The sequence below is a fragment of the Streptomyces sp. NPDC048606 genome, from assembly GCF_040650855.1.
GTDB lineage: Bacteria > Actinomycetota > Actinomycetes > Streptomycetales > Streptomycetaceae > Streptomyces.
Genome location: NZ_JBEZIB010000008.1, coordinates 56,571 through 112,972 on the forward strand (window position 1 = coordinate 56,571; position 56,402 = coordinate 112,972).

Annotated in this window: 49 protein-coding genes, 1 tRNA gene and 1 pseudogene (2 of these 51 cut by a window edge); 27 read left to right on the forward strand and 24 right to left on the reverse strand. The window is 73.4% G+C overall.

What is annotated here, in order from left to right; all coding sequences use genetic code 11:
* Together AB0D01_RS10945 and AB0D01_RS10950 are read right to left on the reverse strand one after the other, a co-directional pair.
* Positions 1–509: the beginning of an AMP-binding protein gene (locus tag AB0D01_RS10945; RefSeq protein WP_363054798.1), read on the reverse strand. Its footprint begins 1,318 nt before the window's first position; only the first 509 of its 1,827 coding nucleotides appear in the window; the start codon lies at positions 507–509; the stop codon falls past the left edge of the window.
* 214 nt (positions 510–723) lie between these two features.
* Complete coding sequence (locus AB0D01_RS10950) at positions 724–1,575, reverse strand: LysR substrate-binding domain-containing protein (protein ID WP_363054799.1); 852 nt, start codon at positions 1,573–1,575, stop codon at positions 724–726.
* Positions 1,576–1,755: 180 nt separating this feature from the next.
* Between AB0D01_RS10950 and AB0D01_RS10955 the strand changes: the two genes are divergently transcribed.
* Both AB0D01_RS10955 and AB0D01_RS10960 read left to right on the forward strand, forming a co-directional pair.
* Positions 1,756–2,793: a bile acid:sodium symporter family protein gene (locus tag AB0D01_RS10955; protein ID WP_363054800.1), complete on the forward strand. Its 1,038-nt coding sequence runs from the start codon at positions 1,756–1,758 to the stop codon at positions 2,791–2,793.
* Positions 2,794–2,802: 9 nt separating this feature from the next.
* Entirely contained in the window at positions 2,803–3,231 is a 429-nt protein-coding gene (locus tag AB0D01_RS10960) for a (2Fe-2S) ferredoxin domain-containing protein (RefSeq protein WP_363054801.1), read from the forward strand.
* Between the two features lie 12 nt (positions 3,232–3,243).
* On the opposite strand, the gene fdhD is transcribed toward AB0D01_RS10960, so the two are convergent.
* A complete protein-coding gene (gene fdhD, locus AB0D01_RS10965) occupies positions 3,244–4,092 on the reverse strand; it encodes a formate dehydrogenase accessory sulfurtransferase FdhD (protein WP_363054960.1) in 849 nt (282 codons plus the stop codon).
* 206 nt (positions 4,093–4,298) lie between these two features.
* Here fdhD and AB0D01_RS10970 point away from each other — a divergent pair, with 206 nt between their 5' ends.
* From AB0D01_RS10970 to AB0D01_RS10980, 3 genes are all read left to right on the forward strand, one after another.
* Positions 4,299–5,240 carry a beta-ketoacyl-ACP synthase III gene (locus tag AB0D01_RS10970; RefSeq protein WP_363054802.1) on the forward strand — a complete coding sequence of 314 codons (942 nt, stop codon included), beginning with the start codon at positions 4,299–4,301 and terminating at the stop codon, positions 5,238–5,240.
* Between the two features lie 206 nt (positions 5,241–5,446).
* A tRNA-Leu gene (locus tag AB0D01_RS10975) sits at positions 5,447–5,531 on the forward strand.
* 73 nt (positions 5,532–5,604) lie between these two features.
* Positions 5,605–6,174, forward strand: a complete 570-nt coding sequence (locus AB0D01_RS10980) for a hypothetical protein (protein WP_363054803.1) — start codon at positions 5,605–5,607, stop codon at positions 6,172–6,174.
* Here the strand turns inward: AB0D01_RS10980 and AB0D01_RS10985 are convergent.
* The 3 genes and pseudogenes from AB0D01_RS10985 to AB0D01_RS10995 form a co-directional block, all read right to left on the reverse strand.
* Positions 6,171–6,833, reverse strand: coding sequence for a GPP34 family phosphoprotein (locus tag AB0D01_RS10985; protein ID WP_363054804.1), 663 nt, complete (start codon positions 6,831–6,833; stop codon positions 6,171–6,173). The two genes, AB0D01_RS10980 and AB0D01_RS10985, sit on opposite strands and share 4 nt — an antisense overlap.
* A gap of 408 nt (positions 6,834–7,241) precedes the next feature.
* Positions 7,242–7,961 (reverse strand): annotated as a pseudogene (locus AB0D01_RS10990) (IclR family transcriptional regulator C-terminal domain-containing protein); the annotation flags it as partial.
* A gap of 812 nt (positions 7,962–8,773) precedes the next feature.
* Entirely contained in the window at positions 8,774–9,373 is a 600-nt protein-coding gene (locus AB0D01_RS10995; RefSeq protein WP_363054805.1) for a sigma-70 family RNA polymerase sigma factor, read from the reverse strand.
* A 312-nt stretch (positions 9,374–9,685) separates the two neighbouring features.
* Between AB0D01_RS10995 and AB0D01_RS11000 the strand changes: the two genes are divergently transcribed.
* The 3 genes from AB0D01_RS11000 to AB0D01_RS11010 all read left to right on the forward strand — a co-directional run bounded on the left by AB0D01_RS11000 (position 9,686) and on the right by AB0D01_RS11010 (position 15,113).
* Positions 9,686–11,686, forward strand: coding sequence for a hypothetical protein (locus tag AB0D01_RS11000; RefSeq protein ID WP_363054806.1), 2,001 nt, complete (start codon positions 9,686–9,688; stop codon positions 11,684–11,686).
* A gap of 315 nt (positions 11,687–12,001) precedes the next feature.
* On the forward strand, positions 12,002–13,723 hold the full coding sequence (gene metG / locus AB0D01_RS11005) for a methionine--tRNA ligase (RefSeq protein ID WP_363054807.1): 1,722 nt from the start codon (positions 12,002–12,004) through the stop codon (positions 13,721–13,723).
* A 178-nt stretch (positions 13,724–13,901) separates the two neighbouring features.
* Complete coding sequence (locus tag AB0D01_RS11010; RefSeq protein ID WP_363054808.1) at positions 13,902–15,113, forward strand: glycosyltransferase 87 family protein; 1,212 nt, start codon at positions 13,902–13,904, stop codon at positions 15,111–15,113.
* A 14-nt stretch (positions 15,114–15,127) separates the two neighbouring features.
* Here AB0D01_RS11010 and AB0D01_RS11015 read toward each other — a convergent pair whose 3' ends face one another.
* The 3 genes from AB0D01_RS11015 to AB0D01_RS11025 form a co-directional block, all read right to left on the reverse strand.
* Positions 15,128–15,784 (reverse strand): response regulator transcription factor, encoded by a 657-nt coding sequence (locus AB0D01_RS11015; protein WP_363054809.1) that lies wholly within the window; start codon positions 15,782–15,784, stop codon positions 15,128–15,130.
* Positions 15,772–17,160 carry a sensor domain-containing protein gene (locus AB0D01_RS11020; protein WP_363054810.1) on the reverse strand — a complete coding sequence of 463 codons (1,389 nt, stop codon included), beginning with the start codon at positions 17,158–17,160 and terminating at the stop codon, positions 15,772–15,774. Before AB0D01_RS11020 ends, AB0D01_RS11015 begins: the two co-directional genes overlap by 13 nt.
* Positions 17,161–17,221: 61 nt before the next feature.
* Positions 17,222–18,694 carry a YfcC family protein gene (locus tag AB0D01_RS11025; RefSeq protein WP_363054961.1) on the reverse strand — a complete coding sequence of 491 codons (1,473 nt, stop codon included), beginning with the start codon at positions 18,692–18,694 and terminating at the stop codon, positions 17,222–17,224.
* A 442-nt stretch (positions 18,695–19,136) separates the two neighbouring features.
* Between AB0D01_RS11025 and AB0D01_RS11030 the strand changes: the two genes are divergently transcribed.
* Positions 19,137–19,754: a hypothetical protein gene (locus AB0D01_RS11030; RefSeq protein WP_363054811.1), complete on the forward strand. Its 618-nt coding sequence runs from the start codon at positions 19,137–19,139 to the stop codon at positions 19,752–19,754.
* 33 nt (positions 19,755–19,787) lie between these two features.
* Positions 19,788–20,564, forward strand: a complete 777-nt coding sequence (locus tag AB0D01_RS11035; protein WP_363054812.1) for a hypothetical protein — start codon at positions 19,788–19,790, stop codon at positions 20,562–20,564.
* 75 nt (positions 20,565–20,639) lie between these two features.
* Here AB0D01_RS11035 and AB0D01_RS11040 read toward each other — a convergent pair whose 3' ends face one another.
* From AB0D01_RS11040 to AB0D01_RS11050, 3 genes are all read right to left on the reverse strand, one after another.
* Positions 20,640–21,824 (reverse strand): MAB_1171c family putative transporter, encoded by a 1,185-nt coding sequence (locus AB0D01_RS11040; protein ID WP_363054813.1) that lies wholly within the window; start codon positions 21,822–21,824, stop codon positions 20,640–20,642.
* On the reverse strand, positions 21,821–22,378 hold the full coding sequence (locus tag AB0D01_RS11045; protein ID WP_363054814.1) for a toxin-antitoxin system, toxin component: 558 nt from the start codon (positions 22,376–22,378) through the stop codon (positions 21,821–21,823). The genes AB0D01_RS11040 and AB0D01_RS11045 overlap by 4 nt, the downstream gene beginning before the upstream one ends.
* Positions 22,379–22,442: 64 nt before the next feature.
* Positions 22,443–23,111: a helix-turn-helix transcriptional regulator gene (locus AB0D01_RS11050; RefSeq protein ID WP_363054815.1), complete on the reverse strand. Its 669-nt coding sequence runs from the start codon at positions 23,109–23,111 to the stop codon at positions 22,443–22,445.
* Positions 23,112–23,328: 217 nt separating this feature from the next.
* On the opposite strand from AB0D01_RS11050, the gene AB0D01_RS11055 reads away from it, so the two are divergent.
* The 3 genes from AB0D01_RS11055 to AB0D01_RS11065 all read left to right on the forward strand — a co-directional run bounded on the left by AB0D01_RS11055 (position 23,329) and on the right by AB0D01_RS11065 (position 28,079).
* Positions 23,329–24,315 carry a helix-turn-helix domain-containing protein gene (locus tag AB0D01_RS11055; protein WP_363054816.1) on the forward strand — a complete coding sequence of 329 codons (987 nt, stop codon included), beginning with the start codon at positions 23,329–23,331 and terminating at the stop codon, positions 24,313–24,315.
* Positions 24,316–24,578: 263 nt separating this feature from the next.
* Positions 24,579–25,934: a 6-phospho-beta-glucosidase gene (locus AB0D01_RS11060; protein WP_363054817.1), complete on the forward strand. Its 1,356-nt coding sequence runs from the start codon at positions 24,579–24,581 to the stop codon at positions 25,932–25,934.
* A gap of 36 nt (positions 25,935–25,970) precedes the next feature.
* Positions 25,971–28,079, forward strand: a complete 2,109-nt coding sequence (locus tag AB0D01_RS11065; RefSeq protein ID WP_363054818.1) for an MDR family MFS transporter — start codon at positions 25,971–25,973, stop codon at positions 28,077–28,079.
* Between the two features lie 12 nt (positions 28,080–28,091).
* Here AB0D01_RS11065 and AB0D01_RS11070 read toward each other — a convergent pair whose 3' ends face one another.
* Positions 28,092–28,598 carry an NUDIX domain-containing protein gene (locus tag AB0D01_RS11070; RefSeq protein WP_363054819.1) on the reverse strand — a complete coding sequence of 169 codons (507 nt, stop codon included), beginning with the start codon at positions 28,596–28,598 and terminating at the stop codon, positions 28,092–28,094.
* A gap of 89 nt (positions 28,599–28,687) precedes the next feature.
* Here AB0D01_RS11070 and AB0D01_RS11075 point away from each other — a divergent pair, with 89 nt between their 5' ends.
* A complete protein-coding gene (locus tag AB0D01_RS11075; protein WP_363054820.1) occupies positions 28,688–30,241 on the forward strand; it encodes an NAD(P)-binding protein in 1,554 nt (517 codons plus the stop codon).
* A 311-nt stretch (positions 30,242–30,552) separates the two neighbouring features.
* Here AB0D01_RS11075 and AB0D01_RS11080 read toward each other — a convergent pair whose 3' ends face one another.
* The 4 genes from AB0D01_RS11080 to AB0D01_RS11095 all read right to left on the reverse strand — a co-directional run bounded on the left by AB0D01_RS11080 (position 30,553) and on the right by AB0D01_RS11095 (position 33,265).
* Positions 30,553–31,383: a helix-turn-helix transcriptional regulator gene (locus AB0D01_RS11080; RefSeq protein WP_363054821.1), complete on the reverse strand. Its 831-nt coding sequence runs from the start codon at positions 31,381–31,383 to the stop codon at positions 30,553–30,555.
* The gene (locus AB0D01_RS11085; RefSeq protein WP_363054822.1) at positions 31,380–31,901 is read right to left on the reverse strand and encodes a DUF6879 family protein; all 522 of its coding nucleotides are present in this window, start codon (positions 31,899–31,901) and stop codon (positions 31,380–31,382) included. The genes AB0D01_RS11080 and AB0D01_RS11085 overlap by 4 nt, the downstream gene beginning before the upstream one ends.
* The gene (locus tag AB0D01_RS11090) at positions 31,888–32,079 is read right to left on the reverse strand and encodes a hypothetical protein (RefSeq protein ID WP_363054823.1); all 192 of its coding nucleotides are present in this window, start codon (positions 32,077–32,079) and stop codon (positions 31,888–31,890) included. The genes AB0D01_RS11085 and AB0D01_RS11090 overlap by 14 nt, the downstream gene beginning before the upstream one ends.
* Positions 32,080–32,194: 115 nt before the next feature.
* Positions 32,195–33,265: an ATP-dependent DNA ligase gene (locus AB0D01_RS11095; protein ID WP_363054824.1), complete on the reverse strand. Its 1,071-nt coding sequence runs from the start codon at positions 33,263–33,265 to the stop codon at positions 32,195–32,197.
* A 75-nt stretch (positions 33,266–33,340) separates the two neighbouring features.
* Here AB0D01_RS11095 and ligD point away from each other — a divergent pair, with 75 nt between their 5' ends.
* A complete protein-coding gene (ligD, locus tag AB0D01_RS11100) occupies positions 33,341–34,360 on the forward strand; it encodes a non-homologous end-joining DNA ligase (RefSeq protein WP_363054825.1) in 1,020 nt (339 codons plus the stop codon).
* 90 nt (positions 34,361–34,450) lie between these two features.
* Positions 34,451–34,699 (forward strand): WhiB family transcriptional regulator, encoded by a 249-nt coding sequence (locus tag AB0D01_RS11105; protein WP_363054826.1) that lies wholly within the window; start codon positions 34,451–34,453, stop codon positions 34,697–34,699.
* Between the two features lie 118 nt (positions 34,700–34,817).
* Here AB0D01_RS11105 and AB0D01_RS11110 read toward each other — a convergent pair whose 3' ends face one another.
* The 3 genes from AB0D01_RS11110 to AB0D01_RS11120 form a co-directional block, all read right to left on the reverse strand.
* Positions 34,818–35,789 carry an acyl-ACP desaturase gene (locus AB0D01_RS11110; protein ID WP_363054827.1) on the reverse strand — a complete coding sequence of 324 codons (972 nt, stop codon included), beginning with the start codon at positions 35,787–35,789 and terminating at the stop codon, positions 34,818–34,820.
* A gap of 247 nt (positions 35,790–36,036) precedes the next feature.
* Complete coding sequence (locus AB0D01_RS11115) at positions 36,037–37,671, reverse strand: ABC-F family ATP-binding cassette domain-containing protein (protein ID WP_363054828.1); 1,635 nt, start codon at positions 37,669–37,671, stop codon at positions 36,037–36,039.
* A gap of 206 nt (positions 37,672–37,877) precedes the next feature.
* Entirely contained in the window at positions 37,878–38,294 is a 417-nt protein-coding gene (locus tag AB0D01_RS11120; protein WP_363054829.1) for an SsgA family sporulation/cell division regulator, read from the reverse strand.
* A 405-nt stretch (positions 38,295–38,699) separates the two neighbouring features.
* Between AB0D01_RS11120 and AB0D01_RS11125 the strand changes: the two genes are divergently transcribed.
* Entirely contained in the window at positions 38,700–39,824 is a 1,125-nt protein-coding gene (locus AB0D01_RS11125; RefSeq protein ID WP_363054830.1) for an oxidoreductase, read from the forward strand.
* Here AB0D01_RS11125 and AB0D01_RS11130 read toward each other — a convergent pair whose 3' ends face one another.
* Together AB0D01_RS11130 and AB0D01_RS11135 are read right to left on the reverse strand one after the other, a co-directional pair.
* Entirely contained in the window at positions 39,825–40,382 is a 558-nt protein-coding gene (locus AB0D01_RS11130) for a GNAT family N-acetyltransferase (RefSeq protein ID WP_363054831.1), read from the reverse strand. It abuts the gene before it with no gap.
* A 40-nt stretch (positions 40,383–40,422) separates the two neighbouring features.
* Positions 40,423–40,722, reverse strand: a complete 300-nt coding sequence (locus AB0D01_RS11135) for a YciI family protein (RefSeq protein WP_363054832.1) — start codon at positions 40,720–40,722, stop codon at positions 40,423–40,425.
* Positions 40,723–40,747: 25 nt separating this feature from the next.
* Here AB0D01_RS11135 and AB0D01_RS11140 point away from each other — a divergent pair, with 25 nt between their 5' ends.
* Complete coding sequence (locus AB0D01_RS11140) at positions 40,748–41,425, forward strand: endonuclease V (RefSeq protein ID WP_363054833.1); 678 nt, start codon at positions 40,748–40,750, stop codon at positions 41,423–41,425.
* A gap of 46 nt (positions 41,426–41,471) precedes the next feature.
* Here AB0D01_RS11140 and AB0D01_RS11145 read toward each other — a convergent pair whose 3' ends face one another.
* Positions 41,472–42,671: a saccharopine dehydrogenase NADP-binding domain-containing protein gene (locus AB0D01_RS11145; protein WP_363054834.1), complete on the reverse strand. Its 1,200-nt coding sequence runs from the start codon at positions 42,669–42,671 to the stop codon at positions 41,472–41,474.
* Between the two features lie 96 nt (positions 42,672–42,767).
* Here AB0D01_RS11145 and AB0D01_RS11150 point away from each other — a divergent pair, with 96 nt between their 5' ends.
* The 6 genes from AB0D01_RS11150 to AB0D01_RS11175 all read left to right on the forward strand — a co-directional run bounded on the left by AB0D01_RS11150 (position 42,768) and on the right by AB0D01_RS11175 (position 50,125).
* Positions 42,768–43,160 (forward strand): MmcQ/YjbR family DNA-binding protein, encoded by a 393-nt coding sequence (locus tag AB0D01_RS11150; RefSeq protein WP_363054835.1) that lies wholly within the window; start codon positions 42,768–42,770, stop codon positions 43,158–43,160.
* Between the two features lie 119 nt (positions 43,161–43,279).
* A complete protein-coding gene (locus AB0D01_RS11155; RefSeq protein ID WP_363054836.1) occupies positions 43,280–44,431 on the forward strand; it encodes a CaiB/BaiF CoA-transferase family protein in 1,152 nt (383 codons plus the stop codon).
* Positions 44,431–45,456 carry an LLM class F420-dependent oxidoreductase gene (locus AB0D01_RS11160; protein WP_363054837.1) on the forward strand — a complete coding sequence of 342 codons (1,026 nt, stop codon included), beginning with the start codon at positions 44,431–44,433 and terminating at the stop codon, positions 45,454–45,456. Before AB0D01_RS11155 ends, AB0D01_RS11160 begins: the two co-directional genes overlap by 1 nt.
* Before the next feature lie 19 nt (positions 45,457–45,475).
* The gene (locus AB0D01_RS11165; RefSeq protein ID WP_363054838.1) at positions 45,476–46,618 is read left to right on the forward strand and encodes an acyl-CoA dehydrogenase family protein; all 1,143 of its coding nucleotides are present in this window, start codon (positions 45,476–45,478) and stop codon (positions 46,616–46,618) included.
* A 57-nt stretch (positions 46,619–46,675) separates the two neighbouring features.
* A complete protein-coding gene (locus tag AB0D01_RS11170; protein WP_363054839.1) occupies positions 46,676–47,890 on the forward strand; it encodes an acetyl-CoA C-acetyltransferase in 1,215 nt (404 codons plus the stop codon).
* 48 nt (positions 47,891–47,938) lie between these two features.
* Positions 47,939–50,125 (forward strand): 3-hydroxyacyl-CoA dehydrogenase NAD-binding domain-containing protein, encoded by a 2,187-nt coding sequence (locus AB0D01_RS11175; protein WP_363054840.1) that lies wholly within the window; start codon positions 47,939–47,941, stop codon positions 50,123–50,125.
* A 151-nt stretch (positions 50,126–50,276) separates the two neighbouring features.
* Here AB0D01_RS11175 and AB0D01_RS11180 read toward each other — a convergent pair whose 3' ends face one another.
* Complete coding sequence (locus tag AB0D01_RS11180) at positions 50,277–51,032, reverse strand: MerR family transcriptional regulator (RefSeq protein ID WP_363054841.1); 756 nt, start codon at positions 51,030–51,032, stop codon at positions 50,277–50,279.
* A gap of 85 nt (positions 51,033–51,117) precedes the next feature.
* Between AB0D01_RS11180 and AB0D01_RS11185 the strand changes: the two genes are divergently transcribed.
* From AB0D01_RS11185 to aspT (AB0D01_RS11195), 3 genes are all read left to right on the forward strand, one after another.
* Positions 51,118–52,950 (forward strand): AMP-dependent synthetase/ligase, encoded by a 1,833-nt coding sequence (locus AB0D01_RS11185; protein ID WP_363054842.1) that lies wholly within the window; start codon positions 51,118–51,120, stop codon positions 52,948–52,950.
* A gap of 160 nt (positions 52,951–53,110) precedes the next feature.
* Entirely contained in the window at positions 53,111–54,790 is a 1,680-nt protein-coding gene (gene aspT, locus AB0D01_RS11190) for an aspartate-alanine antiporter (RefSeq protein ID WP_363054843.1), read from the forward strand.
* Between the two features lie 17 nt (positions 54,791–54,807).
* Positions 54,808–56,402: the 5' portion of an aspartate-alanine antiporter gene (gene aspT / locus AB0D01_RS11195; protein ID WP_363054844.1), read on the forward strand. 109 nt of this gene lie beyond the right edge of the window; only the first 1,595 of its 1,704 coding nucleotides appear in the window; the start codon lies at positions 54,808–54,810; the stop codon falls past the right edge of the window.

Genomic DNA, 56,402 nt, shown 5'->3' on the forward strand with positions numbered 1-56,402 from the left:
TGCACGAGCCCCTCGTCCACCGTCCGACCGGACTCCACCAGCCCCTCGACCGCACCCGCGTCGAGCTGCCACAGCAGTCGCAGACCCGGGAGCCGCTCGATGACCGAACCGACGGTCATCGCCTGGTCCTCGTCCTCCACCACGCACCCGGCGCAGGAGGAGTCCTGGAGGATCCAGTGGACCTGGTCGGCGGAGGACGACGGGTACACGGGGACCGGCTGCGCGCCGATCGCCCACAGCGCGAAGTCGAACAGCGTCCACTCGTAGCGGGTGCGCGACATGACGGCGACCCGCTCCCCGAACCGGATCCCCTGCGCCAGCAGTCCCTTGGCGAGGGCCATCACCTGATCGGCCAGCTCCGCCGAGGTCACGTCGCGCCAGACCCCGCCCGTCTTGCGCCCGAGCACCACCCGGCCCGGATCCTGCCCGGCGTACTCGAACACGCAGTCGGCCAAACCGCCGACCGGCGCGGCTGTGACCAGGGGTGGGACGGTGAATTCGTGCGGCATCCCGCTCCTCTCCGTGCCGGGCGCCGCGACGCTACCCCACCGGCCCCGGCCCCCGGCACCCCCCGGGAAACCTCCACAAGATCTTCCCGGCGGCCGGGCCCGCCACGCGCCCCGACCGCAAGCGCCCCGACCGCAAGCGCCCCGACCGCAAGCGCCCCGACCGCAAGCGCCCCGACCGCAAGCGCCCCGGCCGCAAGCGTCCCGGCCGACCGTCCTACGCCGGCCGGCTGAGGCGGTCGCCACCCGCGAGGACCGCCGCCGCGAGGGCCTCGGCGGCCGGGGTGGGCCGGTTCCCCTGGAGCAGCGCGAACTCCACCGGACCCAGCTCCGGCAACCCGCCCACCCGGACCAGCCCCGGCGGGATCAGCCCCCGCGTGTGGGCCATCACCCCGAGCCCGGCGCGGGCCGCGGCGATCAGACCGCTGAGGCTGCCGCTCGTACAGGCGATCCGCCAGGCCCGGCCCTCCCGCTCCAACACCTCCAACGCCCGCGCGCGGGTGATCCCCGGCGGCGGGAAGACGATCAGCGGCACCGGGCGCTCCGGGTCCACCCGCAGCCCCTCCGCCCCGATCCACACCATCCGGTCCCGCCACACCAGCCGGCCCCGCTCGTCCCCGGGCCCGCGCCGCTTGGCCAGCACCAGGTCCAGCCGGCCCGCGTCCAACCGCTCGTGCAGGGTGCCCGACAGCTCGACCGACAGCTCCAGGTCCACCTCGGGGTGCTCGTGCCGGAACCCCTCCAGGATCTCCGGCAACCGGGTCAGCACGAAGTCCTCCGACGCCCCGAACCGCAACCGCCCCCGCAGCCGCGTCCCCGTGAAGAAGGCCGCGGCCCGCTCGTGGGCCTCCAGGATCGTCCGGGCGAAGCCCAGGAGCGCCTCACCGTCCTCCGTGAGCGCCACGCTGTGCGTGTCCCGGGCGAACAGCGGCCGACCGGTCGCCTCCTCCAGCCGCCGCACGTGCTGGCTCACCGTCGACTGGCGCACCCCCAGCCGGTCGGCGGCCTGCGTGAAGCTGAGCGTCTGGGCCACGGTGAGGAAGGTCCGCAGCTGAACCGGGTCGTACATACCGCGAGCCTAAGCCCTGCCATCGCCGAACGTGATGACAGTCAGTGCGGTATGCGCATTTCCCGATGACCGCCCCACCGGCCACCATGGCGGGGGGAGCGCCACGGGAACCGTCCGCAGCCGTCCGCCCCGCCGCCCACGGCCCCGCCGACCTCCCCCGACAGCAAGCGAGCACCGCCCATGCGCCGCCCCCGCCTCCCCGCCTGGTTGCCCCTCGACCCGTACCTGGCGGCCCTGCTCGCCACCGTGGGCATCGCGGCCCTCCTCCCCGCCCGGGGCCCGGCCGCCACCGTCGCCGAAGGGGCCTCCACCGGCGCGGTCGCCCTCCTCTTCTTCCTCTACGGCGCCCGGCTCTCCACCCGCGAGGCACTCGAAGGCCTGCGCCACTGGCGCCTGCACCTCGCCGTGCTCGTCTCCACCTTCGTCCTCTTCCCGCTGCTCGGCCTCGCCGCCCGCGTCCTCGTCCCCACCCTCCTGACGCGGCCCCTCTACGACGGCCTGCTCTTCCTGTGCCTGGTCCCCTCGACCATCCAGTCCTCCGTCGCCTTCACCTCGATCGCCCGCGGCAACGTCCCCGCCGCCATCTGCGCCGGATCCTTCTCCAGCCTCGTCGGCCTCCTGCTCACCCCCCTCCTCGCCGTCGTCCTCCTCGACGGCGGCGCCGGCTTCTCCCTCGACGCCCTCCTCAAGATCGTCCTCCAGCTCCTGCTGCCCTTCCTCCTCGGACAGCTCCTGCGCGGCCGGATCAACGGCTTCCTCGTCCGACGCAAGAAGGTCCTCGGCTACGTCGATCGGGGCTCGATCCTCCTCGTCGTCTACGCCGCCTTCAGCGCGGGCATGGTCGCCGGCATCTGGCACCGGGTCAGCCCGGCGCGCCTGGGCGCCCTGATGCTGGTGGAGGCCGTACTCCTCGCCCTGATGCTCCTCGTCACCTGGTACGGGGCGGGCCGCCTCGGCTTCGCCCGCGCGGACCGCGTCGCCATCCAGTTCGCCGGGTCGAAGAAGAGCCTCGCCGCCGGACTCCCCATGGCCGGCGTGCTGTTCGGCCCCCAGGCCGCGCTCGCCGTGCTGCCGCTGATGCTCTTCCACCAGACGCAGCTGATGGTCTGCGCCGTCCTCGCCCGACGCCGCGCCGCCGACCCGCCGACCGAACTCCCCGCCCAGGCTGTGGCGGAGGTCTCCCCGCAGGGACAACACCCCGCGGCGCGGGGCCGGTAACGTGCGGCGGTGACCTGGATACGCCCGCACGCCGCCCACGCCCCGCGCCCCTGCACCCTGGTGGTGTGCCGGGGCTGCTGCTGCGGCGACCCCCGCAAGAACCCCGGCACCGACCACGCCGGCCAACTCGCCCGCCTGCGCGAGGCCGCCGAGGCGTCCGGGGGGCGGCTGGCCGTCCGTACGAGCGACTGCCTCGGGCCCTGCGCCCAGGCCAACGTCATCGTCGTCCAGCCCACGAGCGAGGCCCGCTCCCGAGGAGCCCGCGCGGTCTGGTTCGGCTGGGCCCTCGACGACACCGCGACCGACGAGATCATCGAATGGGCCCGCTCCGGCGGCCCCGGCACCGGCCCCCTCCCGGCCACCCTCGCACTCCACCGCATCGACCCCCCGGAACCCAAGGCGCCGACGGGCCGCACCCGCGGCAGGCGGAAGCGCTGAGGCCCGCTCCCGCTACGCGACCGTCCCCGTCCCCGGCAGGAGGATCCGTTCCTCGCCCGCGTAGATGTTCATGTCGGCCCCGCGCAGGAAGCCCACCAGCGTGAGCCCCGACTCCAGGGCCAGGTCCACCGCCAGCGAGGACGGGGCGGAGACGGCCGCCAGCACGGGTATGCCCGCCATCACCGCCTTCTGCGCCAGCTCGAAGGAGGCCCGGCCGGAGACCAGCAGCACCGACCCGGCCAGCGGCAGCCGGCCCGACTGGGCGGCCCGACCGACGATCTTGTCCACGGCGTTGTGCCGCCCCACGTCCTCCCGCACGTCGAGCAGCTCGCCCGTCGCGGAGAAGAGCCCCGCCGCGTGCAGGCCGCCCGTGCGGTCGAAGACCTTCTGCGCCGCCCGCAACCGGTCCGGCAACGCGGTCAGCAGTTCGGCGGGGATCCGCAGCGGGTCGTCGGCCAACCCCGGGAAACGGGTCGCCGTCCGGACCGCGTCCAGGCTGGCCTTGCCGCACAGCCCGCAGGAGGACGTCGTGTACACGTTCCGCTCCAGCGTGATGTCCGGCAGGGGCACCCCGGCCGCCAACCGGACGTTGACGACGTTGTAGGTGTTGGAGCCGTCCTCGGTGGCGCCCTCGCAGTAGGTCACGGCCTCGACGTCCGACGTCCGACCGATCACCCCCTCGCTGACGAGGAAGCCCACCGCGAGCGCGAAGTCGTCGCCCGGGGTGCGCATCGTGATGGCCAGCGGCCGGCCGTTCAGCCGGATCTCCAGCGGCTCCTCCGCGACCAGCGTGTCGGGGCGGACCCCCGTAGCGGCGCCCCGGACCCGCACGACGCGGCGTCGTTCGGTGACCCGTCCCATGGTGATCAGCCCACCCGTTCCGTCCTCGTCGTGCACCTGACCATGACATTCTCCCGGATCGCCGTGCGATCACGCCCCCGGCAGCGAGTTGCTCGGAATTCTCCAAATTCCGCTACCGGAATCCTGTCGGGTCACACGCACACGTACCCGTCAGTAGCAGGCAAAGCTGGGTGATCCTGACTGCCGTACAGAGGGGGACCCCGCCCATGACCGGTTCACGCGTGGTGGCGCTAGGGCACTACCAGCCCGCGAAAGTGATCACCAACGAGGACCTCGCGGCCATGGTCGACACCAACGACGAGTGGATCCGTTCGCGCGTCGGGATCAAGACCCGTCACATCGCGGGCCCCGAGGAACCGGTCGACGAGCTGGCCTACCAGGCCGCCGGAAAGGCCCTCGCCAACGCGGGCCTCACCCCCGACGACATCGACCTCGTCCTGGTGGCCACCTCCACCGCCATCGACCGCTCGCCCAACATGGCCGCGCGGGTCGCCGCGAAGCTGGGCATGGGCGGCGGCCCCGCCGTCATGGACCTCAACGTCGTCTGCTCGGGCTTCACCCACGCCCTGGCCACCGCCGACCACGCGATCCGGGCCGGCTCCGCCACCCGCGCCCTGGTCATCGGCGCCGACAAGATGACCGAGATCACCGACTGGAGCGACCGCACCACCTGCGTGCTGACCGGCGACGGAGCCGGCGCGGCCGTCGTCGAGGCCTGCGAGCGGCCCGGCATCGGCCCGGTCCTGTGGGGTTCGGTGCCGGAGATGGGCCACGCGGTGCGCATCGAGGGCACGCCGCCCGTCTTCGCCCAGGAGGGCCAGGCCGTCTACCGCTGGACCACCAGCCGGCTCCCCGCGCTCGCCCGCAAGGTCTGCGAGAAGGCCGGGATCACCCCCGAGGACCTCGCCGGAGTCGTCCTCCACCAGGCGAACCTGCGGATCGTCGAACCCCTCGCGGCCAAGATCGGCGCCGTGAACGCCGTGGTCGCCCGCGACGTCGTCGACTCCGGCAACACCTCCGCGGCGAGCATCCCGATGGCCCTGTCGAAGCTGGTCCAGCGCGGCGAGATCCCCTCCGGCGCCCCGGTCCTCCTCTTCGGCTTCGGTGGCAACCTCTCCTACGCCGGCCAGGTCATCCACTGCCCGTAGGCCCCTGCCCCCGCGCCCGGTCCCCGAGGCCCGCCCCGCCACCGCCCCCCGGGGCGACGCCGGGGCGGGCCGCGCGGCATCCGGGACATGCCCGCAGGTCAGCGCGGCGTGGCGGGACGACGACCGGTCGGATAAGTGGTCGGAGGCCCGCCGATCCCCTGCTATTGTTGTCCATGTCGCCGCGGGAAACCGGGGCCGACCACCTGGTCCGGGTGGCGGAATGGCAGACGCGCTAGCTTGAGGTGCTAGTGCCCTTTATCGGGCGTGGGGGTTCAAGTCCCCCCTCGGACACAACAAGCAAGAGCCCCACTTCGGTGGGGCTCTTTTGCGTTCCGGCGTCGTGCCGGTGAACGGGGGAGGATCCGTGCGACAGGTCGAGGACGAGATCGCCCGGCAGGACTGGAAGGGCATGCGGTGCGGTTGTGGCCGCTCCGCCGCACACATCGCCCGGGAGCTGCTGCGGATCACGGCAGGGGGAGCGCGGGACGAGGCGACCTCCCGGGACTTCGAGCAGCACGTCTGGTCCCCGGTGGTGCTGTACGAGCCCGCCCCCGCGGTGACCTCCGTCCTGCTCGCCGCGCTCGCGGCCGAGCCGGCGCCCGACACCCGCTTCCGCCTCCTCGACCTCCTCCAGTCCCTGGTGACCGGCGAGGGCACCGATCCGGACTCGGCGCGCCGCGGGCTGGACCTGCCGGAGCTGTGCCGGGAACGCGCAGCGCGGGGCATCGAACTCCTCCACCGGGAGGTGCTCTCCAACCGGTCGCCGGGGGCGGCGGGCGCCGCCTTCGAGATCCTGACGGTGCTGGACCCCGACCGGGCACGCCTGCGGGACCTCCGGGAGACCGCCGCAGATTGGCTGCCCGTGTGCTGCCGTACGGGACTGTGCCACGACTGGTGGGAGGACGAGGAGGAGAGCCGGAAGGCGGCGGGCTAGCTCGTCGCCGTGAGGACGGTGACCGCGGTGACCGCCGCTATGGCCGCCTGCATGTCGCGGATCGCCTTGCGGATGCTCTCCGCGGCCCACTGGCCCTCGGCCACCTCCGCCATCCGGGCCTTCACCTCGGCGCGGGGGCCGTCCGCGAACGCCAGGTCGTGCAGCTTCGCCGAATGCAGCAGCGCGATCAGCCCTGCCGTGCGCTGGTCCGGCTCCGCTCCGTCCAGGACGCACGCGCGGAGCCGCTCGCGCAGGGCCCGCTCGTGGGAGCCGTCCGCCTCGGGATAGCGGCGGACCGGGAACATGCCCAGCGCCTTGTGTTCCCTGCGCTCGACCACGCCCCGCGCGCACAGACTGTCCAGCGCCGCCGCGACGGCCTTGGTGTGGTCCTTCGTCAGCCAGCCGGTCACCGTGTGCCGGCCGCGCCGCTCCAGCCAGGTGCGGATCAGCTCCAGCCGGCCGTCCAGGAGGGCGTCGCCCGTGGGGCTGGTGTCGGCCGCCTCCAGCTCCTTGCCGACGATCGTGAACCGCCCGGCGAGGACCAGTTCGAGGAGGATGCCGCCCGCGACGGCCCACCCGGCGGCCTGCCGCTTCTTCGCCGTCCCGGACTCGTCGTCCAGCGACAGCAGCATGACCTCTTCCGCCAGCGTGATGTTCATGAACGTCCCCCCGTAGTTCCTACGAGGAAGACGATCGGCGTACCCCGGTGGTTCCCCGGTCCCTCACAGCCGCAGGACCACCAGGCCGTCCCGCGCCGGCAGCGTGCCCGGCGCGACCTCGGTGAAGGTGTGGGGGAGGGCCAGGCGCGGGTGGTCGGGGTCCGGCGGGGCGTCGGCGGCCTCGAAGAGGTAGGCCGCCGCCGCCGAGGGATCGCTGACCAGGTGCGGCCCCTCCTGCGTGGTGACGCGCGTCAGCGGCGTCCGGAAGAGGCGGCCCAACCGGCGCAGGGTCTCCGGGGTGCCGCCGGTCGGGACCCCGGTCGTGGTCGCGGCCCGGACCCCGGCCGGCCCGACGGCCCGGGCGGCCGTCGGGGGGGCGGCCGGCGCGTCCGGCGGGATCGCGCCCGACAACAGCAGCGCCAGCAGCACCGGGACCGCCTTGCGGCGCAGGGCCTCCGTCGCCGAGTGCAGCCGGTGGGCGTGCGCGGCGGGCAGGGACAGCGCCAGGCTCCCCGCCGCGCCGCCGGTGGCGATCGGCACCGCCGAACAGACCACGCCGGGCGCGTACTCGTGCAGGTCGAAGACGGGCGCGCCCGGGGCGACCGCGTCCAGGGCGTTGAACAGGACCCGGCTGTCGGTGATCGTGCGCGGCGTGAGCCGGGCCGGTCGGTGACGGGCGACGTGGTCGGCCCGGCCGTCCCGGTCGAGCTGTGTCAACAGGCACTTGCCGACCGCGCTGGCGTGCGCGGCGGCCCGGAAGTCCACCCACTCCCGCACCGGCGGGGTCCCCGGCCCGTCGGCCATCTGCGTGATGCGGACCTCGCCGTCCGCGTACCGGCTCAGGTAGACGGCGGCGCCCGCGCTGTCGCGCGCCAGCGCCAGGGTGCGCTGGAGCTGCCCCGCCAGGCCCAGGCCGCCCGGGGCCGCGAGCCGGTCCAGGGCCGGGCCGGGCGCGTACACGCCGACCCCGGTCCGCCGCGCGTACTCCTCCTCGCACAGCATCGTCAGGATCGGCCGCAGCGCCGCCTCGCCCAGCCCCGACCTGCGGGCCAGCCGGTCGGTGCGCACCCCCAGCGGGTGCCGCTCCAGTACCTGGACGACGTCCAGCGCGCGCCGCGCCTGCGCCAGGGCGCCGCCCGTGTCGACCGGGCGCGCGGGGCCCCGGGGCGGGGGCACCGGCGCGGGGCGGCGGCGCGGCGGGAAGACGGCGCCGGGCCGGGGGCCGGGCGTCGGGGGCGGGGGCGGCGGCAGGAACGCGTCCAGCACCAGGGGCAGCCCCGGCCTCGGCATCGGCACCGGGCCCAGGTCGGGGTCGTCGTGCTGGTCGACGTAGCGCAGGACGGCCGCCTGCGCGCACAGCCGGACCTCGCGCAGCTCGCGGCGCCCGCTCGGGCGAAATCCCCGGCGGCCCAGCTCGCGCGCCCACACCCGGGCGTCGTGGTGTTCGCCGCGTCGGGAGTGGTCGAGGAAGAGGCAGTACGCGGCCTGCGCGGTGTGGGGGCTGCCCGATCCGGCGGCGAACTGCCACCAGAAGCGGGACCCCTCCCGCATGCCCGCCAGGTGCAGCAGGCAGCCGAAGACGACCGCCCCGGGCAGGTCGCACTGCCCGCTGTCGAGGAAGCGGTCGAGGTCGCCGCGGGCGCGGGCGTCGCAGACCACGGCGAGGCAGGCCGCCTTGAGGTCGCGCCGGGCCCGCTCGGAGTCGAGCGGGGTGTCGCGGGCGGGATCGCTCCATCCGAAGGGCCGGCGCCGGCCGCCTCGTCCGACGGGGGCGGCCGGGCCGGGGGCGCGCGGGACGCGCAGCAACCGGGCCTCGGCCGCGCCGAGGTCGTAGTGGGGGTAGCGGTCGCGCACGACCGCCCGCTCCAGGAACTCGGCGAGCGGCCGCCGACCCCGGGCGCCGTCGCCCCGGCCGTCGCGGTCGTGGTCCTCGCGGCCCCTCATGATTCGGCGGACGCGTCGAGCAGCCGGGCCAGGCGCCGGTGCGCCTGGCCGAGCTGGGAACGGACGGTGGCCTCGTCGACGCCCATCACGGCGGCGGCCTCTCCGGGGGTGCACTGGAGCCCGTAGCGCAGCATCACCGTGTCCCGCTGCCGTTCCGCGAGACGGGCGACGGCGGAGTAGAAGCGGATGGCGTCGGTGAGGACCTCGTAGCGGTCGGACGCGGAAGGCCCGGCGGAACCCGACGGGTCGGCGGGGTCGGTGGGATCAGGGGTGTCGGGGCCGCCGGAGTGGACCTCCTTGAGGGCGGCCTCGAAGGCGCTGATGTCCATCGGCTCGGGTGGTCGGCGGCGCGGGTCGCGCTGTCGTTGCCCGTCGACGATGCGCTGCTTGAGCACGGTCCAGGCGTAGGCGTCGAGCCGGTCCATGTGCAGCATGCGGAGCCATTCGTTCATGATCGAGTCGAACGCGGCGTCCACGGCGTCCTCCGCGGCCGCGTCCGAGCCCAGCTGAAGGTACGCGAAGCGCATGTACGCGGGACGCCGGTTGGCGTGGAAGGCCCAGTACGACAGGCGCGCGGTCGGATCCCACTGACTCATGGGCGTCGGCTGCCGCCGTCGGCTGGGCAGGCCCACGGCCCCACCGGACTCCTCCGGTCCGCCATCGTTCACCGTTCCCCACCTCATCCCCTGTGCGCGGCCCATCAGACCAGCGCCGGCGCGTTCCGGGGGCGCGGAGCGGCAAGATGGAGGATTACGGCCGTCGATGATCGAGTGGTGATCGGGAACGATCGGGACGCGTTTCAGCGGGCACGGACGCATATGCCCTGTCGGTGGGGGCGCACGGTGCAAGTGCGCCGGGGAGACCGGCGGGGCGTGTGACCATCCCACGAATCACTCGTTTGACGGGCCGTGGCTTCCTCACAACGCCCCGGCTCCACGCCGCAGACGCCCCCCGGTCCCTCCCCGCGGCCACCGCGCGCGCGGAGCGCGGTCGAGCACGCCGAGGCCGTCCTCGTCGAGCACTACCCCCGGCTCGTGCGACTGGCCTACGTGACCCTCCCCGACTCCCTCACCCGGCACGACCGGATCCTCCTCGCGCACCGCGCCGTCCAGCGCGCCCTGCCCCGCGCCGCCGCCGTCCGGGCCGCGCCGGCCGGCCCCGGCGGCCCGGGCGGGCCGCTGGAGGAGGTGCGGGTCCGCGTCCTGCGCGCCGCCCTCGCCCCCGGCGGCCGCACCCGACTGCCGCCGCTGCGCCTCATCCGGCCGTGCACCCCTCCCTACGTGTGGGGGCTGCGCATGTGGCCCCCGGCGGGCGGGATCGACGAGGCGGCCCGCCTGGTGGGCGGGGCGCCCGGCCCGGTCCGGGCGGCCTTCGCCCTGCACCGCCTGGAGGGGCTCCCCGAGGAGGCGGCGGTACGGCTCCTCGCCGCGGCCGGAGCCGGCGACCCCGAGGACGCCGTGCGCGAGGCCCGCGCCCTGCCCGTCGGCGAAACGCTCCTGCGGGAGCTGCGCAACCCCGCCCACGACGCCAGCGTGGTCAGCGCCCGCCCCACCGACCTGCTGCGCCGCCGCCGCAGGGTCCGCGCCGGCTGGGCCGCCCTGACCGCGTTCGCCCTGGCCTGCGCCGTCCTCACCGCCGACGGGTCGGCGCCGCGCACCGAGACGACCCCCGCCGCCGGGCCGGTCGCCGCCCGGGCGCTGGATCCCGCCCGGCTGGTCCGCGTACCCGCCGAGGCCTGGGCCGACACCGCCCGCGTGGACTTCACCGCCTGGCCCGCCCGGGGCGCGCGCACCGCGGACCGGGCCCTGCTCGCCCGCGCCCTGGGCGCCTGGGCCGCCCGGCCCGGATCGGTGAGCGTCACCACCGCCCCCGGCACCGCCGCCGACCCGCCCGCGCACTCCCCGCGGCTGTTGTACGCCGGGGACGTGCCCGGACCGGACGCGGGCGGCGCGCGCGCCGTGGTGGTGCTGCTCGACGGCGACCGGATCGCACGCTACGCCGAGGCCGCGGGCGGCCCGCGCGCACGCACCCTGGACCTCGCCCGCACGGACGAGGCCGGGGTCACCACGGCCGCCGCCCTGACCCTGACCCGGGACGAGCCGGGCGGCTCCGCGCGCTACCTGCTCGCCCCGTGGATCGCCGGCGCCGGCGTCCGCGACCTGCTGCGCGCCGGGGACGCGGCCCACCCCCTGACGGTGGGCGCCGACGGGGTCACGCCCCCGGTGGAGGTGCCGCGGGGCGACGGCCCGTGCACCGCGTGGCCCGCGCTGGAACTGACCTCCTCCGCCCGCATCGTCGAGAAGCACGCCTTCGTCCTCGCCGACCTGGGCGGGCTCACCCCCGTCCACCTCACCCACACCCCCCTGCCCGACGGACCCGGGGCCGTGCCGGCCCGCCAACCCCGCGAGGCGACCGGCCCGGCCGCGCGCGCCGACTGGGCGCCCGTCGTCTGCGGGCTGCGGGAACTGCGCGGCGGTGCGACCCGGGCCGTCAACCTCTGGGCCTTCGCCGAGACCGAACTCCCCGACGGCGCCGGCCGCGCCCGCTGGACCTGCACCCGCGCCTCCGGCTGGGCCGGGCCCGGCGACGTGCTCGTCCAACTGCGCCCGCCCGCCGGACCCCCGCTGGACGTCGCCCGTGCCCGGTCCACCGCCGCCTGCGGACGCTTCGGGCAGCACCTGCTGGCCGGCACCCGCTGGCGTTCCCCGGCGGGCCGCGCGTACCTGCTGGCCGCCGGGAGCCGCGAGGTCACCGGCATCACCGCGACCGGCGCCGTCCGGGCCGAGGCGGACGGACGCGCCCTGGCCGCCCCCGCCGGACCCGAGGGCGCCCCGGTGACGCTGACGGGCCGGCTCGCGAGCGGCGCCCGGATCACGGCCCTCGACGGCGCGGGCGGCGGCCGGGACTGATGCCGCGGCGACCCCCGCCGGCGGTCGGGGAGACCGGTCCGCGAGACCGGTCCGCCGCTGGTCCGCCGCCGGTCCGGCACCGGTCCGGCGGCGCCTTCGGGCGGCTGTAGCATGGGCCCATTGCGAGGGCCGTGACGGAGAGGTCACAGCCCTCGCTCGTTTTTGCGCCATGTCCACCCACAGAAATGCGGGCGCGTGCCGTTTCGACGGTTCGATACGATGAACCGCGTCACAGTCCGTCACAGACGGCCCGGTACCGCACGCTTTCGCACTCAGTGACCGTCGTCACGCACAAATGAAATGGAGCATCCGAGGATGGCTCGACACCTGATCACCAGCGCGCTTCCGTACATCAACGGGATCAAGCACCTGGGCAACATGGTCGGGTCGATGCTTCCGGCGGATGTGTACTCCCGGTACCTCCGCCAGCGCGGCCACGACGTCCTGTACATCTGCGCCACCGACGAGCACGGCACCCCCGCCGAGCTCGCCGCCAAGGAGGCCGGCATCTCGGTCGCCGACTTCTGCGCGCAGGCCCACGATGCCCAGAAGGCCGTCTACGACGGCTTCGAGCTGTCCTTCGACTACTTCGGTCGCAGCTCCTCCGCGCAGAACGCCGAGATCACCCAGCACTTCGCGCGCCGCCTCCAGGAGAACGGCTTCATCGAGGAGCGCGCGATCCGGCAGGTCTACTCGCCCGCCGACGGTCGCTTCCTCCCGGACCGCTACGTCGAGGGCACCTGCCCGCACTGCGGTTACGACAAGGCCCGCGGCGACCAGTGCGAGAACTGCACCCGCGTCCTGGACCCCACGGACCTGATCGAGCCCCGCTCGGCCATCTCCGGCTCCACCGAGCTGGAGGTCCGCGAGACCAAGCACCTCTTCCTCCTCCAGTCCAAGCTCCAGGTCGAGGTCGAGGCCTGGGTCGCCGAGCACGAGGAGGAGTGGCCGCAGCTGGCGTCCTCCATCGCCCGCAAGTGGCTGACCGAGGGCCTGCACGACCGCGCCATCACCCGTGACCTCGACTGGGGCGTCCCCGTCCCGGCCGACACGTGGCCCGAGCTGGCCGCCGAGGGCAAGGTCTTCTACGTCTGGTTCGACGCCCCGATCGAGTACATCGCCTCCACCAAGGAGTGGTCGGACGCCGACCCGGCGAACCGCGACTACAAGTCCTGGTGGTACGAGGCCGAGGACGTCCGCTACACCCAGTTCATGGCCAAGGACAACGTCCCGTTCCACACGGTGATGTTCCCGGCCACCGAGCTCGGCACCCGTGAGCCGTGGAAGATGGTCGACTACGTCAAGGCCTTCAACTGGCTGACGTACTACGGCGGCAAGTTCTCCACCTCGCAGAAGCGCGGCGTCTTCACCGACCAGGCCCTGGAGATCCTCCCGGCCGACTTCTGGCGCTACTTCCTCATCGCGAACGCGCCCGAGTCCGACGACTCCTCGTTCACGTGGGAGCACTTCACCGCCACGGTCAACAAGGACCTCGGCGGCACCCTCGGCAACTTCGTCAACCGCGTACTGACCTTCTCCCGCAAGAAGTTCGGCGACGAGGTTCCCGCCGGCAGCCCCGCCGGCGAGGTCGAGGCCAAGCTGGGCGAGCAGATCGCCGAGCTGCTGGCCGAGTACGAGGGCCACATGGAGTCCCTCCAGTACCGCAAGGCCGCCGCCGCGCTGCGCGCCCTGTGGTCCGCCGGAAACGCCTACCTCGACGAGAAGGCCCCCTGGCTGGAGGTCAAGACCGACCTGGAGGGCGCGGCGCTGACCCTGCGCACCGCGATGAACCTCATCCACCTCTACTCGGTGGTCTCCGAGCCCTTCATCCCGGCCTCGGCGCGCGTCATGCGCTCCTCGTTCGCGCTCGCCGACGACACGGCGACGTGGGTGTCCCCGGAGCAGGCGAAGGCGCTGGACGCCGTTCCGGCCGGTACCCCGTTCACCGTCCCGCCGGTGCTCTTCGCGCGGATCACCGAGGAGGACCTGGAGTCCTACCGCGAGCGCTTCGGCGGCGACCCGGAGGCCCAGGCCTGAGTCGTACGGTCCGAAGGGGCGCGACCCGCGGGGTCGCGCCCCTTCGGCGTTCCCCGCCCCTTCCGGCGTTCCCCGCCCCTTCGGCGCTCCGGGCGGCGGCGGGGGTAGGGAAAACCCGACCACGAAGGCTCCACCTGGGCGTGCAGACCCGGTGGGCCCGCGCGGCTGGAATGGGGGCATGACCCCTCCTCCCGTCGTCCGCCGCGCCGGCGGCTGGCTGCTCGCCGCCGTCTGGGCCCTGTCGTTCCCGCTGTTCTCCTCCCTGGGCCCGCATCGGCTGTGGGGCTGGTGCGCGGCCACCGGCTACCTCGCCGCCGCGGGCGCCGCCGCCCTCGGACGCCGCCGCGCCGCGCTCGGCGCGGCCCTGGTGGGAGCCGTCGCCGTACCCCTGCTCTACCTGGTCCTGACCGGGCAGGGCCAGTCCGAGGTGGCGGTGATCGAACGCTCCGGACGGCTCCTGCTCGACTCCGGACGCCTCTACGTGGACGGGCCGACCCGGGTCGAGGACTACACCCCCTACCTCCCCGCCACCGCCCTCCTCGGCCTCCCGCGCGCCCTGCTCGACGGCGCCTTCGGCCCGGGCGGGGAGTGGGCGGTGCGGCTGTCGGGCGACGCCCGGCTCTGGTGCGCGGCCGCCCTGTTCGGCTGCCTCGCGGCCGGTCGCCGGCTGCTGGGCTCCGCCCCCTCCCCGCTGCTCCCGCTCCTCGTGGCCTCGCCGGTGGTGGCGATGCCGCTCGTGGTGAGCGGGGTGGACCTGCCGCTGGCGGGCCTGTGCTGCCTGGCGCTCGCGGCGGCCGTGTCCGGGCGGCCGGTGGTCGCCGGGGCGGCCCTCGCGGTGGCCTGCGGGCTCAAGTGGACGGCGCTGCCTGCCGTCGCGGTCGTCCTCGCCGTCCTCGCCGCCGGACGGGGCCCGCGGGCCGCCCTGCGCTGCGCCGGGACGGCGGCCCTCGGCACGGCCGTCCTGGTGGCGCCGGCGGTGCTGCTCCAGCCGGCGGAGCTGTGGCGGCAGGTGTTCGCCTTCCCCACCGGGCGGGCCGAGGTCGCGACCCCGGCGGGCAGCCCGCTGCCGGGGCACCTGCTGGCCGGACTCGGGCCGTGGGGCTGGCACCTGACGGTGGGGCTGCTCGTGGCGGGCGGCCTGGCGGTGGCCCTCTCCCTGGTGGTGCGGCCGCCGCGCACCCTCGTGGCGGCGGCCGACCGCCTGGCGTTCGGCCTCACCCTGGCCTTCCTGCTGGCCCCGGCCGGGCGCTTCGGCTACCTGGCGCTGCCGCTCCTGCTGGTGGTCTGGGCGCGGTCGGCGACGGTCCCCGGGACCTCCCGCGTGGTCGCCGGCTCCGCGGGGCGCGGCGCCCGCGGCGCGGCCGTGCCGCACCGCGCGAACCCGGCGTAGGACGGGGCGTCGGGTCAGGGCCCGGTGCCCCGCAGGTGGGCCAGGACCGCCAGGACGCGCCGGTTGCCCTCGGTCGGGTCCAGGTCCAGCTTCGTGAAGATGCTGCTCGCGTGCTTGACGACGGAGGCCTCGGTGATGAAAAGCCGCGCGGCGAGCGCCTGGTTGTTGAGGCCCTCGGCCATCAGGGCGAGCACCTCGCGCTCGCGCGGCGTCAGCCGGGCCAGGGGCCGGTCCGCCGCCCGGGGGGCGAGCAGGACCCGCACCACCTCCGGGTCGATGACCGTTCCGCCCTCGTGGACCCGGCGCAGGGCGTCGAGGAACTCCGTCACGTCGCCGACCCGGTCCTTGAGCAGGTAGCCCAGGCCGGCCGCCGAGGCACCGGTGAACAACTGGGTCGCGTACGCGGTGGCCACGTACTGCGAGAGCACCAGGACCGGCAGGGAGGGGTCCCCGGCGCGCAGTTCGAGCGCGGCCCGCAGGCCCTCGTCGCGCAGCCCCGGCGGCATCCGTACGTCGGTGACCACCACGTCGGGCCGCTCGGCCGCGACCGCCCGCACCAGGCCCGGGGCGTCGCCGACGGCGGCGAGGACCCGGTGGCCGCCGAGGGTCAGCAGTTCCGACAGTCCGGCCCGCAGCAGGACGGAGTCCTCGGCGATGATCACCCGGAGCACGGGACCTCCACCCGGAGTTCGGTGGGCCCGCCCACCGGACTGGACACCATCAGCCTGCCCTCCAACATCGCCACCCTGTCCGCGAGACCCGCCAGGCCCGCTCCCGCGCCGGGGTCCGCCCCGCCGCGGCCGTCGTCGGTGACGGTCAGGACGAGCCGGCCACCCTCGACCCTACCGGCGACGGCGACGTGCTCCGCGCCGCTGTGCTTGGCGGCGTTGGCGAGGGCCTCCGTGACGGTGAAGTAGGCGGTGACCTCGACCCGTTCCGCCAGGCGGGGCACGTCGAGGTCCACCTCGACCGGCACGGGATGGCGCAGCGCGACCTCCGTCACGGCGGCGGAGAGCCCGTGGTCGGTCAGGACCTGGGGGTGGATGCCCCGTACGAGGTCGCGGAGTTGCTCCAGTGCCCGCCTGGCCTCGGCGCGACCCCGGTTGACCAGTGCCACGGCCTCGGCCGTGTCCTGCGTCGCGGGGGCCGCCCGCAGCCGCATCTCCGCGAGCCCCAACGTCATCCCGAGGGCGACCAGTTGCTGCTGCGCGCCGTCGTGGAGGTCCCGTTCGATGCGCCGGCGTTCCGCCTCGAAGGCGTCGAGGAGGCGGACCCGCGAGCGCGTCAGTTCCAGGACCCGCTCGTCCTCCTCGCGCGGCCCGAGCAGCAGCCGGGCGGCCTTCACCTGCGCTCCGGCGACGAGCGCGCCCGCGTACGCCGTCACGGCCAGGGCGAGCAGACCGACGGCCGTGCCGCCCAGGGCCTCCAGCGGTCCGGCCACGGCCCGGCCGGGTATCAGCATCACCGGTTCCGGGGCGAGCGCCCACACGACGACCGGGGACACGACGAGCGTCACGGAGAAGGCCAGCAGGACGAGCACGCCGAAGCCGGCGGGCGCGAACACCACCCCGAGCAGGGCGGCGTGGCCGAACTCCCGCCAGGTGGCCCGCTCCCGCAGCCTGGTCCGCAGCCAGGCGGCGGCGCCGGCCCCGGCGAGCGAGGTGTGCGGGTCGGGCACCGGCAGGGGGTCCATCCAGCGCAGTCGGCGTCGTTCCAGCTCCCCGAGCGGCACCGCGCCCGCCAGGGCGGCCACCAGGAGCAGCAGCCCGATCCCGACCACGGCCAGCAGCAGCCCGAGCCCGACGAGCAGCGCCAGCGCGACCAGGACCGCGCAGCCGAGCGCGAACCCGCTCCCGAGGTACGCCCAGCACCGCCAGGGCCACCACGAGAGCAGGAACCGGCGCGGACTCCGCAGCAGCGCCCACACGGCCACGGGGGATGGCGCGCGCGGGTCGGCGCCGGCGCCCACGGCCGTACCCGTATCCGTACCCGTACCCGTACCCGTACCCGTACCCGTCCCCGGTTTCCCGTCCGGCTTCCCGTCCATGTCCACGCCCCCTTCGGCCGAACCGTCAGCCTACGGGGGCGGGCGCCCGACGGGCGCCGCGTCACATCGCGGCGCCCAGGACGAGGAAGCCGCAGATCAGCACGGCCAGGATGGCCAACAGCGGCCAGATGAAACGCAGGTACTTGTCGTACCCGACCTTCGCGAGGGCGACGCCGCCGATGACCACGGCCGAGGTCGGGACCCACAGGTTCATCCAGCCGCTGGCGGACTGCCAGGCCGTCACCACCACCGCGCGGGAGACCCCCGCGAAGTCGGCCAACGGGGCCAGGATGGGCATGGCGAGGGTGGCGTGGCCGGAGGTGGAGGGGATCAGGAAGGCCAGGGGCAGGTTGACCAGGAAGACGATCACCGCGAACAGCCCGGCCGAAGTGCCGCTCACCACGCCCTCGATGGAGTGCAGCACGGTGTCCGTGATCTTCGAGTTGTTCATGATGACGGTGACCCCGCGGGCCAACATGATGACCAGCGCCGGGGAGATGAAGTCGGCGGCCCCCTGGACGATCGTCGCGCTGGTCTTCGCCTCGCCCATCCGGGCCACGGCGCCGACCAGGACCGCGGCGCACAGAAAGAGGGCCGACAGCTGGGGGAAGGACCAGTCCAGCTCCCAGCCGTAGGGGGTCGCGTCGGCCCGGCCGGTGAGGGCGCTCGACCAGGGCACCACCGAGAAGATCATGAAGGCGAAGACCAGCACCAGCAGGAGGAGCACGGTCTTGTGCAGGCGGGTCAGCACCGGCGGTTCGTCCGAGTCGGCGGCGGCCTTCTCCATCCGGTCGCCGGGCAGGAACCCGCACAGGGACTTCGACGGATCCCGCCGTACGCGGTGCGCGTAGCGGATCACGTAGAGGACCGTGACGGCCGTGAGGACCACCCACATGGCGAAGCGCAGCACGATCCCGTCGCCCAGCGAGATGTCGGCGGCGGAGGAGGCCACGCCCGTCGCGAACGGGTTCACGGTGGAGCAGAGCACACCGACGCCGGCGCCCAGGATGGCGGCGCCGACGGCGACGAGCCGGTCGTACCCCAGCGCCAGCATCATCGGCACCAACAGGCCGTAGAAGCCGAGGGTCTCCTCCGCGAAGCCCTCCACGGTGCCGAGGACGGAGAAGACCACCATCACGGCGGCGATCAGCAGCGCGCCGCGGTCGCGCAGGCGGTGGGCGAGGAGGGCGATGCCCCGGTCGAGGGCGCCGGTGGCGAACACGACGGTGATGAACGCGCCGATCGCCAGGACGAACAGGAACACGCCCGCGGCGCCGTACAGGTCTCCGGTCAGGCTCGGGCCGACCTCGCGGGTGGCGGGGTCCTGGATGCCGTACAGGCCGTTGACGGGGGCCAGGAAGAGGTCGTTCAGGCGGTCGGTGAAGCTCTGGGTGTCGTCGACCCGGTGGTAGGTGCCCGAGAGCGGGGCGCCCCCGTCGTTGCGCTCGTACTCGCCGGCCGGGACCAGGAAGGCCAGCAGCCAGATCGCGAGGGTGACCAGGGCCAGGATGGTGAGGGCGCTGGGGAAGCGCATGGCCCTGGGGGCGGCGGGCCCGGGGTCCGGCGGCGGCGCGGCCGGGGCGGGCGGCCCGGGCGGGCGGGGTGCGTCCGGGGTGCCTCGGCCGTCCGTGTCCACGCGCCACCGTCCCTTCGGTGCTGCCGAGCTGCGGGTACGTCCTCCTTCCGATCATCGGGCGGCCCGGGGCGCGCCGTCGTGACGGGATGGGCCGGGAGGGTGAGGGCGAGGACGGCGGCGCCCCGGGGGAGGTCCGGCGCTGCTCCGGCGCGGTCCGGCGCGGTCCGGCGCGGTCCGGCGCGGTCCGGCGCGGTCCGGCGCGGACCGGTCGGGCGGGGCCGGCCGTTCGAAGGCGTCCCCCGGACAGGGACACCGACCCGTCCGCCGCGTGTCGAAGCGCCGACTTGATCGTTTCTTCGGCAGTGACCCTCGTACCGGGCGCCGAATCGGGAGGACCGCGGTGACGGCTTGGCAGTACTACGCCGCGGCGGGGCTGGTGGCGGCCTCGTGCCCCCTCCACGGCCACGTCGCGGTCGCCGGGGACGGCCACGGCCGCGGGGCGCGGGTCGACGTCTGCGTCCCGGGCGGCCCGCCGAGGCCCCCCGCCGTGCTCCCCGGCCCCGCCCCCCGACCGCAGGGCCCCCGCCCCCACGTCCCCGGGTCCGCCGTACCGCGCCCCGGGGCGCCGTCGGTACGGGTGACCCTGCCCGGCGAGCCGCGCCCGACCACGAGCCACCCGGGGCTGGCCCCCGTCCCGCCGCCGGCGCCGGAACCCGCGCCCCCGGTACCGGGGGACGATCCGAAGCCCGCGCCGGCCGAACCGACCGCGCCGGCCGCCGAGGACCCGCCGGAGCCCGCCGCGGCGCGGGCCCCGGCCCCGCCCGCGGTCGCGGCCGGCGCCGCGTTCACGAGCGCGTTCCACGTGCGCCCGTACCGCTCCGTGGCCCTGGCCCGACGGGGCCCGGACGGCATGGGCACCATGATGCTGATGGTGGTCGTCGCCACCCCGGCCGTGCTCGCCGCCGCCGCGCTGCGCCCCCGCTCCAAGGGCCGTGGCGCCGGCGCCACGGCCCGCTGACGCCCCCACCGACCCACGAACGGGAGACCCCTCGTGTCCGAATGGCTGGTCCTGGCCATCGCCATGGTGCTCGTCTGCGCCGCCGTCCTCACCATGACGACCATCCGGCACCGCCGGGTCGCGGCCGACGAGGACACCAGCGAAACCCCCGACGTCATCGAGTACATGATGATGATGGTCGGCGTGGTCTACGCGATCGTCCTGGGCCTGGCCATCGCGGGCGTGTGGGAGGCCCGCGGCGCCGCCGAGGACAGCGTGCGCCGCGAGGCGCAGTCGCTGTACGAGGTCAGCCAGCGCGCCGACGTCTACCCGGCCGTCGTCCGCGACCGCATCCGCGGCGAGGTCGACGCGTACGTCGCCCACACCGTGGCGGTGGACTGGCCGCGGATGGCCGACGGCGAGGACGCCTCCGCCGAGGGCGCGCGCCTGCTCGGCAAGCTGCGTACGGACCTCACCCACCAGACGCCCGCGACCGAACTCCAGGCGCAGGCCTACCAGCCGCTCCTCGACCACATCGCGGCCGCGGACGACGCCCGGCACTCGCGTACCCAGAGCGACGAGACCACGCTGCCGGAGGTGATCTGGGTCGGGCTCGTGGTCGGCGGCATCGTCACGATCGGGCTCATCTTCACCCTGCAGATCCGCCGGTCCGGGCGGGAGCTGCTGCTCGCGGGGCTGTTCAGCGCCCTGATCGTGTTCCTGCTGTTCATGGTGTGGAGCTTCGACGCGCCGTACGGGCGGGACGGGGTCGACTCGGCGGGTCCCTTCCAGGACCTCTTCCCGAAGACGTCGGTCACGGCCTCCCGCTGAGGGCCGGCCCGTCCGCGGGCGCGGATCGGCACGTCCACGGGGGCGGATCGGCCCTTCCGCCGGCGGCGGGTGGGCTCAGCCGTCGGCGGTGGTGGCCCGGCGCCGGGTCGCCGCCACCACCGGCGAGTGCCGCAGCGCGTGCGAGATGCGGACGAGGTCACGGGGCCCGTCCGCCATGATGAGCACCCGTTCCCCCTCGCCGGGGTCCTCCGCCGCCGTCCCCTCCGGGTCGGCGGCGCTCGTGCGTACGGCGGCCGCCACCATCGCGGCGTCGGCGACGGCGCGGGCGGTCTCCTCGTCGGCGCCGTGGGCGAGGGCCTCCTCGTAGGCGGCGTCCCGGTGCCGGCGGTCGAAGCAGGGACCCAGGCGCAGGAACCCGTCGTGGATGTCGGACTCCCGCTGGATCACCCGGATCTCGGCCGGGGACCACCAGGACATCCGCACCCCCGGGGTACCGGCCGGGGCGGTGCTCTGGACCTCGTGCCAGAGCGTGCCGAGCCGGCGGTACGTCGACCAGGTCTGCCAACTGTCCGAGGTGCGCTGGCACACCAGCGGCAGGACGAAGCCCACGGCGCTGATGAGGGCGCCGGCGGAGGCCAGCGGCGGGGCGACGTAGGTGCTCAGGTCGTCGAGGTTGTGGCCCAGCCAGCGGGCGACTACCGCCGACATCTTCGTGGCGTCGTAGGTCAGGCTGAAGGCGTAGCCCGCCACGATGATCACCAGGCCGCCGCGCAGCCAGCCGCGGACCTGGAGCGACCAGCGCCAGCACATCGCGACCATCGTCATGGCCGCCACGTTGTGCGCCAGCAGGTAGGCGGCGATCATCACGCGGATGTACGGGGTGTTCGCGTAGAAGGTGTCGAAGTCGCGCAGCCGCTGCTCCGGGGCGTCGCCCAGGGCGAACAACACCATGATGGCGACGACGACGGTGGCGTAGCCCGAGATCCAGCGGCGCGAGGTGGCCCGGATCTCCTCGGCCGGACCGCCACGCCAGTTGAACATGAGCACCAGGCAGGAGGCGCTGAAGGCGGTCATCAGGCAGTACACGAGCGGGGCGGAGAAGTTGGGGATGCCCGTCCACTCGTTGACGGCGTCGATGGTGGGCGGGGCGGCGAAGGTGAAGACCGCCCCGGCCAGGGTCAGCAGGACACAGACCGACCGCAGGAGCGGGTCGCGCCAGTTGTTGCGCAGGGCCGGCAGCTTGAAGACGAGCGCGATCGCCATCGCCGCCGCCGGAATGTAGTAGTCCTGTCCTTTCAACGGTCGTTCCTGTGCCCCCGGTAGCCGAGGGAGGTCTCGATGCGGCCGGCCAGCTCGTCGCGGTGGGCCGGGGCCCGGTGCGCGGCGGAACCGGCCAACCAGGTGCGACAGCGGCTGCCGAGCAGCAGGCCGAAGGTCTCGGCCTCGGTCTCCTCCCGGACGTCGGCGCGGGTGCGCGCGGCGACGCTGCGGACCGTCTCGCCGATGTCCACCCCGTCCGTCAGCAGCCGGGCGGCGACGGCGGCGCCGTCGACGTGGTGGCTGCAGTGGCCGGCCTTCATGTGCCACAGCTCGTGCCCGAGGATCACCAACTGGTGGTCCGGCGCGGTGCGCTCCTCGATGACCACCAGATCGCGGTCCGCCATGTCGAGCCACAGCCCACTGGCCGTCCCCTGGGGGAAGGAAGCCATCCGGAACTCCACCGGGCGCCCGCGATGCCGGCTCATGCCCTCGCAGAGGGCGGCGTAGAGGTCCACGGGTTCCACGGGGGCGGCCAGCTTGATGCCGGCCACCAGCTCCGCGCACAACCGGCGCTGCGCTCTGCCTATGCTCACCGTTCTCCCCGTCGGCGCGGATCCGGATCAGGACTCAAGGATCAGATCCAGACTTTCGACTGGGTCATGATTCGTTCGGTTTGACGCTTTCGAGAAGCATGTCCAGCCATTCGGTCACCTTGTCCCGGTGCTTGTCGCTGGGCAGTTGCGCGGCCCGCCAGGCGATGCCCCGTACGCCGTGGTTCTGCAGGAGTCTTGCCAGCGGATCGCCCGCCGAAGCGGCCTCGGCCGGTACGGTCTGGCGTTCGTGTTTCGCGAAGTCCTGGAGCAGCTGCTGCTCGGTCCGCTGGAGCGCGTCGGTCAGGGCGTCGGCGTCGTGGGCGGTGAGGAAGCCGGCGTGGACCCCGAAGAAGCGCTGGATGGCGTCACAGTGTTCCATGGTGGGGCGGCGGTCGCCGTTGATCAGGGCGCCGGCCTGCTGGCGCGACATCCCGGCGCCGTCCGCGATCTCCTGCTGCGTGTAGCGGCGCCCGTTGGATTTGACCCGGGTGCGGCGGAGCAGGTCGAGGCGCTGGAGGAAGCGCGCCTGGAGGTCGGGTTCGCCGGCCCGTCGGCCGTCGAGCAGGGTTTTGATCACGTCCGTCGGGACCCCGGAGGCCTCGGAGAGCCGGCGCAGGTCGAAGACCTGGTTCACGTCACGGCCCATTTTGTTCGCGAGTTCGGCGACCCGCGTGACGGTCGCTGCCAGGGGCGCGTTGGCCACCGCGACGGGAGCCGGGAAGCCGTCTGTCACCAGTGGTTCTCCTAGATCGCGCGAGGTCAGTGGGCACGTGGTCGGCCTCAGGGAATCTATCCGGTCTGCCTCGGGAGAGCCAGAACTTGCCACAGCTGTGGCGGGAATGAGCTGTCGCAAGGCTGGAATTGCCACAATAGTTGACACTCGAATGAAGTCGGTAGCAGGATCGCCACACGGAAATGAAGATCCAGACCGTGAGGAGGGGGAGCTCTCGGTGCCACATCTCGCAGCGGTGGGCCAGTCCGATGGCCTCGTCCGAGCCGGTGAGGAGCGCCTGGCGGGCGAGGAGTCCGCGCCCGGCGCGGTGCGGTCGGAGCGGCGCAAGGAGATTTTGCGCCAGCGCCGTGAGGAACTGGGCCTGAGCCAGGAAGACCTCGCCTCAAGGCTGCGCATCAGCGTCCGTGCCTACGGGAACTGGGAGCGCGGACTGGTCAAGGAGTGGACGGACCGCAAGCTGCTCGCCCTGGCCGAGGCCCTGGAGATGAGCGAGCGGCAGTGCTTCTGGCTCTTCCGGGTCATGGTCGACCGCGACCCGCCGCCCACCTGGCGCGCGGCCGAGGAGAACCGTCTGCCCCAGGACCCGGCCCAGCGCGACTACCTGTGCGACTACGCGGCCCTGATGGAGGCCTCGCCCTACCCGACGTTCCTCGTGGACCACCGGTGGGACGTGGCGCTGACCAACTCGGCCTTCGACCGGCTCTTCCAGACGGTGCGCCCGCACCCGACGGCCCTGCCGGACGACAACTTCCTGCGCTTCGTGCTGTTCCACCCGGACGCCGCAGCCGTGCTGGAGGACCACGAACCGGGCTGGTGCGTCCCGCTGTTGGCGCAGTTCGCCGCGGCGCTGGCCGCCGCGCCGGACGACGAGGGGCTGCGGAGCATCCGTCAGGAGGTGGCCCGCGACCCGTTCATGGAGGCGGCCTACCGCTACGGGGTCCCGCACTGGCTGAGCACCCACGGGGAGCAGGCCGCGGAGCGGGACGGCGCCGTGCGGACCGTACGCCACCCCGAGTCCGGTTGGGGCACGGTGCGCTGCCGGCTGGTGGCGGAATCCGGCCACATGTTGGAGGCGATGGGGCTCACGCGGATCACCTTCGTGCTCTCCGCACCGCAGGGAACGCCGACCGGTCCGGTGCGCGACGGCGGCGTCCCGCGGCAGCAGGGACCGCGCCTGCGGGCCGTGCCCTCGCCGGTCGACTGAACGGACGGGGGACACTGGTCCCCTGAAGCGTGTGCCACGGCCCCCGGCGGCCCGGCCCCCGGCGCGGTCCCCGCGTCGCGGCCGGCGGCGGGGGGCGGATGCCACGGTCGGTGCCACGATCCGTGTCACCGCGCGAATGTCACCGATCGTGGCATCGGGCGGGAACCCGGCGCCACCCGACCGGGCGACGGCGGCCACGGCCGGGGAACGCCCCGGCCGGCGGGCCCGGGGCACCGGTCGTGACGGCGAAGGGCGGTAGGGGCGTGCGGTTGACCATCCTCGGCGGGGGCGGATTCCGCGTCCCGCTCGTCTACGGGGCCCTCCTCGGCGACCACGCCGAGGGACGGGTGTCCCACGTGACGCTCTACGACGAGGACCCCGGCCGACTCACGGCCATGGCCCGGGTCCTCGCGGACCAGGCCCGCGCCGCCGGCGTGCCCGACGCCCCCGAGGTCACCGCCACCGGGGACCTGGACGAGGCCCTGCGCGGCGCCGACTTCGTCTTCTCCGCCATCCGCGTCGGCGGCCTGGAGGGACGCGCCACGGACGAGCGCGTCGCCCTGGCCGAGGGGGTGCTGGGCCAGGAGACCGTGGGCGCCGGCGGGATCGCGTACGGGCTGCGGACCGTCCCGGTGGTCCGCGCGCTGGCCCGCCGCATCGCCCGGATCGCCCCCGAGGCCTGGGTCATCAACTTCACCAATCCGGCGGGCGTGGTCACCGAGGCCATGGCCGAGGAACTCGGCGACCGGGTCATCGGCATCTGCGACTCCCCGGTCGGCCTCGGCCGCCGCATCGCCCGCCTGCTCGGCGCCCGGCCCGAGGAGGCCTGGATCGACTACGTCGGCCTCAACCACCTGGGCTGGGTGCGGGGCCTGCGGATCGGCGGGCGCGACGAACTGCCCCGCCTGCTGGCCGATCCCGAGGCCCTGGAGTCCTTCGAGGAGGGCCGCCTCTTCGGGGCCGAGTGGCTGCGCTCCCTGGGCGCCGTCCCGAACGAGTACCTCCACTACTACTACTTCAACCGTGACACCGTACGGGCGTACCAGGAGGTCAAGCAGACCCGCGGCGCCTTCCTGCGCGACCAGCAGCGCGGGTTCTACGCCGAGGCCGGCCGGCCCGGGCAGCCCGCAGGGGCGGCGCTCGCCGCCTGGGACCGGACCCGGGCCGAGCGCGAGGCCACGTACATGGCGGAGAACCGCGAGGTGGCCGGGGTCGGCGAACGCGAGGAGAGCGACCTGGAGTCCGGCGGGTACGAGCGGGTGGCGCTGGCGCTGATGCGGGCCATCGCCCGCGACGAACGGGCCACCCTGATCCTCAACGTCCGCAACCGCGGCACCCTGTCGGTCCTCGACGCGGAGGCGGTGATCGAGGTGCCCTGCCTCGTCGACGCGAACGGCGCCCACCCGGTGGCCGTCGACCCGCTGCCCCTGCACGCCGTCGGCCTGGTGACCTCCGTCAAGGCGGTCGAACGCGAGGTGTTGGCCGCCGCGGCGAGCGGCGCGCGGGCGGACGCCGTCAAGGCCTTCGCCCTGCACCCGCTGGTGGACTCGGTGGCGGTGGCCCGGCGCCTGCTGGACGGGTACGCGGCGCAGCACCCGGGCCTGGCCCACCTGCGCTGATACCGCGCGGCCGTCACCCGCACGGTCCCGTGCCGGATGCGGGGGCGCGGGGGCGCTGTGAGAGTGCGAGATGTGACCACAGCCCCCGCCGTCCCCGCCGCGGCGCCGCCCCTGCCGGACCGGCGGACGCGCAACGTGATCTTCGGGACGATCATGTTGGGCGTGCTGCTGGCCGCCCTCGACCAGACGATCGTGGGCACGGCGCTGCCCACGATCGTGGCCGACCTCGGGGGCGGCGACCACATGTCGTGGGTGGTCACCTCCTACCTGCTCGCCGAGACCGTCGCGACCGTGCTGGTCGGCAAGTTCGGCGACGTCTTCGGCCGCAAGCTCATCTTCCAGATCTCGGCGATCGTCTTCATCACCGGCTCCTTCCTGTGCGGCCTCGCGGGCAACATGACCCTGCTGATCCTGTGGCGGGGCGTGCAGGGCATCGGGGCCGGCGGGCTGATGGTCACCGCCATGGCCCTGATCGCCGACGTGGTGCCGCTGCGCGAGCGGGGCAAGTACCAGGGCGCCATCGGCGCGGTCTTCGGGGTCGCCACCGTCATCGGGCCCCTGCTGGGCGGCCTGTTCACCGACCACCTCACCTGGCGCTGGTGCTTCTACGTCAACGTGCCCATCGCCATCCTCGTGGTCATCGCGGCGGCGCGCACGATCCCGACCGGACGGGCCGAGGGGCGGCCGGTCATCGACTACCTGGGCATCGCGCTGGTGGCGATCGGTTCGAGCGCCCTGATCCTCGCGACGAGCTGGGGCGGCAACGAGTACGCCTGGAACTCCGCCGTGATCATCGGCCTGTTCGTCGTGGGCGTCGTGGCCCTGGGCCTCTTCTGCCTCGCCGAGCTGCGGGCCGTCGAACCGATGCTGCCGATGCGGCTGTTCCGCAACCCGGTCTTCAGCGTCTGCTCGGTGCTGAGCTTCGTCGTGGGCTTCGCGATGCTCGGCGCGATGACCTTCCTGCCGACCTACCTCCAGTACGTGGACGGGGACTCGGCCACCGTCTCCGGTGTCCGGACGCTGCCGATGGTCATCGGCCTCCTGATCGCCTCCGTCTTCAGCGGCAACGTCACCAGCAAGACCGGCCGCTACCGGATCTTCCCCATCGTCGGCTGCGCGGTGATGGGAGCGGGCCTCTACCTGCTGTCGCTGATGGGGCCGGGCACCAACACCTGGCTGGAATCGCTGTACATGTTCGTCCTCGGAGTCGGCATCGGCCTGTGCATGCAGGTGCTCACGATCGCCGTGCAGAACACCGTGGACTACGCCGACCTCGGCACCGCCACCTCCGGCGTGACCTTCTTCCGCACCCTCGGCAGCTCCTTCGGGACCGCCGTCTTCGGCACCATCTACGCCAACACCCTGGCCCCGAGGCTGAAGACGGCCGTCGCCGAGGCCGCCGCGGCCACCGGCCAGGACCCGGCGCGCATCAGCGCGGCGGCGCAGAGCCCGCAGGGCGTGCGCGAACTGCCGCCCGACGCCGCCGCCCCGGTCGTCGCCGCGTACGCCGACACCCTCCAGACGGTGTTCCTGTGGACCGTGCCGGTGGCGGTGGTCGGCTTCGTCGTCGCCCTGTTCCTCAAGCAGGTCCGGCTGCGGGACTCCGCGCGGGCCGCCTCGACCGACATGGGCGACGGGTTCGCCTCGCCGGCCTCGGCCTCCGGGGACTCGGCGAAACTGCTGGAACTCGCCGTCGGCAAACTGGTGCGCACCATGGGCCCCGACACGGCCCGGCAGATCGTCAACGGATCGGACACGCGGCTCGACATCGCCGGCGCGTGGGCGGTCATGCAGGTGGACCTGCTGACCCGGACGGTCGGCCACGCCGCCCTCTCCATGGTGGCCGCCCGACGTTCCGTGCCGCCGGAGGTGCTGCTGCCGGTCTTCGACCGGATGGCGGAGGAGGGGTACCTGACGCGGGAGAACGGCTTCTTCTCGCTCACCCCGGCCGGCCAACGGGAGGCCGACGTCATCTCGGCGGCCTGGGCGCGGTGGCTGGGCGACCGGCTGGAGAAGGACCGGGGACGCCCGCGCAGCGCCGAGCTGCGGGCGGCGGCCGACGCGATCGCCAAGCGGCTGCTGGCGGAGGACCTGCGGGAGGGCCACTTCGCGCCGGTGCGCGCCGGACGGGAGCGGGGGGCGTAGGGGCGTGCGTCGTCAGGTGCGCTGGCGCGTGGTCGGGTAGTCGTACGAGGGCACGCGCGGGAGCGTCGGGAGGTCGGGCCGCCACGTGCGCAGGACGGCCGCCGAGGGCGCGTAGAGCTCCACCGGGATCTCCCGCGGGGCGAACCACCGCCAGAGGGCGATCTTGTGGGGCTCGGTGACGGTGGGCGCGCCCTCGGCGGAGCGGGTGAGCGCGGCGGCCGTCAGGCGGGTCACGCCGGTGGCGGGGGATAGCTGCACGGCCAGCACCTCGACGTCCCGCGGATCCACCCGCAGGGCCGTCTCCTCGGCCAGTTCGCGGGCGGCCGCCCCCTCGAAGCCCTCGCCCGGGTCGACCTTGCCGCCCGGCAGCTCCCAGCGGCCGTCGTGCGCCCGGCCGAGCAGCACCCGGCCGTCGGCGTCGAGCACGATCAGCCCGACGCCGACCACGGCGTTCGGTCGGGGGACGGCCCGCACGGCGGGGCGGGCGGCTTCGGGGGTGTGGTGCACGGTGTGGTCCATGGGGTGTCTGTCCTTCCGGGCGGGCGGGGGCCCGTCCGTCTCTCGGAGCACATCATCGGTCACTCCGGACGCCTCGCGCACCCGTACGAATGCGGGACTGGTGTGCGGGTTTCGGCCACGTCCGCTTCGTGCAGGCTCCGGTTGGTCCGATCGTCGTACGTTCGTCGGTTCAGGGGGTCCGCATGGCGCATGTGCTGATCGTCGGCGGCGGGGTCGCGGGGCTCGCCACCGCGCTGCTGCTCGCCCGGCGGGGACACACGGCCGAGGTGTTCGAACGCGACACCCGCGCCCCCGGCACCGCCCTGGACCGGGACTTCTTCGACTGGCGCCGGACCTCCGTGCCGCAGGCGGCGCAGCCGCACGTCCTGCTCGGCGCCGCCCGCCAGGTGCTCGTCACCGAGCTGCCCGACGTCCACGCCGAGATGCTGCGGCTCGGGGCGCGGGAACGGCACGAGCTGGACTGGTTCGACGTACGGCCCCCCGAGCGGCCGGGCGACGAACGGCTCGTCATGATCCAGGCCCGCCGCATCGTGCTGGAGAGCGCCCTGGCCGGCGCGCTGCGGGCCGAGCCGGGCGTGGTGACGCGCCACGGGGAGCCGGTCACCGGCCTGCTGACGGCGGCCGGGGCCGGGAGCGGGCGCGGTGGGGGAGGCGCGGGGAGAGGCGTCGGGGGCCGGGACGCCGCGGGGCGGGACGGGATCCGGGTGACCGGGGTGACCACGCACGCCGGTGCCTACGGAGGGGACCTCGTCGTGGACGCCGGCGGCCGCAGGGGCGGCTGCGAACACCGGCTGGTGGACGCCGGCTGCCGCCCGTGGAGCGTCGAGCGCCACCGTACGGGGCTCGCGTACTTCTGCCGCTGGTACCGGCTGCCCCCGGGCACGGACGAGGGACCGCGCCGGCCGTGGACCGTCACCGGCGGCGGCTTCGCGGGCTGCGCGGTCTTCCCGGCCGACAACCGGCTCTTCGCCGTCACCCTGTTCCTGCACACCTCGGACCCGACCCGCTCCGCGCTGCGCGACCCCGCCGTCTTCGAGGAGGCCGCCCGCTCCTTCCCGCCGGGCGCCGCCTGGCTGGCGCTGGGCGGCGAACCGCTGTCCGGGGTCCTGGCCACCGCGAGCCTGGACAACCGGTGGAGCACCCTCGCCGACGAACGCGGCCCGGTGGTGAGCGGGCTCGTGCCCGTCGGGGACGCCCTCGCCCACACCAACCCGACCCTGGGCCAGGGCACCTCCCTCGCCCTGTGGGCCGCGCGCCGGGTGGCCCGCACGGCGCACCTGGACCCCGGGTCGACCGAGTTCGCCGCGGGCCACCACGCCTGGGCCGTCCGTACGGTGAAGCCCTGGTTCGACTACCAGGTCGCCGCCGACACGGCCATCGGGGACCGCTTCGCGACCCGGGCCGGCCGGACGGGGACGGGGACGGCGCGGGCGGTGGCCGCGCTCTTCGAGTGCGCCCTGGAGGACCCGGAGGTGATGCGGGCCCGCGCCAAGGTCCGCCACCTGGCCGAACCGCCCGCCCGGGCCTACGCCGACCCCCTCGTCCGCTCCCGGGTGGCCCACTGGCTCGCGCTCCGCCCCGGATTCCTCCCCCACGACGCCGGCCCGGACCGCGCCCACTGGGAACGCCTCACCGCCGGCTGACCGATGCCGGTCGTCCTTGGCCCGCACCCCGGAGCGTTGCGCGAGAGCCGCCTCTTGACTCCGATCAGGCGCATTGGAGAGAAGGGCGTTCGGCGATCTGATCGGGGGTGAGCCCGTACACGACCAGGTTTCCGGTCCACAGGTGGTCACGGTGGGCGTACGTCGCCTCGAAGGACACTCGCTTTCCACCGGGCTCGAGCTTCCAATCCCGCCTTTCGTACCGCACGATCTGATCGCTGCCGCACACGAACGAGCGAGTGGCCTGTACGAGAATCCACTGTCCGAGTTCGGTGTCCTTGGCGGCGGACTTCCTATCCGGTTTCCCGTTCCGTCAAAAGGCCGTCTCGGATGCCTTCGGCGAGGCTCCGCATCTCGTCTCCGGACAAGGCGGATTCCTCGAACCCTGCGAACTTCCGGACGTACATTTCGACATCGCGCGGATCTGTGACGACCATCTCGGCGTGCACGGTTTCCACGGTCACCAGGCGGTCGTCCCGGATGACGAACGCGTGATTGGCGATGTCTGTCTGAGGGGCGGAAAGCGGTACGACCCTGATGTCCACGTGGGCGAGCCGGGACACGGAGACGATGCGGTCGAGCTGCGCGGCCATCATCTGGGGCGGGACGATCCGCCACCGAAGGACGGGTTCCGTGATGACGAAGCGGAGGTTCTTCGCCCCGTCGAACAGCACGGCCTGACGCTCAAGCCTTCCGCTGATCGTCCGTGTGAGGGCGTCCTCACTCAGGTCGTGGCGCCGGAGTACGGCGCGGATGTACTCGGGTGTCTGGAGCAGTCCGGGGACCAAGGCGGGCTGGAACAGTCGCAACGTGGTCATGTGGGCTTCAAGCGCCTTCGCCGCCTGCTGACCCTTGTGGATGCCCGCTCTCTTGAGGTGGCGCCAGGCGGTGGCCTCCGTGGTCGCCGCGCGGGCCGCCGCCGTGTACTCGGCTTTGACGACGTCGGAGACGCCTATGGCGGTGAGGATGCGTTCCACGTCCGCGGCGCTCGGCAGGAGGTTGGCGTTCTCGATCTTCGAGAGCTTGGACGGAGACATGAGAGCGCTGCGGGCGACCGCTTTGGCTTCCTTTCCGGATGCCTCTCGCAGTGCCCGCAGCGCGGCCCCGAGCTGTGCCTTGTTCACTCGCCGTACTTCGCCCACCAGTCGGCGAACGGCTCCGCGTGGGCGAGTGCCGTTCGCCGGTAGGCGACGTAGTCGGCGGCTTCGTCTCGCGGAAGTACCTCGGCGCCGAGAAAGGCGCCGGCGTCGTCGTACCGCATGACCGCGGTGTCCTCGGAGTCGAAGAGCCAGAAGTCGGGCGCGGCTTCCAGCGGGTTCGACGCGCCCGTCACGTCGAGGATGAAGAACTCTTCTCCGGCGGTCGTGTTCGTGCGGTATCCCCAGCCCAGTTCGAATCGGAGGTACTCCGTGAGGGGTCGCCTGAGGACGTGTACGCGGTACACCCGCTTGCCCTGCTGAGTCAGGCGCCGGAGTTCTTCGAGCCATTCGGTGTTGTAGCCCGCCGGTCGCCCCAGTCCGGCCCGGAACGCCCGGTACGCGTCGATGTTCCCCGACCCGCTGTAGTCGTCCAGCGTCTCCAGGCGAAACGCCTCGTGCCGGAACCGTTCGAAGAGTTCGGCGAGGCCGCTAGATGAGGCCATTTGCGATGGCCTTCTTGATCAGCTCAGCGGGGATCTCGACGAGGGTTTCGTGAGCGGGGATGCTGAGCCCGTGGTCGGTGGGACTCTCTCCCTGCACGAGGAACGTGCCCCTGTCGGTCGCGTAGAGCGTCGGGCAGTCCTTCAGGTCGCAGGTGCTGATCAGCTTCGTCACCTTCATGGCTTCCGGTTCCCCTCTCCCGTTCGGCGGAGTGCCGCGTTCGATGCTCCCGAGCGGGTGGTCCCGGGGTCAAGCGATCACGGTTGAGGGAACGGGAAACCGGCCCGGGGCGTCCTCAGGGTTCCGACGGGCCGAGGACTTCGGTCAGGTCGTAGCCCACCACTTCCTCCAGCTGGTCATAGGTGCAGCTCTCGGGGGTGCGGTCGGGGCGCCAGCGGGCGAACCGGGCCGTGTGGCGGAAGCGGTCGCCCTCCATGTGGTCGTAGCGCACCTCGCAGACCCGCTCGGGGCGCAGGGGTACCCAGGACAGGTCCTTCTTGCCCGTCCAGCGGCTCTGCGCGCCCGGGAGACGGGCGCCCTCGTGCGCGGACTCCTCGGTCCAGGCGGCCCAGGGGTGGCCGTGGGCGTCGGGCATGCGCAGGGGGTCCAGCTCCTCCACCAGCTCGGCCCGGCGCTTCATGGGGAAGGCCGCGCAGACGCCCACGTGCTGGAGGGCGCCGTGCCCGTCGTACAGCCCGAGGAGGAGCGATCCGACAATCGGACCGCTCTTGTGGAAACGGAAACCGGCGACGACGACGTCGGCCGTACGCTCGTGCTTGATCTTGAACATGAGTCGGGCATCGGGCCGGTAGGGGAGATCGAGGGGCTTCGCGATCACCCCGTCCAGCCCGGCGCCCTCGAACCGTTCGAACCACTCCCGCGCGAGCGCCGGGTCGGTGGTCGCGGGCGCGAGATGGACGGGGGGCAGTGCGGTGGACAGTGCGTCGACGAGCAGGGCGCGGCGCTCGCCGAGCGGGGTGTCGAGGAAGGCCTCGTCACCGAGGGCGAGCAGATCGAAGGCGACGAAGGAGGCCGGGGTCCTCTCGGCCAGCAGCTTCACGCGGGAGGCGGCCGGGTGGATCCGCTCGGTCAGCCGGTCGAAGTCGAGACGGCCGCCGTGGACGATCACGATCTCCCCGTCCATCACGCAGCGGATCGGCAGGTTCTCCTTCAGCGCCTCCACCAGCTCCGGAAAGTACCTGGTCAGGCTCTTGCCGGTGCGGCTGCCGATCTCGACCTCGTCACCGTCGCGGTGCACGATCGCCCGGAAGCCGTCCCACTTGGCCTCGTACTGCATCCCCGGCGGGATCTTCGCCACCGACTTGGCGAGCATCGGCTTGACGGGCGGCATCACCGGCAGGTCCATACCCGGCATTCTGCGCCGCTCCGTCCGGGCGCGCCCGGTGTGCGCACCCGCCCGGGCCCGCCTACCGTGGCGCACATGGGTGCTGCGGGTGCTGCGATCGAGCTCGACGCCGGCGGGCGGACGGTACGCCTGTCCAGTCCGGACAAGGTGTACTTCCCCGAGCGGGGCCTCACCAAGAGGGACGTCGCCACCTACTACCTCGCCGTCGCGGACGGGATCACCCGTGCCCTGCGCGACCGGCCCACGACCCTGGAGCGGTTCCCCGACGGGGTGGAGGGCGAGTCCTTCTTCCAGAAGCGGGCCCCCAAGAACCTGCCCGACTGGATCCCGACCGCGCACATCGCCTTCCCCAGCGGGCGCACGGCGGACGAGATCTGTCCCACCGAGCCGGCCGCCGTCCTGTGGGCCGCCAACCTGGGCTGCCTCACCTTCCACCCGTGGCCGGTGCGGCGCGAGGACACCGACCGGCCCGACGAGCTGCGCATCGACCTGGACCCGCAGCCGGGCACCGACTACCACCACGCGGTGGCCGCCGCCCACGAACTGCGCGCCCTGCTGGAGGAGCTGGGCCTGCGGGGCTGGCCGAAGACCTCGGGGGGCAGGGGCCTGCACGTCTTCGTGCCGATCGCGCCGCGCTGGACCTTCACCGAGGTGCGCCGGTGCGCGATCGCCCTGGGCCGGGAGCTGGAGCGGCGCATGCCGGGGAAGGTCACCACGGCCTGGTGGAAGGAGGAGCGCGGCGAGCGGATCTTCGTCGACTACAACCAGACCGCCCGTGACCGGACCATCGCCTCGGCGTACTCCGTCCGGCCGCGCCCGCACGCCCCCGTGTCCGCCCCGCTGCGGTGGGAGGAGGTGGACGACGCGGAGCCGCGCGACTTCGACATCGTGACGATGCCGGCGCGCTTCGCCGAGGTGGGCGACCTGCACGCCGACATGGACGAGCACGCCTTCGGTCTGGAGGCGGTGCTGGAGCTGGCCGACCGCGACGAGCACGAACACGGCCTGGGCGACATGCCGTATCCGCCCGACTACCCGAAGATGCCGGGCGAGCCCAAGCGGGTGCAGCCGAGCCGCGCGAAGCACGAGGAGTGAGCGCGCGGGGGTGGGCTGCCGGCAACCGCCGGCGGGCGGTGTTGATCAGGCGTTGATCGGACGTCCATCTCGGGCGGCCACGATCGGCGCATGTCGATGAACACCACCACCACGACCACCCCCGCCTGGTACGACCTCGCCCTGTGCGCGCAGACGGGCCCGGGGTTCTTCTTCCCGGAGCCGGGCTCCTCGCTCACGGACGCGAAGCGGCTGTGCGGGGCGTGCGAGGGGCGGGCGGCCTGCCTGGAGTACGCGCTGGCGAACGACGAGCGCTTCGGCGTGTGGGGAGGGCTCTCGGAGTCCGAGCGCCGGGCCCTGCGCCCGGCCGGGGGCCGCTGACGCGCGCGCCCCCGGCGGAGCGGGGCTCGGCCGGGGGCGGTGGCTGTCGTGCGGGGGCGCGTCGTGCGCGGGCGGGGCGTGCGGGGGCGCGTCGTACGCGGGCGCGTCGTGCGGGAGGTCAGCCCTTGCGGGCGGCGAGGCGGGCGGCGCGGGCCGCGAGGCGCTCGTCGAACTTGCGCGCCTCGGAGTCCAGGCCGTCCATGAACAGACCGAGCTCCTCCTGGGCCTTCTGCCCCTCGGGTCCCAGACCGTCGATGCTCATGATCTTCAGGAAGCGGATCACGGGGCTCAGCACGTCGTCGTGGTGGATCCGCAGGTTGTAGACCCCGCCGATCGCCATCTGCGCGGCCATCCGCTCGAAGCCGGGCATGCCGTGGCCGGGCATCCGGAAGTTGACGACCACGTCGCGCACGGCCTGCATCGTCAGGTCCGGGGCGATCTCGAAGGCCGCGCCCAGCAGGTTGCGGTAGAAGATCATGTGCAGGTTCTCGTCCTGCGCGATGCGGGCCAGCATCCGGTCGCAGACCGGGTCACCGGACTGGTGGCCGGTGTTGCGGTGCGAGATGCGGGTCGCGAGCTCCTGGAAGGCGACGTAGGCCACCGAGTGCAGCATCGAGTGGCTGTTGTCGGACTCGAAGCCCTCCGACATGTGCTGCATCCGGAACGCTTCCAGCTTGTCCGGGTCCACGGCGCGCGAGGCCAGCAGGTAGTCGCGCATCACGATGCCGTGGCGGCCCTCCTCGGCCGTCCAGCGGTGCACCCAGGTGCCCCAGGCGCCGTTGCGCCCGAAGAGGGTCGCGATCTCGTGGTGGTAGCTCGGGAGGTTGTCCTCGGTCAGCAGGTTGACCACGAGCGCGATCTTGCCGATGTCCGTGACCTTGGACTGCGAGGGGTCCCAGGCCTCGCCGTCCTCGAAGAAACCGGGGAAGTTGCGGCCGTCGCTCCACGGGACGTACTCGTGCGGCATCCAGTCCTTGGTGACCTTCAGATGGCGGTTGAGTTCCTTCTCGACCACCTCTTCCAGCGCGAACAGCAGCTTGGCGTCGGTCCACGCCTCCGAGCTGCCGAGGTGGGGAGAGGTGATCGTCACGGGTGCTCCTGGGGACAAAGCGAATTACCTACGGTTCCGTAGCCTACGGAGTCGTAGGTTAAGCGCGACATCAAGGCCAGCCAAGCCCCGGCCGTGCCTATGCCCGGTTACATCCCGTTATCCATGCAGTTCGAGGGGTCGCCGAAGGGGCGAGGGGGGCCGAGAATCACGCCGGAAGGTGGCCCGCGACCCCGCCTTGACGGCCGGAACCGGTATCCGGTCCCGGCCGTCGGCACGCCCCCCGCCGCTACCAGCGGGAGTCGCGGACCTCCTCTGCCGTGGTGGCCCGCAGCTCGCCGTCGAGCACGAGCCAGCGCGTGATGCCGATCGACTCCAGGAACGGCACGTCGTGGCTGACGACCAGCAGCGCGCCCTCGTACGACTCCAGGGCGTCGGTGAGCTGCCGCACGCTCGCCAGGTCCAGGTTGTTCGTCGGTTCGTCCAGCATCAGCAGCTGGGGAGCCGGCTCGGCCAGGAGCAGGGCCGCGAGCGCGGCCCGGAACCGTTCGCCGCCCGACAGGGTGCCGGCGGCCCGGTCGGCGCGGGCGCCGCGGAACAGGAAGTGCGCGAGACGCGCCCGGATCTGGTTGACCGTGGCGTGCGGGGCGAACCGCGCCACGTTCTGGGCGACCGAGAGCGCGTCGTCCAGGACGTCGATCCGCTGGGGCAGGAAGCGCGTCGGCACGTGCGTCAGCACCTCCCCGGACTCCGGGGCGAGCGTCCCGGCGATCGTCCGCAGCAGCGTCGTCTTGCCCGAGCCGTTCCCGCCGACCAGGGCGATCCGCTCCGGCCCGCGCAGTTCCCACTCGCCCGCCACCCGAGCCCCGTGGGCCAGGCGCACGTCGCTCAGGGTCAGGACCCGGCGACCGGGAGGGACCTGCGTCGCCGGCAGCTCGATCCGGATCGCGTCGTCGTCGCGGACCGCCTCCACCGCCTGGTCCAGCCGCTCGCGGGCGTCCGCGAGCTTCCCGGCGTGCATGATGCGGTGCTTGCCCGCCGACTCCTGGGCGGACCGCTTGCGGGCACCCATCACGATCTTCGGCTCGCGCTTGTTCTCGAACATCTTCTGCCCGTACCGCTTGCGGCGGGCCAACTTCACCTGGGCTTCGGCCAGTTCGCGCTTCTGGCGCTGTACGTCGGCCTCGGCCACCCGCACCATCCGCTCGGCGGACTCCTGCTCGGCGGCGAGCAGCTCCTCGTAGCGCGTGAAGTTGCCGCCGTACCAGCGGACCTCGCCGTCGCGCAGGTCGGCGATCTGGTCGACCCGGTCCAGCAACTCCCGGTCGTGGCTGACCAGGACCATCACCCCGGACCAGGACTCCACCGCCGCGTACAGGCGCCGGCGGGCCCGCAGGTCCAGGTTGTTGGTGGGCTCGTCGAGCAGGAGCACGTCCGGGCGGGCGAGCAGCAGGGCCGCCAGCCGCAGCAGGACGCACTCGCCGCCCGACAGCTCGCCGACGGTGCGGTCCAACCCGATGCCGGTCAGACCGAGCTGGTCCAGCGTGGCCCGGGCCCGCTCCTCGACGTCCCAGTCGTCGCCCACGGCGGCGAAGTTGGCCTCGGTGGCCTCGCCCGCCTCGATGGCGTGCAGGGCGTCGCGGGTGGCCCGGATGTCGAGCGCCTCGTCGACGCGCAGGGAGGTGTCGAAGGTGACGGTCTGCGGCAGGTAGCCGATGGTGCCCGCCACGGACACCTGTCCGTCCGTCGCGGCCAGTTCACCGGCCAGCAGTTTCAACAGGGTGGACTTCCCGCAGCCGTTGAGCCCGATCAGGCCGGTCCGGCCGGGACCGACGGTCAGGTCGAAGTCCTCGAAGACGGGAGTGCCGTCGGGCCAGTCGAAGGACAGGGCGGAGCAGGTGACGAAAACAGGGGCATGACTCATGGAGGCCTCCAGGTTGCGTAAGGGGTGCGTGCAACGCGGGGAGACAGCCGACTGTCACGGGAAAGGGGTGGTGGTCGGTGTCTCGGACCTCAGAAGAGCAACGTCCTGCTCCGTTTCGACGGCGATGGGGCGTCATCGAAACTACGGGCGGCCGGAGCCGCCCGCAAACGAATTACGGCGACGGGCGCGCGCGGCGCCGCGGGGGCTCAGTGCGGACCGCGCATCAGCTCGGCCAGGCCGTGGTCCAGGTCGAGGTACAGGTGCTCCGTCCCGGGGATCACGATCTCGGCGGCCCGCTCCAGGAAGCGCTGGAGTTCGGCGGTGGTCATCAGCACGATCGCCACCCCCTCGGGGGCGTGGAACTCGATCGAGGTCCGGTCCCCGTCGTAGGGGCGGACGCGCACGTCCCCACAGCCGGCCGGGTTGCGGACGCCGGACATCAGCAGCTCGCGGGCGAAGGTCCACGACACCTCGACGCCCTCCAGCGTGGCCAGGGCGGGGAAGGCCATGCGGACGGCGAAGGGGTCCGCACGGTCGTAGCAGAGGGTGACGGGCACGGTCTCGACCTTCGGTGCGGTGGCGACCAGTCGGGCCTGTACGGCCTGCTCGATGACAGTGATCAAGGCGCGCTCCCTTGCGGCGGATCTGCTGCCGGGCTGTGGGGTGGAACCCGGGCAACCGGATAGACGCCGGAATCGGCAGATCCGTGCATGGCCGATGACGTGAGCTGTGTCACCGATTGGCCTGATGTCATCCGTCTGATCGCACAGAGTGACCGTACGGGGTGCGCGGCGCAAGGGAAGACCCGGGCCCGGGGGGCCGCGCGGCGATCGAAACAAGGCCGGTTCACGCTCACCCGGCAGGCCCAAGGCCCCGCTTTCCTCACCCGTTCGGCCCTACCGCCCCCGACGATCACGCTCCGTCGCGCGCGCGGGAGCGGGTGGCCGAGGGGCGACCGTACGAGGGCCCGGGGAGGGCCGGAACCGCACCCTGGACGGGGGCGGGGGCGTGCGTTAGCTTCCGGCGCCATGAGACTTCCGGTGATGGGCATGTGCGTGGCGCTGCTGTGCGCGGTGGTGCCGGTGGGATCCGCCTCGGCGGCGACCCCGCCCCCGACCCCGATCCCGACGGGGAGTGCGTCCGACGCGGCCTCCGACGCGCTCGCGTCCCGCGGGGCCGGCTGGGCGGTGAAGGCCACCGGGAAGGACTCCCGCTTCCGGGGGTTGGCCGCGGTCGACCGTACGACGGCCTGGGTCGCCGGCTCCAAGGGAACGGTGCTGCGCACCACCGACGGGGGCCGCTCCTGGCGGGACGTCTCACCGCCCGGGGCCGTGGCCGAGGCGCTGGAACTGCGCGACATCGAGGCCTTCGACGCCCGGCGGGCGGTCGCCCTGTCCATCGGCGAGGGCGAGGCCTCCCGGATCCTGCGCACCGAGGACGGCGGGGCCACCTGGACCGAGACCTTCCGCAACCCCGACCCGCGGGCCTTCTACGACTGCCTGACCTTCTTCGACTCCCGGCACGGGCTGGCGATGAGCGACCCGGTCGACGGTCGCTTCCGGATCCTGGCGACGGACGACGGCGGGCGCGCCTGGCGGGTGTTGCCGGACGCGGGCATGCCGCAGGCCCTGCCCGGGGAGGCCGGTTTCGCGGCGAGCGGCCAGTGCCTGGTCACCGCCGGCCCGCGCGACGTCCGGCTCGCCACCGGCGGCGGACCGGTCGCCCGCGTCCTGCACTCGTCCGATCGCGGCCTGACCTGGAAGGCGGCCGACTCCACCCTCCCCGCCGGGGACCCGGCGCGCGGCGTGTTCGCGCTGGCCTTCCGCGACCGTACGACGGGTCTGGCGGTCGGCGGGGACTACCGCACCGGCGAGGCCTCGCCGCGCGCCGCCGCCCGCTCCCTCGACGGGGGCCGGAGTTGGGGCCCGGCGACGACGCCGCCGCCCGCGTACCGGTCGGGCGTCGCCTGGTACCCGTACGGGCGCTCGACGGCCCTGGCGGTCGGCCCGACCGGCACCGACGTGACCACCGACGCCGGTCGCACCTGGCGGGCGCTGGACGGCGGTTCCTTCGACACCGTCGACTGCGCGGACGACGGGGCCTGTTGGGCGGCGGGGGAGAAGGGCCGGGTGGCCCGGCTGGAACGACGCTGATCAGGCCGGCGGCAAGCTCCCCGGCGCGCTCGCCGCATCCGGCGCGGCGTCGGGCTCGGGCTCCGCACCGCCCGCCCGCCCGCTCCCGGGCGTGAGGAACAGGTCCATGCCCGGGTAGCGGCCGGCGGTGAACCCGGCGGCGCGGTAGACGGGTTCGCCGTCGGCGCTCGCGTGCAGCTGCACGTGCCCGACGCCGATCCCCTCCAGCCAGGCCACGAGCCCGTCGACGATCCGGCGCCCGTGGCCCCGGCCGCGGGCCGCCTCGTCGGTGACGATGGCGTCGAGGTATCCCCGACGGCCGTCGGGGCGCGAGGGGTTCGGCAGGTGGTACGTCACCCAGGCCATGCCGGTGGCGAGCAGCGGTTCCCCGGGGGCGCCGCCGACGACCAGGCAGCGCACGTCGGCGCGGCCGGTCAGGCGCTCGCGGAACCAGCCGTCGGCGACGACCCGCCAGGGGGCGTCGGCCGGGCCGGGATCGGTGCCGAGCGAGGCGAGCGCCACGGCACGCAGGCGGATCAGTTCGGGTATGTCGGCGGGGTCGGCGGTACGGGGTCGCACGATCGGTTCTCCTGGAGGGGCTGCGGCCGTGGCCGTACGGTCAGGCAGGCGGGTTCTCGCGGACCGGGGCCAGGTCCGCCGAGGTCTTCGTGGCGATGAACTCGGTGATCCGGTAGGCGCAGACGCCCGCGACCGCGAAGGGGTCCCCGGCCGCGATCCGCTCGATCTCCGCCCGCGAAGGACCGGCGGCCACGATCACGCCGCCCTCGCGCGGCACCTTGCGGCCCGAGGCGAGGAAGACGCCGCTCGCGTAGTACCCGTCCAGCCACGCGAGGTGCGCGTCCATGTGTTCCTCGACGGCCTCGATCGGTGCGGTGTAGGTGAGTTCCATGATGAACATGATCGTCAGGCTACTCTCGCTTCCCATGACGAGTGCGAAGCCCCCGGCGGACGAGACCGAGGCCCGGGCGATACAGGACCGACTGCGCGAGAGCCTGGTGCTCGACGAGCCGGGCCCCCCGCCGGGGCGGGGGCTCGTCGCGGGGGTGGACGTGGCCTACGACGACGACCGCGACCTCGTGGCCGCCGCCGTCGTGGTCCTGGACGCCGCCACGCTGGAGGTCGTCGCCGAGTCGACGGCCGTAGGCCCCGTCAGCTTCCCTTACGTTCCGGGCCTGTTGGCCTTCCGCGAGCTGCCCACCCTGCTCGACGCGCTCGACGCCCTGGCCGTCACCCCCGACCTCGTCGTCTGCGACGGCTACGGCCTCGCCCACCCGCGCCGCTTCGGGCTCGCCTGCCACCTCGGGGTGGTCACCGGCCTGCCGAGCATGGGTGTCGCGAAGAACCCCTTCACCTTCACCTACGAGGAACCCGCCGGCGCCCGCGGCGCCGCCGCGCCGCTCCTGGCGCCCGACGGCGCCGAGGTCGGACGGGCCCTGCGCACGCGGCGCGGCGTCAAGCCGGTCTACGTCTCCGTCGGGCACCGCGTCTCGCTGGACAACGCCTGCGCCCACGCCCTCGCGCTCAGCCCGCGCTTCCGGCTCCCAGAGACCACGCGGCACGCCGACTCGCTGTGCCGGCGCGCCCTGCGCGAGGCCTCCTGACCCCGGGCGGCCCGAGCCGCGCGCTCCCGGGCCGCCCCGCGGCGGGTCAGCGCTCGTCGGCCACCCGGAAGCGGATGCCCGCCTTCTGGAGCCGGTCCAGCAGGGCGTCGCCCATCGCCACGGCGGTCGTCAGCTGCCCGGCGCGCTCCGGCAGGGCGTCGTGGGCCAGGCACAGCGCGGACTCGGCCAGCATCTTCGCGGTCTCCCCGTAGCCCGGGTCCCCGCCCGAGACCTCGGTGAACACGCGGCGGCCCCCGCCCTCGCCGACGAAGCGGACCGTGAACCAGCTGCGCGCGCGGCGCTCCGCGTCCGGGCCCCGGCCGGACTCCCAACGGCCCATCAGCCACCGCCGGGCCGGCGGGACCTGGGCGAGCGCCGCCACCGCGCCCACCGCGGCGCTCCCGCCCACGGCGACCGGGAGGTGCCGCACCGAGGCGTAGTGCCGGTAGCGGAAGTCGGGCCCGTAGCGCTCCAGCGCCGCCGCCGACCGGGTCACGACCCGGGGGTCCAGCGAGGGCAGCGGCAGCGCCCAGGTGCCGGTCTCCCGGCTGAACCGCGGGGCGCCCACGGGTCCCCGTACGCGACGTCCGAGCAGCCGGGGCTCGTGCAGCCGGCGGGCCCGCGCGGCCGACAGGGTCTGCGGGCCCCGGCCCATCGCGGTGAGGGCGGAGGCCAGGGTGCCGCCGGAGGCCAGCGCGGAGGAGCGCATGAACCCGTCCACGCGCAGCGGCACTCCGGCGGGCAGCCGGTTGACCGTGAAGTACGCCCCGAGGTCGGCCGGGATCGAGTCGAAGCCGCAGGCGTGCACGAGTCGGGCCCCCGTCTCGCGGGCGCGCGCGTCGTGCGCGACGTACGTCCGGTCGACGAACTCCGGCTCGCCGGTGAGGTCCACGTAGTCGGTGCCCGCCTCGGCGCAGGCGGCCACGATCTCCTCCCCGTACCAGACGTACGGGCCGACCGTGGTGGCCAGCACCCTGGTCGAGGCGGCGAGTTCGCGCATCTCCCGGGCGTCGCCGGCGTCGGCGCGCAGCAGCGGCAGCCCGGCGCAGGCCGGGTTCAGGCCCGCGAGTCGCTCGCGCAGTGCTTCGAGGCGGGCGAGGTCGCGCCCGGCCAGTGCCCACCGGCAGCCGGCCGGCGCGTGTGCGGCGAGGTACTCGGCGGTGAGGGCGCCGACGAATCCGGTGGCGCCGAAGAGTACGACGTCGTGGGCCCGTTCGGGACCGTGGTCGCGGACGTGCTCGTTCATGGACCGCTCCTCCCAGCTGGTGTCGGGGCCTGACGTTAGCGTGGGACCCGACGGTCTGTGCGATCAGGTGTGACCTGCGGTAAGTGGGAGGCGTCGGTGAAGGCTGCGGTGCGCAAGTGGGAGACGGTGCGCGAGTTCGCCCTGGGGCTGCCGGAGGCGGTCGAGGAGTTCCCCTGGGGTCCCGAGGACTGCGTGGTGAAGGTGAACAAGAAGATCTTCGTCTTCCTGGGGAACACGGACGGACCCCGGCCGCCGGGCCTGTCGGTCAAGCTCAAGGACGAGGCGCTGCACGGGCACGCCATGACCGCCCCCGGCGCCGAGCCCACCGGCTACGGGCTGGGCCGGGCGGGGTGGGTGTCGGTGCCGCTGGGGGAGAAGGGGGCGCCGCCGGCGGAGGTGCTGTGCGAGTGGGTGGAGGAGAGCTACCGGACCGTGGCGCTCAAGAGGCACCTGAAGGTCCTCGACGCCCGCCCCGCATCCGAGGCGTAGCGGGCGCGGTCCGGCCAAAGAGCCGCGGTTCCGCTCTTGTGCCGATCGGAACACGTTCCTAGCATCCCTGGTGTTACATCAGTTGTGTCACACACTCGCACCAGGGCGCTGGGGGCTCGATGGCAGTGACAGGGAACGGACGGCCCGCGGGCCGCGGTCCGCTCGCGGGAGTGCGCGTCGTCGAGCTGGCGGGCATCGGGCCCGGCCCGTTCGCCGCGATGCTCCTCGCCGACCTCGGCGCGGACGTCGTGCGCGTCGACCGTCCCGGCCCCGGCGGCCTCGCGATCGACCCGGCCTACGACGTCACCAACCGCCACAAGCGCTCGGTGCTCGTCGACCTCAAGTCCCCCGAGGGCCCCGGCCTGGTCCTCGACCTCGTCGAGCGGGCCGACGTGCTGATCGAGGGGTTCCGTCCCGGTGTCGCCGAGCGGCTCGGGGTCGGTCCCGCCGCCTGCCACGCCCGCAATCCGCGCCTGGTCTACGGCCGGATGACCGGCTGGGGCCAGGAGGGCCCGCTCGCGCGGACCGCCGGGCACGACATCGCGTACATCGCCGTCACCGGCGCGCTGGGCATGATCGGCGACGCCGACGGGCCGCCGGCCGTCCCGGCCAACCTGGTCGGGGACTACGCGGGCGGCTCCCTCTACCTCGTCATCGGCGTCCTCGCCGCGCTGCGGCACGCCCACACCCCCGACGGGACGGGCCAGGTCGTGGACGCCGCGATCGTCGACGGCACCGCCCACCTCACCGCCATGATCCACGGCATGGTCGCGGCCGGCGGCTGGCAGGACCGGCGCGGCGCCAACCTCCTCGACGGCGGCTGCCCCTTCTACGGCACCTACGAGACCTCCGACGGCGGGTACATGGCCGTCGGCGCGCTGGAGCAACAGTTCTACGACACCTTCGTGCGGCTCCTCGGCATCGAGGCAGAGGCCCCCGCCCGCAAGGACCTGGCCCGCTGGGGCGAACTGCGCGCCACCGTCGCCGAGCGCTTTCGCACCCGCACGCGCGACGAGTGGACGGCCGTCTTCGAGGGCAGCGACGCCTGCGTGGCCCCCGTGCTGTCCCTGGGCGAGGCCCCGCACCACCCCCACCTCGCGGCCCGCGCCACCTTCACCGACTTCGGCGGCATCACCCAACCCGCCCCGGCGCCCCGCTTCTCCGCCACCCCCACGGCCGTCACCGGCGGCCCGGCCCGCCCGGGGGCCGACACCGCATCCGTGGCCCGCGACTGGGACGTACCGGGCCTGACCACCGGGAAGGGCGCCTGATGGAACTGTCCATGCTGCTCGACTACGCGGGCGACCCGCGCAAGGCCGCGGACGAGGCCGCCGCGCTGGAGGCGGCCGGTCTCGACGCCGTCTGGGTCGCCGAGGCCTGGGGCTTCGACTCCCCGACGATCATGGGCTACCTGGCCGCCCGCACCGAGCGGATGAAGATCGGCTCGGCCATCCTCAACGTCTACTCCCGCACCCCCGCCCTCATCGCCCAGACCGCCGCCGGCCTCGACGCGATCTCCGGCGGCCGGGCCGTGCTCGGGCTCGGGGCCTCCGGCCCGCAGGTCGTCGAGGGCTGGCACGGGAAGCCGTACGACAGGCCGCTGGGCCGCACCCGCGAGACCGTCGAGCTCTGCCGGCGGATCTGGCGCCGCGAGACCGTCGAGCACCACGGCATCACCGACATGCCGCTGCCCGCGGAGAAGGGCGGCCGGCACGGCAGGCCGCTGAAGATCCTCACCCGCCCCGTCCGCGACCGGATCCCCATCCACATCGCCTCCCTCGGCCCCGCCAACGTGGCGCTGACCGCCGAGATCGCCGACGGCTGGCTGCCCACCCTCTTCCTGCCCGAGAAGGCGTCCGCCGTATGGGGCGACGCCCTCGCCGCGGGCACCGCGAAGCGGGACCCCGCGCTGGGGCCCCTGGACACCGTCGCGGGCGGCCTGCTCGCCATCGGCGAGGACGCGGCCGCCGCGCGCGACCTCGCGCGCCCGCAGATCGCCCTGTACGTCGGCGGCATGGGCGCGCCCGGCAAGAACTTCTACAACGACCTCGCCGTCGCCTACGGCTACGGGGAGGCGGCCCGCACGATCCAGGAGCTCTACCTCTCCGGCCGCAAGCGCGACGCGGCGGCGGCCGTCCCGGACGAGTTCTGCGAGCTGATGACCCTGTGCGGGCCCGAGGGGTACGTGCGCGAGCGCGTCGAGGCCTTCCGGGAGGCCGGCGTCACCATGCTCAACGTGACGCCCGTCGGCCCCGAGCCGGCCCGGCTGATCGAAACCGTCAAGAGCTGGCTGTAGGACACGGGGGAGACGCACGATGCAGCGCAGGATCTACGACGCCGACCACGAGGCGTTCCGCGAGACCGTCCGCACCTTCCTGAACAAGGAGGTGCTGCCGCACTACGAGCAGTGGGAGAAGGACGGCGTCGTCAGCCGTGACGCCTGGCTCGCCGCCGGCCGTCAGGGGCTGCTCGGCCTGGCCGTACCGGAGGAGTACGGCGGCGGGGGCGACCCCGACTTCCGCTACGCCGCCGTCCTGGCCGAGGAGTTCACCCGTGCGGGCGCCCCGGGCCTGGCCATCGGCCTGCACAACGACATCATCGGCCCGTACCTGACCTCGCTGTCCACCGAGGAGCAGAAGCGCCGTTGGCTGCCCGGGTTCTGCTCCGGCGAGACGATCACCGCCATCGCGATGACCGAACCCGGCGCCGGCTCCGACCTCCAGGGCATCCGCACCACCGCCGAGGACCGCGGGGACCACTGGCTGCTCAACGGCTCCAAGACCTTCATCTCCAACGGAGTCCTCGCCGACCTGGTGATCGTCGTCGCCCGGACCACCCCCGAGGGCGGCGCCCACGGCCTGTCCCTGCTCGTCGTCGAGCGCGGCGCCGAGGGCTTCGAACGGGGCCGCAACCTCGACAAGATCGGCCAGAAGGCCCAGGACACCGCCGAACTGTTCTTCAACGACGTGCGCGTCCCCAAGGAGAACCTCCTCGGCGAGCTCAACGGCGCGTTCGTGCACCTCATGACCAACCTCGCGCAGGAACGCATGGGCATCGCGATGGCCGCCATCGCCGCCGCCGAACACCTGCTGGAGATCACCACCACCTACGTGAGGGAACGCGAGGCCTTCGGCCGGCCGCTCTCCAGGCTCCAGCACGTCCGCTTCGAGATCGCCGAGATGGCGACCGAGTGCGCGGTCACCCGCACCTTCCTGGACCGCTGCATCACCGACCACTCCAACGGCGAACTCGACCACGTCCACGCCTCGATGGCCAAGTGGTGGGCCACCGAACTACAGAAGCGCGTCGCCGACCGCTGCCTGCAACTGCACGGCGGGTACGGGTACATGAGCGAATACCGGGTCGCCCGGGCCTTCGTCGACGGCCGGATCCAGACCATCTACGGCGGCACGACCGAGATCATGAAGGAGATCATCGGCCGCTCCCTCCTGGGCTGAACCGCCGCACCCCCTTCCCCCGCCTCCCACTCGGAAACCCTGCGAAAGGCTTGACCAGTGAGCACCGAAGCTTACGTATACGACGCGATCCGCACCCCGCGCGGCCGCGGCAAGGCCAACGGCGCCCTGCACGGCACCAAGCCGATCGACCTGGTCGTCGGCCTCATCCACGCCCTGCGCGAGCGCAACCCCGGACTGGACCCGGGCACCATCGACGACATCGTGCTCGGCGTCGTCGGCCCGGTCGGCGACCAGGGCTCCGACATCGCCCGGATCGCGGCCATCGCCGCCGGCCTCCCCGACACCGTCGCCGGCGTCCAGGAGAACCGCTTCTGTGCCTCCGGCCTGGAGGCCGTCAACATGGCCGCCGCCAAGGTCCGCTCCGGCTGGGAGGACCTCGTCCTCGCGGGCGGCGTCGAATCCATGTCCCGCGTCCCGATGGCCTCCGACGGCGGGGCCTGGTTCGCCGACCCCATGACCAACTGGGACACCGGCTTCGTACCGCAGGGCATCGGCGCCGACCTCATCGCCACCATCGAGGGCTTCTCCCGCCGCGACGTGGACGAGTACGCCGCCCTCTCCCAGGAGCGCGCGGCCAACGCCATCAAGGAGGGCCGCTTCGCGAAGTCCGTGGTCCCGGTCACCGACCGCAACGGCCTGGTCGTCCTGGACCACGAGGAGTTCGTCCGCCCGGGCACCACGGCCGACTCCCTGGCCCGGCTCAAGCCCTCCTTCGCCGACATCGGCGAGCTCGGCGGCTTCGACGCCGTCGCCCTCCAGAAGTACCACTGGATCGAGCGGATCGACCACGTCCACCACGCCGGCAACTCCTCCGGCATCGTCGACGGCGCCTCCCTCGTCGCCATCGGCACCCGCGAGGCGGGGGAGCGAGGCGGTCTGCGCCCCCGCGCCCGGATCGTCTCCGCCGCCGTCTCCGGCTCCGAGCCCACCATCATGCTCACCGGCCCCGCCCCGGCCACCCGCAAGGCCCTCGCCAAGGCCGGCCTGACCATCGACGACATCGACCTGATCGAGATGAACGAGGCCTTCGCCGGCGTCGTCCTGCGCTTCGTCAAGGACATGGGCATCACCCTCGACAAGGTCAACGTCAACGGCGGCGCCATCGCGCTCGGCCACCCCCTCGGCGCCACCGGCGCGATGCTGCTGGGCACCGTCGTCGACGAACTGGAGCGCCAGGACAAGCGCTACGGGCTCGTCACCCTGTGCGTCGGCGGCGGCATGGGCGTCGCGACCATCGTCGAACGCGTCTGAACCGTCCTGCATCCCCTCCCCGGACCTTCCGAAACGAAAGCAGTGACCATGAGCGAGTCCACCACGATCCGCTGGGAACAGGACGAGACCGGCGTCGTCACCCTGATCCTCGACGACCCGAACCAGTCCGCCAACACGATGAACCAGGCCTTCAAGGACTCCATCGCGGCCATCGCCGACCGCGCCGAGGCCGAGAAGGACTCGATCCGCGGCATCATCTACACCTCCGCCAAGAAGACCTTCTTCGCGGGCGGCGACCTCAAGGACATGATCGGGCTGCGCCCCGAGCACGCCCGGATCGCCTTCGACACCGGTACCGAGATCAAGCGCTCCCTGCGCCGCATCGAGACCCTCGGCATGCCGGTCGTGGCCGCCATCAACGGAGCGGCCCTCGGCGGCGGTTACGAGATCGCCCTCGCCTCCCACCACCGCGTCGCCCTCGACGCCCCCGGCTCGCGGATCGGCCTGCCCGAGGTCACCCTCGGCCTGCTCCCGGCCGGCGGCGGCGTCACCCGCACCGTACGCCTCATGGGCATCGCCGACGCGCTGCTCAAGGTCCTGCTCCAGGGCAACCGGTACGACCCGAAGCGGGCCCTGGACAACGGCCTCGTCCACGAACTGGCCGCCACGCCCGAGGAGATGCTCGCCAAGGCGCACGCCTTCATCGACGCGAACCCGCAGTCGCAGCAGCCCTGGGACGTCCCCGGCTACCGGATCCCCGGCGGCACCCCGTCCCATCCGCGCTTCGCCGCCAACCTGCCGGCCTTCCCCGCGAACCTGAAGAAGCAGCTGAACGGGGCCCCGTACCCCGCGCCGCGCAACATCCTGGCCTGCGCCGTCGAGGGTTCCCAGGTGGACTTCGAGACCGCGCTGACCATCGAGGCCCGGTACTTCACCGAGCTGGTCACCGGCCAGACCGCCAAGAACATGATCCAGGCGTTCTTCTTCGACCTCCAGGCCGTCAACGCCGGCCGCAGCCGCCCGCGGGGCGTCGAGCCCCGCCCGGTCCGCAAGGTCGCCGTCCTGGGCGCCGGGATGATGGGCGCCGGCATCGCCTACTCCTGTGCCCGCGCGGGCATCGAGGTGGTGCTCAAGGACGTCACCCCGGAAGCCGCCGCGAAGGGCAAGGCGTACTCGGAGAAGCTCCTCGACAAGGCCCTCTCCCGGGGCCGTACGACGGAGGCGAAGCGCGCCGAACTGCTGGCCCGGATCACCCCGACCGCCGAGGCCGCCGACCTGGCCGGCTGCGACGCCGTCATCGAGGCCGTCTTCGAGGACACCGCCCTCAAGCACAAGGTCTTCCAGGAGATCCAGGACGTCGTCGCCCCCGACGCGCTGCTGTGCTCCAACACCTCGACGCTGCCCATCACGGGCCTGGCCGAAGGGGTCTCGCGCCCCGCCGACTTCATCGGCCTGCACTTCTTCTCGCCGGTCGACAAGATGCCGCTGGTGGAGATCATCAAGGGCGGTGCCACCGGCGACGAGGCCATCGCCCGCGCCTTCGACCTGGTCCGGCAGATCAACAAGACCCCGATCGTGGTCAACGACTCGCGCGGCTTCTTCACCTCGCGCGTCATCGGCCAGTTCATCAACGAGGGCGTGGCCATGGTCGGCGAGGGCGTCGAACCCGCCTCGATCGAGCAGGCCGCCGCACAGGCCGGCTACCCGGCCAAGGTGCTCTCCCTGATGGACGAGCTCACCCTGACCCTGCCCCGCAAGATCCGCGACGAGACCCGCAAGGCCTTCGAGGCCGAGGGGCGTGCCTGGAGCGAGCACCCCGCCGACACGGTCATCGACCGCATGGTCGACGAGTTCGGCCGACCCGGCCGCAGCGGTGGCGGCGGCTTCTACGACTACGACGAGGCGGGCAAGCGCGTCGGCCTGTGGCCGGGCCTGCGCGAGCACTTCGCGAAGCCGGCCGGACAGGACCCCGCCGGGGCCGTGCCCTTCGAGGACATGAAGGAGCGGATGCTCTTCTCCGAGGCCCTGGACAGCGTCCGCTGTCTCGACGAGGGCGTGCTCACCTCCGTCGCCGACGCCAACATCGGCTCCATCATGGGCATCGGCTTCCCCGCCTGGACCGGCGGTGTGCTCCAGTACATCAACGGCTACGAGGGCGGCCCCGCCGGCTTCGTGGCCCGGGCGAACGAGCTGGCCGCCCGCTACGGCGAGCGCTTCACCCCGCCGGCCTCCCTGGTCGCGAAGGCCGAGCGCGGCGAGACGTACGCCGACTGAGCCCGGCCCCGCCGGACCCGGGTCCGGGGCCGGCGCGGCCCCGGCCGTGCGGTCCGTCGTGCGGTCCGTCCCTCACGGGGCGGGCCGTACGGCGCGGAGACGTCACGCCCCGGAGACGTCACGGCGCGCGGCGGGGTCCGGCCCCGAGCGGTCACCGCCCTGTGCGGTCACCGCCCTCGGGCTCCGGTTCCGCGACGAACGCCGCCCGCAACTCCTCCTTCAGCGACCGCTGGAACGCCGTCACCAGGGCCTGCACCACCATCGGCTGCATGTGCGCCGACAGCGCCTTCATCGACTCCACGCGCTCCGGATCGTCCTCGCCCTCGGTGAACGGACTCCACACCTCGTCGCGGAACAGGGCCGTCAGCTGGTGGGCCGCCGTCCGGGCGTGCTCCAGCAGCACCTCGCGGGCCGCGAGGATCGTCTCGTGCGCGATCGGCACGTCCAGCAGCGCGACGCCGAGCCGCAGCAGACCCACGTCCACCCGGAAACCGTCCCCCGAGGCCGCCAGCACGTTCATCGCCGCCAGCCTGCGCAGGTCACCGTCCGCGAGGCTCCGTCCGGCCCGGCGCTCCAGCTCCGCCCGCGAGAACTCCCGCGCCCCCTCGGGCGCCCAAGTGGTCACCAGTGCCCGGTGGATCGCCAGGTCGTGCGCGCTCAGGTCGTCGGGCAGCGCGTCCAGGTACCGCTGGATCGCCGACAGGGTCATGCCCTGGTGCTGCAACTCCTCGATCAGCGCGAGGCGCGACAGGTGCTCCGGACCGTAGTGCCCCACACGACGGGCTCCGATCACGGGAGGGGGCAAAAGCCCGCGCGTGCTGTAGAACCGTACGGTGCGGACGGTGACACCGGCCTTCGACGCCAGCTCGTCGACGGTGAGCATCGGCTCGGTCGCCCGGTCGGTCATCGTCCGCTCCTCGCTCTCTGCTCCACAGCTTGGGTTCAACAGTATTGCTGTCGCACCAACGATGTGAAACGGCCAGGAGCTGCCCATGACCACGAACCTGCGACTCCCCGGACGACCCGAGGAACTCACCCTCCCGACCCTGCTCGCCCGCAACGCGGAGGAACACGCGGAGCTACCCGCGCTCTCCTGGCGCGAGGGCACCGCCTGGACCACCCTCACCTGGGGCGAGGTCCGCCGCGAGGTCGCCGACCTCGCCGCCGGCTACAGCGCCCTCGGCGTCGGGCGCGGCGATCACGTGCTGATCATGATGGGCAACCGCCCCGAGCACTGGCTGAGCGACCTCGCCCTCGTCCACCTCGGCGCCGTCCCCGTCACCGTCTACGGAACCTCCGCGCCCGACCAGGTCGCCCACATCGCCCGCCACAGCCGGGCCCGGCTGGCCGTCGTCGAGGGCGCCCGCGAACTCGCCCGCTGGGAACCCCTGCTGGCCGACACCGCGACCCCGCTGGAGCGGCTCGTCGTCGCCGAGCCCGCCGACGTCGGACCCCACCGCGCCTACGCCTCCGTCCGGGCCGCCGGCGCCCGCGCGCACCGCGCCGACGCCTTCGAGAAGGCCTGGCGCGAGAGTCGCCCCGAGGACCCCCTCACCGTCGTCTACACCTCGGGCACCACCGGCGACCCCAAGGGGGTCCGCCTCACCCACCGCAACATCCTGCTCCAGACCGTCCGCCTCGACCGCAACGTCGACCTCCCCGAGCACGCCGAGCACATCTGCTACCTGCCCTTCGCCCACATCGCCGAACGCATCCTCGGCATCTACCTCCCCCTGCTGCGCGCCGCCCACGTCCGCCTCGTCGCCGACCCGACCACCGTGGCCGTCGCCGTGCGCGAGCTGCGACCCGTGCAGTTCTTCGGGGTGCCCCGGGTCTGGGAGAAGCTGGCCGCGGGCGTACGGGCGGTCCTGGCGCGGCTCCCCGAGGAGCAGCAGAGGGCCATCGCCGAGGCGGGGGACGTGGCGCGCTCCGTCGCCGGGCACCGCGAACGCGGGGAGGAGGTGCCGGCCGCGCTGGAGGCCTCGTACGCCCGGGTCAAGGAGGCGGTGCTCGATCCGCTGTTGGGACTGGCCGGGCTGGACCGGCTGGTGTGGACGGCCAGCGCCACCGCGCCGATGCCGATCGACGTGGTCCGCTTCTGGGCGGGCTGGGGGATCACGATCATGGACGCCTGGGGGCTGACCGAGACCGCCGGGGTGTGCACGGTCAACAGCCCGGACGGGTTCCGGCTTGGCTCGGTGGGCCGCCCCATCGAGGGTCTGGAGCTGAAGGTCGCCGAGGACGGGGAGGTCCTCACGCGCGGCGCGACGGTCTTCGACGGCTACCTGCGTCCCGACGGCACGGTGGAGGCCGCGACCGACGCCGAGGGCTGGTTCCCCACCGGGGACGTGGGCCGGATCGACGAGGACGGCTTCCTGTGGATCACCGACCGCAAGAAGGAACTCATCATCACCTCCAACGGCAAGAACGTCTCGCCGGCGCTGGTGGAGAACACCGTCAAGGAACACCCGCTGATCGGCCAGGCCCTGGTGCACGGCGACGGCCGCTCCTACCTGGTCGCCCTGCTGGTCCTGGACCGCGAACTGGCCCCCGTCTGGGCCGCCGCCCGGGGGATCGAGGTCCAGGGCCCCGACGGGTTGGCGACGCACCCCGAAGTGCTCGCCGAGATCGCGCGCGCGGTGGAGGCCGCCAACGCCCGCCTCAACCGCACCGAGCAGATCAAGCGCTACCGGGTCCTGGAGGGCGAATGGGGCCCGGAGTCGGGTGAACTGACCCCCTCGCTGAAACTGCGCCGCCGGGTGGTCCGGGAGAAGTACGGCCCGCTGATCGAGGCGCTGTACGAGGACCCGTACCCGGCGGGCTGACCCGGACGGCCGAGCCCCCGAAGGGGCACGCGGGTGACGCCCCGCGTGACCCGGACGGCCGAGCCCGGCGGGCGGGTGACCGCCCGCCGGGCCAACGTGGTCGCATGTGCGTACCTTCGTCCCGACCCTCCGGCCACGGTGCGGGGCGGGGTGAGCGCTCGTGGGCGTACTGAGCGACCATCCCGAACTCGCGCTCTTCCTCTGCCTCGCCGTCGGCTACCTCGTCGGCAAGCTCCGCGTCGGCCCCATCACCCTGGGAGGCATCTGCGGGACGCTGATCGTCTCCCTCCTGCTGGGGGCCTGGGCGAAGATCCAGATCGACGCGGACGTCAAGACGATCTTCTTCGCCCTGTTCATCTTCGCCCTGGGCTACCTGGCGGGACCGCAGTTCTTCGCCAACCTCAACCGCAAGAGCCTGCGCTTCTTCACGCTCTGCCTGATCGAGCTGGTCTCCGTCCTGGCCCTGGCCTACTTCCTGGCCAAGGCCTTCGACCTCGACGTCGGCACCGCCTCCGGCATCCTGGCCGGCGCGGCCACCGAATCCGCGGTCGTCGGCACGGCGAGCGAGGCCATCGGCAAACTGCCGGGCCTGAGCGCGGACCAGATCGAGACCTACCAGGGCCACGTGGCGACCGCCTACACCGTCTGCTACCTCTTCGGCCTGGTCACCATCGTGATCTACACGAGCCAGATCATGCCGATGCTGCTGCGGATCAACCTCAGGGACGCCTCGCGCGACCTGTGGGAGCGGATGCGCGGCAGCGGCGGTGGTCTGGAGGGCGACGAACGCGAGGCCCTCCCCGGTCTCGTCGGTCGGACCTACCTCGTCACCCTGGCCGACGGACGCACGGTCGGGAACCTGGAATCCGACTTCGGCGGTCGCGTCACGGTGGAGGCCGTCAAACGCGGCTCCAAGACCCTCGAACCGTACCCGGACCTCGAACTCACCCTTTCCGACCTGGTCCTCCTCGTCGGCAGGCGGGCGAACACCATCGAGGCGGGCCGCGCGATCGGCCCGGAGACCCCCGGCATCCCCGGCGTGGACACCCCGCTGGCCACCAGCCAGATCGCGGTCACCAAGGCCACCGTGTCGGGGCAGACGATCGACCGCATCGTCCGCGAGCACCCCGAGTTCTCCCGCTCCGGGGTGTACGTCACCGAGGTGCTCCGTGGCGACCAGACCCTGCCCGCCACCCCGGACACGGTCATCCAGCGCGGCGACGTCGTCACCCTCGTCGGCGCCCGCAGCGGGTTGTCCAGGATCGTCGCGAAGATCGGCACCGTCGCCAAGAACGACGCCACCGACTTCATCTACCTCGGCTTCGGCATCGCCGCCGGCTCCCTCCTCGGCCAGATCGTGGTCCGCTTCGGCGGGGTCCCGCTCTCCCTCGGGACCGGCGGCGGCTGCCTGATCTCCGGGCTCCTCTTCGGCTGGTTCCGCTCCCGCAGGCAGACCTTCGGAGCCTTCCCGCCCCAGGCCGCGACCACCATCAAGGACATGGGCCTCGCCGTGTTCATCGCCTGCACGGGGCTCACCTCCGGCCCGCAGGCCTGGCCCCTGCTCAAGGAGTACGGGGCCCTGCTGCCCTTCGCGGGCATCGCCATGGTCCTCGTACCGGCCACGCTCTCCCTCTTCGTCGGCCGCAAGCTGTTGGGGATCGAGCCCCCGCTGTTGATCGGCGCCATCGCGGGGCAGCAGTGCTCGACCCCGGCCATCACCTCGGTCACCCAGGTCGCCCAGAGCTCGGTGCCCATGCTCGGCTACACGATCACCTACGCGCTCTCCAACTTCCTGTTGCCGCTGACCGGTCCGATCCTCGTCGGCATCCTCGGAGCCTGAACGCCGGAGGGCAATCCATGATCGACTTTCTCGACCGGAACGTCTTCGCGCCCCATCCGGAACTGCTCGTGTTCCTCACGGTCGCCCTGGGCTTCCTCGCCGGCAAGCTGCGGTGGCGGGCCATCGGGCTGGGCGCCGTCACCGGCTGCCTGGTCGTGGGCCTGCTCCTCGGGGCACAGTTCAAGATCACCATCGACGGGACCGTGAAGAACCTCTTCTTCACCATGTTCCTCTTCGCGCTCGGCTACAAGGTGGGCCCGCAGTTCTTCCGGGGCCTGAAGAAGGACGGGCTGCCCCAGGTCGTCAACGCCGTCGTCGTCTGCGTCACCGGCCTGTTGGTCTCCTGGGGCTTCGCCGTCCTCCTCGGCTACGGGCCCGGGCTCAGCGCGGGGCTGCTCGGCGGCGCGCTCACCCAGTCGGCCGTGATCGGCGTCGCCCAGGACGCGATCGGCAACCTCCCCGGCCTCACCCCCGACCAGATGAAGGAGCAGGAGAACCTCGTCGCCGTCGGGTACGCCGTCACCTATCCCCTCGGCACCATCCTGTGCGCCATGCTGCTCGCCAACGTGCTGCCCCGGCTCTACCGCCGCGACCTCGCCGCCGAGAGCGCGCTGCTGGCCAAGGAGCTCGACACCCCCGAGGACGACCCGGACCTGCGCGAGGGCTACTACGAGGTCGTCCTGAGGGCCTACACCCTCCAGCGACCCGACCTCGTCGGCCGCACCATCGAGGACTTCGAACAGCAGCAGAAGGCCCTCGACCGGCGGATCTACCTCACCCGGGTGCGGCGTGAGGGACAGATCCTCGACCACACCCAGCAGACCGTGCTGCGCGAGGGCGACGTGGTCGCCGTCAGTGCCCTGCGCGGCTCGCTCGTGGAGTTCGACGCCCGCACCCACATCGGCGCGGAGACCGACGACGTCGAACTCCTCGGCTACCGCACCGAAAGCCTGCACGTCGTCGCCTCCGAGAAGGCCTGCCTCGGCAAGACGATCGCGGAGCTGCGCCAGGAGCCCTTCATGGTCGGCGTGTTCATCGACCGGGTGTACCGCTCGGGCGCCGAGTTCCCCTACCGCCTCTCCACGCAGGTGGAACGGGGGGACACGCTGGTGCTCTCCGGGCCCGCCCGGCTCGTGGACCCCGCCGGACGGGCGATCGGCAAGCCCGTGCCGACCAGCTTCGCCACCGACATGATCTGGGTCGGGGCCGGCATCTTCCTCGGCGGCTGCATCGGCATCCCCGCGCTGACGGCCGGTGGGGTCCCCATCTCCCTGTCCACCTCGGGCGGCGCGCTGATCATGGGCCTGGTCTTCGGCTGGATCCGGGGCAAGTACCCCACGTTCGGCAACGTCCCGCCCGGAGCCCAGTGGTTCATGGACACCTTCGGGCTGTGCCTGTTCGTGGCGGTCGTCGGTCTCAACGCCGGCCCCGGATTCACCAGCGGCCTGGCGACGGCCGGCTGGGGACTGCTCGTTTTCGGCGCGATCGCCACCGTGATCCCGCTGATCGTGGGCTTCCTCGTCGGGCACCACATCCAGAGGATCCGCTTCCCGATCCTCATGGGCGTCCTCGCCGGCGGACAGACCACGACGGCGGCCATCGGCGCCGTCAA

Bases quoted from the DNA above. Each gene is read 5' to 3' on its own strand.
- AB0D01_RS11160 (WP_363054837.1), top strand. From the start codon at position 44,431: ATGGAACTGTCCATGCTGCTCGACTACGCGGGCGACCCGCGCAAGGCC.
- AB0D01_RS11165 (WP_363054838.1), top strand. From the start codon at position 45,476: ATGCAGCGCAGGATCTACGACGCCGACCACGAGGCGTTCCGCGAGACC.
- AB0D01_RS11180 (WP_363054841.1), bottom strand. From the start codon at position 51,032: ATGACCGACCGGGCGACCGAGCCGATGCTCACCGTCGACGAGCTGGCG.
- AB0D01_RS10950 (WP_363054799.1), bottom strand. From the start codon at position 1,575: ATGTACGACCCGGTTCAGCTGCGGACCTTCCTCACCGTGGCCCAGACG.
- AB0D01_RS10970 (WP_363054802.1), top strand. From the start codon at position 4,299: ATGACCGGTTCACGCGTGGTGGCGCTAGGGCACTACCAGCCCGCGAAA.
- AB0D01_RS10985 (WP_363054804.1), bottom strand. From the start codon at position 6,833: ATGAACATCACGCTGGCGGAAGAGGTCATGCTGCTGTCGCTGGACGAC.
- AB0D01_RS11115 (WP_363054828.1), bottom strand. From the start codon at position 37,671: ATGAGTCATGCCCCTGTTTTCGTCACCTGCTCCGCCCTGTCCTTCGAC.
- AB0D01_RS10955 (WP_363054800.1), top strand. From the start codon at position 1,756: ATGCGCCGCCCCCGCCTCCCCGCCTGGTTGCCCCTCGACCCGTACCTG.
- AB0D01_RS11095 (WP_363054824.1), bottom strand. From the start codon at position 33,265: ATGGACCTGCCGGTGATGCCGCCCGTCAAGCCGATGCTCGCCAAGTCG.
- AB0D01_RS11010 (WP_363054808.1), top strand. From the start codon at position 13,902: ATGACCCCTCCTCCCGTCGTCCGCCGCGCCGGCGGCTGGCTGCTCGCC.
- AB0D01_RS11140 (WP_363054833.1), top strand. From the start codon at position 40,748: ATGACGAGTGCGAAGCCCCCGGCGGACGAGACCGAGGCCCGGGCGATA.
- metG (WP_363054807.1), top strand. From the start codon at position 12,002: ATGGCTCGACACCTGATCACCAGCGCGCTTCCGTACATCAACGGGATC.
- AB0D01_RS11135 (WP_363054832.1), bottom strand. From the start codon at position 40,722: ATGTTCATCATGGAACTCACCTACACCGCACCGATCGAGGCCGTCGAG.
- fdhD (WP_363054960.1), bottom strand. From the start codon at position 4,092: ATGGGACGGGTCACCGAACGACGCCGCGTCGTGCGGGTCCGGGGCGCC.
- AB0D01_RS11145 (WP_363054834.1), bottom strand. From the start codon at position 42,671: ATGAACGAGCACGTCCGCGACCACGGTCCCGAACGGGCCCACGACGTC.
- AB0D01_RS11105 (WP_363054826.1), top strand. From the start codon at position 34,451: ATGTCGATGAACACCACCACCACGACCACCCCCGCCTGGTACGACCTC.
- AB0D01_RS11070 (WP_363054819.1), bottom strand. From the start codon at position 28,598: ATGGACCACACCGTGCACCACACCCCCGAAGCCGCCCGCCCCGCCGTG.
- AB0D01_RS11075 (WP_363054820.1), top strand. From the start codon at position 28,688: ATGCGGGACTGGTGTGCGGGTTTCGGCCACGTCCGCTTCGTGCAGGCT.
- AB0D01_RS11085 (WP_363054822.1), bottom strand. From the start codon at position 31,901: ATGGCCTCATCTAGCGGCCTCGCCGAACTCTTCGAACGGTTCCGGCAC.
- AB0D01_RS11025 (WP_363054961.1), bottom strand. From the start codon at position 18,694: ATGCGCTTCCCCAGCGCCCTCACCATCCTGGCCCTGGTCACCCTCGCG.
- AB0D01_RS11185 (WP_363054842.1), top strand. From the start codon at position 51,118: ATGACCACGAACCTGCGACTCCCCGGACGACCCGAGGAACTCACCCTC.
- AB0D01_RS11125 (WP_363054830.1), top strand. From the start codon at position 38,700: ATGAGACTTCCGGTGATGGGCATGTGCGTGGCGCTGCTGTGCGCGGTG.
- ligD (WP_363054825.1), top strand. From the start codon at position 33,341: ATGGGTGCTGCGGGTGCTGCGATCGAGCTCGACGCCGGCGGGCGGACG.
- AB0D01_RS11065 (WP_363054818.1), top strand. From the start codon at position 25,971: ATGCGGGGGCGCGGGGGCGCTGTGAGAGTGCGAGATGTGACCACAGCC.
- AB0D01_RS11020 (WP_363054810.1), bottom strand. From the start codon at position 17,160: ATGGACGGGAAGCCGGACGGGAAACCGGGGACGGGTACGGGTACGGGT.
- AB0D01_RS11090 (WP_363054823.1), bottom strand. From the start codon at position 32,079: ATGAAGGTGACGAAGCTGATCAGCACCTGCGACCTGAAGGACTGCCCG.
- AB0D01_RS11155 (WP_363054836.1), top strand. From the start codon at position 43,280: ATGGCAGTGACAGGGAACGGACGGCCCGCGGGCCGCGGTCCGCTCGCG.
- AB0D01_RS10995 (WP_363054805.1), bottom strand. From the start codon at position 9,373: ATGAGTCAGTGGGATCCGACCGCGCGCCTGTCGTACTGGGCCTTCCAC.
- AB0D01_RS11175 (WP_363054840.1), top strand. From the start codon at position 47,939: ATGAGCGAGTCCACCACGATCCGCTGGGAACAGGACGAGACCGGCGTC.